Genomic DNA, 51706 nt, shown 5'->3' with positions numbered 1-51706 from the left:
AAAAAACCATAACAATATAGAATTTTCCTTTTACAAAGCCTGTAAACTCCTAATCATCAACGTCTCAGAACTAGCTTCTGCTCTAGTCTCTGTCTATCGCCTAAAATCGTTTATCCATTCCTTTTATGAAAGTCTCGCTTGCTTTGCTATAAAAAATGTAAAAAAGAAACCCGATTGGGAGCCAGCTCCCTCCCCGGGGGAGGGATTTTAGTTCCTTAGCCTGACGGCTATGGGCGCTTCGCCCGACATTCATTTTCATCAAATTTAGCAAAAGAGCATTAGGTTGATAGGTTTATGAATGCTTAAACAAGCCAGTTCAATTTTAGAAAGCAAAAAAAAGGAAATTGTCGGGCGAAGCGCCCGACCTACTGAATAATTGTAAAGTTATAAATAATTTAGTCGCAATTCTCGCTATTTAAACTTCAGTAAGTTATAATGTAATCACTTGTATCAAGTGTTCAAGATTGAATGAGCGTTATTCGTGAAAAATCCCTCCTTTTGTGTTTCCAAAGTAGTGAAAATATCGCGTTCTGTCAACGGCAATTCAGGCTCGTTTGCTTGTACAGGTTTATGTTTAATTTTTTTTGGAAAGTATAATGTCTGCTATAGTAGAAACTGGTTCCGTTAAATGGTTTAACGATGACAAGGGTTATGGTTTTATCAGCCGTGACAATGGCCAAGATGATGTGTTCGTACATTTTCGTTCAATCGTAGGAACATCTGGTCGTAAAACACTGCATGAAGGCCAACGTGTAAAATTCCTGGTAACTAAAGGCCCAAAAGGCTTGCAAGCTGAGGAAGTTACTGCGGTCTAATGTTTTAGGCCTTAAGTATTCTGAGTTTTTTCTGAAATCGTCCCCTCTTATTCTTTACTCAAAAATAAGGGGGGAATGATTATCCCCTGTTTATTAATTTTAAGCTCAACATATTGAGCCTGCGAATTCCTGCAGGTATGATAGAGTGCTTTTATCGCTCTTAAGCTCCGGGCTGTAGTCAAAAATCTAATCCCATCTGGAATCCTATTGAAATGGAAGTCATTTTGAAAATTCTATGGCTTGTTATTATTTGTCTTTTATCTGGCTGTCAGACCGGGTTTTATAAAGGGCCTCCTTCGGACCATTTTGATGGTAAAACCTTTTATAATCCGGACGAGAAAGGTAAAAAACGCAACGGAAATTATGACCTGGTCAATCTATGGATTTCCGTGCTGCAAAATCAATGGCCTGCAAGCTTACCCGAAATTTCTTATCCGCTATTACCGGCAAACTATCCCGATGGTGCAATGGTTACCTTTATTAATCATTCCACAGTACTTATTCAAAGCAAAAAAATTAATATCCTGATTGATCCGATCTATTCTTATCGTGCGAGCCCCTTTCAGTGGATTGGACCTGCAAGGCATCGCGAGCCTGGCCTTTCATTTGACAGGCTGCCAACTGTTGATCTGGTGCTCATAAGCCACAATCACTACGATCATATGGATTTGGGAACCATTAAGAAATTGCAACAGAAATACCATCCTCAATTTATTGTCCCTTTGGGTAATAAGGTATTTTTGGAGCGAAATGGAGTTAAACAGGTCACTGAATTGGACTGGTGGCAATCTGTGAATGTAAAAGAGACGAAAATCAGCCTTTTACCCGCTCATCATGATTCGCAGCGCTGGCTTTATGATCTCAATAAAACACTTTGGGGATCCTTTGGTGTGGAAATTAGCGGCAGAAAAATTTATTTTGCCGGGGACACGGGCTATTTCGGGCATTTTAAAGAAATCAGAAAGAAATGGGGAACGCCACAGCTCGCATTTTTACCAATTGGAGCCTATGAACCGCGTTCACTGGCCAAACCTTATCATTTGAATCCGTCGGATGCTGTTCGAGCGCACCTGGACTTAGGCAGCCATAGATCAATTGGCATTCATTGGGGAACCTTTCAATTAGGTGCAGAAGATTTTAATCAGCCCGTCAATGATCTGGCTTTAGCCCGCAAAAAATATGGGCTGACAGAGAAACAGTTTTTTGTCATTCGTGAAGGCCTTCCTTTTTATATTGATAAATAAGAGTTTTTGCCAAATCGGTAAATCAGTTTATACTCAAACACCAATAGAAAATGGATGGATTTATGCGTACATGGATTTTTGTATTTTTTTTCGGACTTTTCCCTTCAATTGCTCTGGCAGCGCCGGCATCCGGCAGTTTCACCATAGAAAAAACCTGTCCTGCGTATATTTCAAAAAACAAAAAAACCAATCCTGACAACGTGTATTTACAGCCGGGACAGGTTTTCGAAATCAGGGAAATTAATCGTGAGCATAATCCGGACTGGTTTCGCCTGTATCTACCTGATAACGCAACGCCGCTTCGCTGGGTAAGTAGTGACTGCGGCGATTCTTCCTATCATCCAAGCCCTGCTCCACGTTGTCAGCAAAGTCCCGGGCTTGCGGATTCCTATGTGCTTGCATTTAGCTGGCAGCCTGCATTCTGTCAGACCTATGGTTATGAAGCCGGGAAACCGGAATGCCTTCATTTGCCCTCTCGCTCATACCAGGCCAGTCATCTGGTTTTACATGGCTTATGGCCAAATCAGGAACAATGCGGCGAGCATTATGGCTTCTGCGGTACGAGTCCTCGCACGAATCATTGCGATTACCCGCCCCTGAGTTTGAAAGAACCAGTATCTGCTTCACTCAAATATTTTATGCCCAGTTACTCTCATGGCAGCTGTCTGGAGCGCCACGAATGGTATAAGCACGGAAGCTGTCAATTGTTATCCGCAGACGAATATTTTGCTTTGGCAATTCGCCTGACTGAAGACATGGAAGAAACGGCTTTAGGAAAGTTTTTACACGAGCATGTCGGCGAAACGGTGGATCGATTGCAATTGCAGGAGCTGGTGCGCCTCTCTTTTGGAAACGCCAGCACCAGAAAGGTATATCTGGGCTGTAAAAATGGGATGTTGGTTGATATTTTTGTACAATTACCCGCCTTAATTCCCGAACAGGATTCTTTGGCAGAGTTGGTTGAACGAGCGCCTGACGCCAAGCGTTATGAAGGATGTCCGGCTAAAGTGGGTATCTCTGATTTTAACAGCGAGTCCTGGTATTAAATATAAATGCTTGCCCCTGCGCGGGGCAGGTTGCCTTATATCAAAGTAAACGATAATTGCTTGCGCAATTTTCCAAGTTATTCTAATGTAGGAGCTTAACCTGGTATGGAATGTCGGCTTATGTTAACCCGTGTTATCTCCCTGATTTGCATTTTATTTCTCCTGTCAGCCTGCAGGCACTCTACTGTGAACTCTACAGAACAGCCGCCTGTACCGGTGAATAAAACCCAGCAGACGCGAGCTATGCCTTCCTTTAATAAGGTATCAGCTAGCGGCCGCCTGAATGTGGTGCTGCATACCGGCTATTCAAAGCCTCAGGTTATTTTACATGGTGATCCCCGGGATTTGGTGCAGGTAAGTACCCAAGTCCAGAACTATACGCTGGTGGTGAATTTAGGCAGTGGATATCCACGCTATGGCAGCGTGACCGTGGATATTCGCGGGCGCTTTCTAAATACCTTCCGCTATGAAGGCGCAGGAATTGTGACCGGGCCGCGATTAAATTCAGGGCTTCTTGATCTTTATCTGGAAAATGAAGGCAGGACAGTACTGGGGGGGCACATTAATGTCGGCGTGCTGGAGGTGAAGGGAGGCGGATATACCGAAATTAACGGGGTGCAATCGCGCAATCTGCACCTGCGTATGTCTGGTAAACCACGGGTTAAGCTAGCTGGCGTTGAGAGGATAAATACGCTTGATTTGGAGGGTGATGGCGCTTTAAGCATGTACTGGATAAAAAGTGATACTCTGACCATCAGAGCTGGCGGACAAACCTTTATTCAGCTGGGCGGTGTGGCTAATAAAATTGATGTCTGCCTGAAAGATTCTGCCCGGTTTAATGGCCGCTACTTACGTGCCAAGAGAGCATTTGTGAAAACCTACGGGAATTCTGTCGCTGAATTAAGTACGATTAAACGCCAGCATACGCTCGCCAGCGATTCGAGTAATATTTACTTTTATAATATTCCTGACATGAAGACTGATTTTATGGCCTATAACGGTTCGGTTTTGGATATGCGTGATCTCAATGATTTCTTTGTTCAGGAGTATGACCGTTATAACAAGCAGATCCAGTAATTGAGAGAATGTTCATTAAACTGTGTCACTCGCAAGCACGCCGTCATCTCGAACGCAGTGAGAGATCTCCGAAGGCTGGCACAAACCAGGATTCAGAAGATCTCTCGCTTCGTTCGAGATGACGTGGCCAGCCGGTTGCAGGCAACCGGTTCCCTTGTTGCAGGCTCAGATTGCTAAGGATTTAATGCAGGCTTTAGGTGCCGCGCAAATCGGGGAGGGGGCAGGCATCAGGCGATGATTACTGCTTGCCTGCGTCTCCTGGGCTCGCATAAAGGCAGCAAATCTTGGATCCCAGACGTTACGAATGCTCTTCTGACTGGCTCTTTCACAACAGTTAGCAAGCAATTTCATTTCAGCCGTGGTGCAGCCTGTTAAATAGTCGATATCAAAAAAATTCTTTTTGTAAGCCTTCACAAATTGCGGGCTAGAGAATAGCCCCCGCTCTTTCTCATCGGAGGGCCGTTTAACATTTAATAAGAACTGTTGATAAAAAGACAAAATTTCGGGACAGACTTCAAGCTGAGTTAAAAAATCACAATAAGCCTGACGATGACACTCGACTCCCTGAGCGCTCAGAATAATAGGTATGCGAGCAGCCGCCTCTTCTTTGGGGAGCCAAAAAAGAGGTTTTAATTGCTCTGCAGGCAGCTTGCTATTCAAAAGAATGTCTAATTCAGGCGAATTGCTAAAGGATTCTTTACTAAGTATGTAATGACTATTAAACAGGAGCTCGAGACGCTCACTATCGATAAAGCGCCTTTGAGCAATAGATTGTATCGAATGAAATAAATCCCCATTGGCTGTCTGAGAAAAGAGGACAGTTTTTGCCGAAGCGGAAAGCCTGCACAAAAGGTTCAAAGTTTTTAAGTTTACAGTGTTATCCTTTAATACCAGTGGATAGAAGTCACAGGGGAGTGAGTGCAGAAATGCAAGTTGGGCAGGACGTAAGGATTTAACCATTACCAATGCCTCAGCAAATGCCAGTTGCATACTGCCTTGCCTATGCGGAGACTGGAGGACAAAATTTAATAGAAACCCTAGCCCGTCTTTTGATAAGGAAGCGAGATCACTAAAATTGCAAAACCCTGACCAGGGGGTTCGTAATTGCTGAATCTTGCTGAAATGGTAGAGCATTGTCACATTGAATCGACGTAAAATCTCTTTGTTGGTGAATATATCCTGTAAGAAGTTCTCCAGAGCCACTAGCTCTTCGTCTGGTAATGAAAGAATCTCATCCAGTTTGAAATGTTGATATTTGCCAAGCTGCTTATTGATTGCCAGACAAGTCTGTTCTCTCTTTTTTGCGTCCAGTGCTTTATTTACTTGGGGTTTGAAAGTTTTCACAACGTATCCTTTTCGTTAAAGAAAAATTAGTAACATGACTCCGCTTGCAAAATTATACAGCATGTTCAAACGATGCCAATCGCTCTGGTCTGCGCTCATCCGCTCCTGGCCTGTTGAACTATGCATGGTATTTACGGGTTAAATGGTCTAAAATTTAATTGATTGGGTTGTTTTATAGTCAATTGGCAAGGAGGTTCAAAATATACTGCAACCATATGGATAACTGAAAAAGCTTTATTTCTTTCGCTTTTGCTCATCATATTCTTTGTATCTTCACTTAAAAACCCACTTCGGAAAGCAAAAGCAACGGTTGATTGATTTGAGGCTTTTTTATTTGCTAAAGGGAGATTAGTTATGAGCAGACAAATTGTAAACGCCGACAATGTGATCGGTGTGGATGTAAAGAATCGTGAAGGAGACAGTCTGGGGAAAATCGAGGCTTTAATGCTCGATAAATATCAGGGACAAGTGGCCTATGTAGTATTGTCTTTTGGTGGTTTCCTCGGGATGGGTGATAAGCTTTTTGCGATGCCCTGGAGTATTTTCTCCTATGATCCGGCCCAGGATTGCTTTGTTATCAGTGTCGATAAAGAAACCTTGAAGAAGTCCCCGGGATTCGATAAAGATCACTGGCCAGATATGTCTAATCCAAGCTGGATGACTGCGATTCATAAACACTATGGTACCATGCCGAGCAGATCTCAGCATTAGAAGCCTGCTGTATGAGCTGCCCGGTTGACCGGTTATTGCGGGCTTTGTTGCGTAAATAGCTCCAAGCCGCTAACCTACCGTCCGTGCGAACGAAGTGAAGCAATCCAGAATGAAACTTGAACAAACCAAGGCACTGGATTGCTTCGCTAACGCTCGCAAAGACTATCACTAAATGGTCATCTGCGCTTGAGCAGACAAGCTAGCAGGTTTTATTTCATCTAAAACAGACTTATATTTTTCATACAACTGAGGAGCATTGCTCGCGTCTCTGGCACGTAATAGCAACGTGAAAGCTTTGTTAAGCTTCAATTCCATTGCATCTCTAACTTCCTGAATGGCTTCGCCTTTGGTCAGCCGCTCCTGCAGATGTCTTCCAAGTTGCCTGCAAACCAGGGTTTGAATCGTTTCTGCATCAAAAAAATCGAGCGGTCGGCCCCGCAACTGCCTTTTTAGGTCAATGATTGAAACCTTACTCTCATCATCTATTAATCTCATAAACATTAGCATGTAAAATGTTTTAGCAAGGCTTTGCACATCCATGCTGTTCAAATCCTCAATTTCTGCCGAAAGCCCTTGTTCCTGAATTTTTAAGGTGGATTTGGAAGTATTGCTAATCAATTGTTTATATGAAGGGCAGCATAGATAAAGTAAATACTTGGCAAATGCATGATGACCTGCGTAATCCAGACTTAAACCGAGTGGTGCCAGGATATCACTTCCCTCCTGACAATGCCTGGAATGACCATATACAGGATCATTTATGGATGGACGGGCTATGTCATGAAATAGCAGGGCCAGGGCATACTCTAATCGGTTCAGTAATATCAGGCTCAGCTTACCCGCTTCAAGCGCATGCTCCTGCTCGGTGACATTCTCCTGAGCGCCCGGATTTTCATAGGGCTTTTGGGCCAGTTTATTTTGCAGAACATCAGTAATTAATTCCACATAACAATTCAATGCCTGATGAAGATCGCTCAATTCGGCAGGGAAAGTATATTCTTTTGCTTCATCAAGAATGGGCGAGGAAGAGGCAAGCAGCTCGACCGGTGTGGCCTGCAATTGTTGCACGCTTAAATTTAAGGATTTGATAAAGTCTGCGGCTGTATAAGAAATTGCTTCCTTCTCCTTAAAAAAGCCTTTTTTCTTTAGCAATTCAAGAAGTTCAGGAAAATCGGGAAACTCATTTAAATACACCGCAAGATTGGTCTTTAAAAGGTTACGATAGTTTTTGGAAATTTGTACAAAGAGATCATCAAACACTTTGTCTTCTGAAGCGGCCATAATTTTCCTTATTAATCCAACAATTGAACCAACTGACCAGGCCAGCAATGATGCAGACTCGCTGTTCTGTCAGAGATGCATTACTATAAGTTTCAGTTTATTAAAACAAACAGGAAAGTATTAACAAACTTATCCACAGAGCTGTTGCTCACGGACTAATTATAAAAAATGTATTTTATCAATTAGTTGTCTATTATTTCATACATAATTAGAATGCTTTACTAATTTTATGAACAAACTTATCCACAGGATGCGATTTAATGCACTGGCATCTATTCACTCTCGGGATAAATTACCGAATTTTTATAAGCGCTTCCACCCCAAATTTCTTCTTCAGACAGACTGGTCTCAATAAATTCGATAGGCCAGCCATTTTCTTCAATCGCCGCTACTTTAAAACCCTCAAAAGGAAAATAAGGCCCCAGAATGACATTTTTTCCCCGGATCGCCTCATCAATGCTATCGACTTTGAATGCGACATGAGGTTTGGTCTGTAGCAGTGGATGCAAAGGGCAGCCTTCTTCAAAGCGATGGTACTGGATACGAGTTGGAGCCTCTCCGCCCGAGGTATACATTTTAAACGGGGCACTATATCGCTCGCCAGGGCGGACTTCAGTAGTTGGAATACCCACATGATGGAATTGATAGCTCATTTGTTTAACTCCTTCGTTTATCTATGGACATTATAGATTGATGGTATACGCTTTATAAAACGATTTGTTTTTCATAATTTATGAACCATAGGTTCATATTAATCGGAGCCCATTATGAGAATTAATCAGTCGCTACAGTGCTTTATTAAAGCGGCAGAAACACTGCATTTTGCCAGTGCAGCAGCCAGTTTGCACATTACTCCTACCGCGCTAAGCAAGCAAATTAAAGGATTGGAGCAGCAAATTGGGATTCAGCTCTTCAAGCGCAGTACTCGTCGCGTCATCCTGACGGAAATGGGAGAAAGGCTATACCAGCGATGCCGGCTTATTGAAAATGAAATCAACAAACTGGATCAGTTTATTGAGAACAGACGCGCAGAGCCTCAGGGAAGTTTGCGGGTTTTAGTTTCAACAATCCTGGCCAGGAAATGGCTATTCGCTCATTTGAAGGATTTCAGAGAGCGTTTTCCAAAAATTGAATTGGAACTCATTTTGACTGAAGAAGATGACGATTTGGCAGACGCCAAGGCAGATATTATGATGGGTTTTCCTGAAATTCCTCCTTACACTAATAATTTAAAAGCACGCTATGTATCTACCGTTAAGAATATTCTTTGCGCCGCTCCCAGTTATGTGCAGCGTTATGGTTTGCCTGCCAGTAAAGGAGATCTTGCCAATGCTCATTTTATTTCTCATACGTTGAGGCAGCCACACCATCAGCTTCCCCTGGCTGATGGAAGCACTATTTCAATCAACCGGCCGGTCTTATTAATTAACGAATTCGACGCACTTAATCAAGCCTGTAAAGATGGACATGGCCTGTTTCTGACGGGTGATTTATTAGTGAAAAATGAACTGAATAGTGGCGAGTTAATTCAAATATTACCCAAGCTAGAATTTAAAAACTATAAAATTTATCTGTTTTACCAGGCCTATGATTATGAGTTGCCAAAAGTACGTGCCTTTCTGGAGTTTTATGGAAAGAAACCCCTTATTTAAGCAGAGGATGTTATACTGAAGACTATGAGAGAAATAACTGCAAGCCTTCGCTTGACGGCTGCGATTCTCTTTAATGAAACGAGGTATGACATGGCTCTTTTTAAAAAGCTCAGAAAGTTCTATCGCGCAAGTGCTGAAAACCGTATACAAACCCATGTGTTTCTTGCTTTTTTAATAATTCCCGTAATTGGCATGATTGCTTTGTATGTCTGGGTTAATCTTTTCTGGTTACATTAATATTCGCTTAGGCAAAAGTGCGGCAAAAGGAGCTTACTATTTTTTCGCACTACTCTACTCATTATTCCGGCGCGTGCGGAAACATGCCACAGCTGGCATTATAGCGAGCTTGAAGATGAATCTCCGTCTGCGCGGGGAGGCATTGTTGCATAAATGAAGATTGGAGCACAAAAAACTGTCTTTGCGAGCGTTAGCGAAGCAAACCAGCTCCTTACTTTGTTCGAGTTCCGATCTGGATTGCTTCACTTTGTTCGCAGTTCGCAAAGACGACAAATTAGTTGCGTGGTTCTATTTACGCAACAATGCTGTGAGGGGGGTAACGGTTTAATGTACGGTGTTATCGAATAATTAAACCAGTCTGTTCTGAAGTCTGATTGGTTTCAGATACCACCGCTGCCTTGGAACGGCAATCAAACAAGGTTTTTACCAGAGGGAGCTGTGATAATTTGCTTGTTTGTACATAATCGTGCTGTAACAATGCCATAACCATTTTAACCACTGCAGGCTTCTTGCCTTCGGAAACAGGCTTTTCCAGTAGTTTGATACAAGCTTCGGCGCTTTCGCCACTTGCTATACCATCATCCAGAAAAATAACCGTTTTGCCTGCCAGAGATTTAATCTTATCAGTAGGAAGCTCGAGGACATCCGGATCACCATAGCCTTTTTGTATATTTTCGCGTTGCACTGCTTCATCAGGCATCTTATATCCGCCTTTTTTGCGAATAGTGTAAAGAGGCAGTTGCAATTGACCGGCAACCTGAGAGGCAATGGGAATCCCGCGCACCTCAGCGGTAGCAATAACCACATCTTTCCAGGCCAGATTGTTTTTCTCTATATGCCGCTGAATTTTTAATGTCATCTGTCTGACCATATGGGTATTCAAACCGGCATTTTCATGTAACTTTAATACATCAAAGAAGCGATTTCCCTTATAAGCGTGATGAGACATATTGCGCATGGCTTCATCTCGCTTTAACTTCCAGCTCACCAGATATCGCTCTGGTGAAACGGGTACATTTTCATTACCTATCTGCCTGTCTGCAGGCTCAGTGACTGCCTTTATCTTAAAGTCAACGGCTTCAATGCGGTTGAAAAAATGTTCTTTAAAATAATGCGTATAAGCCTGCCCCACACAGCGTCTTGCGCCCGCCGAATGATAAATGCCCGCTTGCTTTAGGTTCAGACAGGCCATTGTGCCTGCGGCTAGGCTGGTACCGTCCGCCAATTGGATATCTTCATCCAGAATGCGGGTGCGTATAGGGAAGAGATAGCCTTTATCCAGTCCTTGTTCATAGATGCGGGCGCGCACTAGTGGATCGCGAAGATCAGCATGTTCTTTGACGGCTATGGCAAGCGCTTCATACATGACATTCTCAAGAAAGTCAGGTTCAAAAATCAGATCAAACACACAATCAGAAACAATCGCAGCGATTGTTTTCGCATCCAGACCCAATTGCTCTTTTTCATTAAAATAATTTAAATCCGCCTCAAAGCGTTTGACCATCGACTGACTTGTGGCTTTGCCGATATATTCCTGAATCGCTTTTTTAGCGGTCTGCAGTTCTTTATTGACGGGCAGTTCATAGAGCCAGGACGTTAAGCCGCTTGGATCCAGGCTTTTGTAATAATTGCTATAAAAGCATTGCTTCATTGCTGACAGTATCTGATGACGTGTATGCTGATAAGCTTCCAAAGATACATTGTTTCCAAAAAGATATTCTGACCAGAAGCTGCTGAAAAATGTATCGAATGCTGTATCCAGTTCAAAGGTTTTTGTGGCGAAAAAATGGCGATCCAGGTGCTCATCAATTAAACGTTCAATGCGTTGCCGATCACTCTTAATCGTTTGCCCAAATGCACTATGGATTAATTTCCATACATTCACCTGCTGTTGCTGATTGACAAAATGACGGTCATCGCCAGAATCAGTGGCGACAAACTCGTATTTCAAGCCGGCAGCCTGTGAGAAATGACGATACACATGACCTAAATGGCTTTTAGATTCCAGTACTTTTCTTACTTCAGCTGCGGTTTCAAGATACACCATTTTTTTATTAAACAGAGAAAAGGATAAATTCTGTGTCTTGTAATTTTCCTGCAAGGACTTGATTGATTTGTACTCGATGCCGGTTTTCCACAGTTGCGATAAAACAGAACTTAAGCCGACAGGTCTTATTTCGCTGTCAATAACGGGTTGTTGTGCTGGAACTTCATTGGTCTTTTGCAAGACAGTATGGACTTCATCGATTCGCTGCAAATTAGCATAAATAAAAAGGCTGGTGGGTCGAATGGCCTCTGCACTGTGGATACTGATTGCTTTTTTGCCGAGATTTTCCTTGATTTGACTGATCAAGGGCAGAGTAGTTTGCTGGTAAAAATTCAAACGTCTTTGAATTGCATCCTGATTATCATCACAGCGAGAATCCTCACGAGCTGTCAGACGCTCTTTAAGTGTTTCCTGGTCGATATCCAGATGAATTAAAGCTGCAGGTTCCCCCCCATCCTTCAACGAAGTCCTGGTATTGTGCCTCGGTGCGTGGATAGCCATCGAGCAAAATAACGCTATCCTGGTCAGTAATTGCGGCTAATTCTTCAGCCAGGATCTGTTTAATAACCTGATCTGGCAATAAATTTCCAGCACTTATCAGTGATTTGTATTCTTTAGTGATCGGATGTTCGGGATTTTCGAGATAACGACGAACCACTTCGCCCAGAGACAAATGCTTGAACTTGCTGTTCAATGCCATTAAGGCGTTGCCCTGAGTACTTTTACCGCTGCCGGGTGCGCCAGTTAATAAAACGATTTTCATGATTGACCTCATCGCAAATAAATGATGAGTTAATAATATTCACTTTCGATTGTTTTTTGTTCCCGTATTGACTACGCCCCGTAATGTTTACGGGGTGGGAAATCGCAACGCGAGTGGGAAAGAGCAAGGCGACTGTCCTAAGTTAAGGAAATTTGTCATTCCCGCGAATGCGGGAATCCATTTCTCACTTGGCATTATAGCTAGCTCAGAGATAGATCCCCGCCTTCGCGGGGAGGACAGTTTAATATACAATTGAGCTTCACTTAATGGCAGTGACAGCAGGGGGAAGGTGGGATAACTATGAGGTTACCAAAAAGGAAACCTATAATTGATATGAGAATAATAGCAAAGAGCCGTCTTAATAATTATTGGGAATTGCCTGGCAATGAGCACATGACTACCGCATTATTTGCGCTATGGATTATTCCAGGTTAGCCATGTTTATTAAATTTGTTGGTACTCACAAAGAGTATGATCGGGTGAATGCCTCGGAGGTTGAAAATGATTAAGCCAATTCATAATGAGAATGATTATAAGATTGCTCTCGAGCGAGTTGAGGCTCTTTGGGGCGCGAAACAAGATACTCCTGCAGGAGATGAGCTTGATGTGCTACTGGTTCTTATTGAAGGCTATGAAAATAAAAATCATCAAATGCCTCCATCTGATCCCGTTGATGCCATCCATTTTTTAATGGATCAAATGAATTTAACTCGCAAAGATTTGGAGGCCTTTCTTGGTCCGAAAAGTCGCGTTAGTGATGTTTTGAATAGAAAACGTCATTTAACCCTACCGCAAATTGTCAAACTACATAAAGAACTACACATACCCTATGAGAGTTTAATTGAAGAGCGCTACTATCTTTAAGTGACAATCCCCGATATTTAAGCAGTGCTGTGTTTTATTCTTTGTTCAAATGCGTGCGGCGTTCGTTCATTGTTTCGATACTGTTGTAGATTGTCTGGCGGACAATTTCCTGCATTACCGGAATATCTTTGAGCGGAGTGCCATTGAAGATGGCGTGTGCAATGAAAAAACTGTCTTGCCAAAGTTTTTCATTGGCTCGGCTGGAGGCTTTTAACCAGAGGGCAATCCATAAAAAATGGAAGAGCCACTTCTCACGGCGGGCTTCAAACTCCTCGGAAAACACTTCCTCGGTAGCTTCATCGATAGAACATACTTTGATTCCTTCGACAAAACTGCTGCAGCGGTTGACCAGCTTATCGACATGGGCGTTCTCGATATACCAGGATTCGGTGAATGATTTATTTTTCAACCAGCTTTTTGAACGCTTGAATGACATTTCAACAATTTCAGGAGTAAAGGGATGGATTTGAACCGACAGGTCCTCTATCAAGGCTGGAATATCGATTGCCTGCGGCGTGAAATGCACCCCAAGCAGTTCCTGCATTTCAAGAAAATGCAGGTCAGGAACCTCATTTTTGGCTAGCGTCATCGCCAGAAAATGCTCACAAATTACACGGTGGTAATCAAGATCGACCACACGCAAGGTCACACTATCGTCAAAGGCCTCTTCATAATAACGATTTATTTCTGCAGTGGTCATTATTGGGGTGACCCAGACATCCTTTATTCCTATTTCATCTTTGAATAGCAGGCCGCAAAGCCGGTTGTTTCGCCCCAGTTTTACATGAATAAATAGCCCCTGAGCGCCGCTTCCATCCACTTCACTGGCCTTGATTCGCTTAATTTCCCCGTGAGGAGGAGGCTGTAGAATGACTCCCTTTTTCCGCTGGATTTTAATCCAGCGATTAAACTGCTCATGATATTCTGCAGGATACCAATTCTTGATAGCCTGCAAGCGGGTCAGCGACGCAGAGCTGAAAGTCACGCCGTTAACAATTTCCTCATGGGCTGCGATTACTATTTCCCGAACGAAGTGTTTGGGATGAAGCAACATGAGTAAGGCAATATCCTGACCTTCCGGAATGCTGTAGAGATCAAATACCAGATCGGCAAAGAACTCCACCGGCATGGCATAGCTCTGAGCAAAAAAGTTTTCGGCGATATCGAAAATACTGAGCTCTGATAATTCATTAATCATATCCTGGATGGCTTTAAGATGATTAACTTCTTCTTCAGGACTAATTTCTTCTTCCTGCCCCGCCAGCTCAAGATAGGCATCGCGCAACTCGTCTGACAGTTCGGCATGCACATCGTAAAAGGCGTTTAAAATAGGCAGCCAGAAACTCAGCGTGTGCGAGGCGGTTCTGATAGTACGAGCAAGATGCGACATCAGTTGATCAAGAATTTTAATCGCCGATTTACTGCCGCTTTCCAGTGCAGACTGGAGTTGAGCGACACAAATATCCAATGCATAGATACAGGCTGAATAATAGGAGCGTGTTTCCTCCAGTTTCTCTTCAGACATATGATCAAGCAGATCAACCAGCTGAGAAGCCAGATGAGGCTCCTGGAGAAAAGAATTCACATAATGGGGCTCTGGATCGGCGTTATTTTCAATTAACGCCGCCATCTGCTCAATCCATTGTTTTAGTTTCGTAAAGTCTTCAGTCATGGGGTCTGAGGTACCTGTCTTGGCGCTCCATGTTCGTCAATGGCTACAAAAACAAATATACCTTCGGTTACTTTATATTTTCCAGATACAGCGGCGCCAGGCTCGGCCCAAACCTCAACAGCGATGGTCATTGAGGTTTTACCCGTTTTGACTAACTCAACATGACAGCTGACCACATCACCTACGTGTACGGGCTTTAGAAATGTCATTGAGTTAATCGCCACGGTAACTGCGCGGCCATGAGATATCTTCTTTGCCAATACTCCGGCTGCCAGGTCCATTTGCGAAACAATCCAGCCGCCAAAAATATCGCCGTTGGCGTTCGTTGAGGCAGGCATGGCCAATGTTTGAATGGTAATTTCGCCGCGCGGAGTATCAGTCATATCAGGAACCACGTTTCAATTTGGACAGGGCATCAGCCATTGCTGTATTAAACACCCCTTTCTTAACTGGTTTTTCGGGCTGTTTCTTATCATGAGCTGGCTTAGAGCCTTTTAATATTTTTTTCGGCCCAGGGTTTTTGGCTGATTCGGTCGGCTTGCCGGGCTTTCTCGCCGGAACGTTTGACTTTTCCTCATCCAGAATCATGCTTAAGCCAATTCGTCGTCTTTCCTTGTCGACTTCGACCACCTTCACTTTGACGATATCGCCGGCTTTTACAATAGTGTGCGGGTCACTGATAAAGCGATTAGTCATTGCTGAAATATGAACTAAACCATCCTGATGAACACCGACGTCGACAAAGGCACCAAAATTAGTCACATTGCTGACGACGCCTTCGAGAATCATACCTGTTTCCAGCTGGCTAATATCTTCCACACCCTCTTTAAAGGAGGCGGTTTTGAACTCAGGACGTGGATCGCGTCCAGGTTTTTCCAGCTCACGAAGCACATCCCGAATGGTGGGTAAACCAAATTGATCATCGGCAAACTCTGCGGCGTTAACGCTGTTCAGAAGCTTATGGTTTCCAATTATTTGTCGGATTTCAATATTATGTCTGGCCAGTATTTTCTCAACCAGAGGATAGGCTTCCGGATGTACTGAAGAGGCGTCAAGGGGATTTGCGCCATTCATAATCCGCAGGAAACCGGCAGCCTGCTGGAAGGTTTTCTCTCCCATGCGCGGAACTTTTTTCAGTTCTTCACGGCTGCTGAATACACCATTTTCATCGCGATACTGCACCAGGTTTTTCGCTAAGGTTTCATTTAAGCCTGAAACGCGAGTCAGCAGAGAAACCGAGGCCGTATTGACATCGACCCCAACACTATTCACGCAGTCTTCTACCACGGCGTCAAGGCTACGCGCCAGACGTGTCTGATTTACATCGTGCTGATATTGCCCTACACCAATCGACTTAGGCTCGATTTTAACCAACTCTGCCAGAGGATCCTGAAGGCGTCTGGCAATGGAAACAGCGCCACGTAATGTCACGTCCAAATCAGGAAACTCATTGGCCGCCAATTCAGAAGCGGAATAGACGGAGGCCCCTGCTTCATTTACCACGATTTTAGTCAATTTCAAATCTGGATACATTTTCATCAGATCAGCAACCAGGCGCTCAGTGTCTCTGGAGCCGGTTCCATTGCCAATACTGAGTAGATTGACATTATGACGGGCAGCCAGTTTGGCCAGCTCAGCGATAGACTGATGCCATTCATTGTGGGGTGCAAAAGGAAAAATGGTAGTGTAGTCCAGCAGCTTTCCGGTAATATCAACGACTACCACCTTCACGCCGGTGCGGATGCCGGGATCAAGGCCTATGGTAATTTTTTGTCCAGCTGGGGCACCGAGTAATAAGCCGCGTAAATTTCTGGCGAACACCTGGATTGCTTCTTCATCCGCTGCCTCTCGTAAACGGGCCAGTAATTCAAGCTCAAGTTTGGTGAATAATTTAATTTTCCAGGTCATGCGGACTGTTTCCTGGAGCCAGGCGTCAGCGGCACGTTTTTGATCAACAATACCGAAATAGCGGCCAACATGCTCTTCACCGTAATTCTCATTGTCATTGAGCTGAAGCGATAATTGTAAAACGCTTTCCCGACGCCCGCGGAATAATGCCAGGGCACGGTGAGAGGGGATTTTTTTTAATGGTTCTTCATAGGCAAAATAATCCGAGAATTTGCTGGCATTATTTTTCTTGTCGCTACTGGCGGCACTGCCTGTTGATTTTAAAACAGCATGCTGCCATAAATACTCGCGCAGCTCGTTAATCAATTCAGCATTTTCTGCAAATTGCTCCATGAGGATTTGTCGTGCACCTTCCAGTGCTGCTTTTTCATCTTCAATGCCTGCCTCAGCATTAATGAATTTGAGCGCTTCCTGTTCGGGGGATAAGTTGGGATCTGCCAGGAGCGATGTGGCCAGCGGCTCGAGTCCTGCTTCACGGGCAATCTGTGCCTTGGTGCGGCGTTTGGGGCGGTAGGGCAGATATAAGTCCTCAAGCCTTGTTTTGGTGTCAGCGGCAAGAATACTGGCTTCAAGCTCGGGTGTTAATTTTTCCTGCTCTTTAATCGACTGAAGAATGACATTACGACGTTCATCCATTTCGCGCAAATAATAGAGGCGCGATTCCAGGTGCCGTAATTGGTTGTCATCAAGTCCGCCCGTTACTTCTTTACGATAGCGGGAAATAAAAGGAACAGTGGCGCCCTCATCCAATAAGCGAATGCTGGTTTCTACCTGAGAAACATTCACTTTCAATTCCTGTGCAATGATGGTTGCAGCCGACAGCATTTTTTGTGACATTCACATCCCCGTAAGACAAAACTGTTAAATCGCCAGCATTATATACTTATCAGTATTTAATTTGCGAGATTTTCAGCGGTGATTATATACAATAAGCAGGTATTTGGGAGTACTCATTGATTTATCTTTTTACATGGCCCAATCGTAAGCGGTCGGGCCAGATGAATTTCAATCAATAAATTAAGAACGAATACCGCTTTTCAATTTATTAATAACAGGATTACTCTACCGTTACTGACTTGGCCAGATTGCGCGGCTGATCCACATCCGTGCCTTTGGCTACGGCTACAAAGTAGGCAAGTAACTGCAAGGGGATGGTATAAACAATGGGGGCTATCCATGAGCCGCAGGCGGGAACCGGAATGAGTCTGGCCCCGTTAGGCTGCCATTTGTGAGAGTCGTCCGCAAAAACAATCAGCTGGCCGCCACGTGCACTGACTTCATGAAGATTGGACTTCAGTTTATCAAGTAATTCATCATTGGGAGCGACGGCAATGACCGGCATATTTTTGTCAACCAGCGCCAGAGGGCCATGTTTAAGCTCACCGGCGGGATAGGCTTCCGCATGAATGTAGGAGATCTCTTTCAATTTGAGTGCGCCTTCCAGAGCGACGGGATATTGCGTTCCCCTTCCCAGAAACAGGGTGTGGGATTTTGAAACGAATAATGCCGATAAGCTCTCAATTTCATTACTCATTTGCAAAGCGCGCTCACAGCATGAGGGCAATTCCTGCAACTGCTGCAATACCGTATTCGCTCTTTCGTCTTTACATAATGCAGCAGCCAGCATTAAAAAGGCGGCCAATTGCGTAGTAAACGCCTTGGTTGATGCCACGCCGATCTCTAATCCAGCGCGGGTCAGGAAAACACAATCTGATTCTCTGACCAGAGTGCTGGTGGCAATATTGCAAATGGACAATGTGGCCAGATAGTTTGAATTTTTTGCCTTGTAAAGAGCGGCCAGCGTATCGGCTGTTTCACCGGACTGAGAAACAGTGATAAAAAGAGTGTTTTTTTCAACAACAACATCGCGGTATCGATATTCGCTGGCAATTTCTACCTGAGTGGGAATGCCTGTCAGAGACTCCAGCCAATAGCGCGCGACTAATCCGGCATGGTAGCTGGTGCCGCAGGCGACAATATGAATTTGCCTGACTTGCGGAAAAATGTGATTCGCACGGTCTCCAAAACTGGCTTTGAGTATATCGATGCTTTGAATACGGCCCTCAAGCGTATCGGTCAAAACCTTGGTTTGTTCGTAAATTTCTTTCAGCATAAAATGGCGATAGGGGCCTTTGCTGGCAGACTGGCCATCATCTTCCAGCGGATGATGGGGGCGTTTAACTGGTTTTAGCTGTGCATTGAACAGTTCTACCTGTCCTTTATGCAGGCGGGCGCTATCGCCTTCTTCCAGATAAATCACCGATTGCGCGAACGACCGCAAAGCCAGCGGATCTGAGGCAATAAACAGCTCATCTATACCTATGCCAATCACAAGCGGGCTTCCCTTGCGTAGTGCAATGAGCTCATGAGGACGTTGCTGATGGATGACGCCAATGGCAAAAGCCCCATGCATGGCAGAGCTTGCTTCCTGGACAGCACGCAAAAGGTTTTCATGCTGCTGATAAAAGTGATGGACTAAATGAGCGGCGACTTCTGTATCGGTCTCTGAAGTAAATTGATAGCCTTTGGTCTTTAGATCTTCCCGGAGTGCTTCATGGTTTTCAATAATACCGTTGTGGACTATGGCGATTTCATTATGTGATAAATGAGGGTGCGCATTAAGTTCGCAGGGTTTTCCGTGAGTTGCCCAGCGAGTGTGTGCAATTCCTATCGTACCGGCAATGGCGGTTTCCTGCATGGCGTCTGCCAATGCCTGGACCTTGCCTTGCATGCGAACACGTTTCAGACGGCTATGCGAATCGATAACTGCAATACCTGCTGAATCATATCCACGATATTCCAGACGGCGCAAACCCTCCAGCAAAATACGACTCACATCTCGTTGGGAGATTGCTCCGATGATTCCACACATAATAATGGCTCCTTCATATTTTAATTATTGCCTATATAACAAGACCGGGCTTTTTATTCATTGTAAAGAACCTGAAATTATGCCACAAAAACCCCCACAATCTAAAGATTTGTGGGTGTCTGGCATTGAGTTCGATAACCATGCTCTTTCATTGCCTCACAAATTTCATAGGCGAGATAGCGGTGAACACGGGTTGTAGGATGTAATTCGTCCCAGAATAAATAGGCGTCGGGATTATCGCAGACATGATAATTTTTATCACTTGCCGCAAAATTACTGTCGCGATAGTGAAGAACCTGCAAATACTCAAGGACGTAGTTTCCTGCGAAGGGTGATCCGGCAAGCGTATGGAACATTGGTAGTTTAATATCGATGCAGGCATCCATGGTATTGTTTATGCCAAACTGTTCCGGATTGTTTAAGGCTTTTTCAAAATAGGACTGAACGGGGATGAAGAGAAAGTCGACCTGAGGCATGATCAGCCGCCATTCTTCAACTCGAAGAGCCAGGCGTTCATTATGCTGCTGAATGGCGTTATTAAGAACCGGACGGTCATAGGTACGGTTGAATTTGGGAATATGACCAATTTCGGGCAACCCTATGACCACGATATGTGTGGCTCCTGCGCTGACCAGTTTTTTTACCCCGGAACCCAGGCCATCCAGCACATTGTCAATATAGCTGTTCATTACCGCCGGATTATAGTTGTCCTCAAATTTTAAGACGTTAACATAGTCATTAGCGCCGCTGAACACAAAATAAATGGTCTGGCTGTCCAGGTGTTCATGGACCAGTAAATAGGATTGAATCGTCAATCCAAGACTCGGGGGAATTAATTTTCCGACCACCAGTGTTTTCAGAGTATTGATTGGGTGGCGGATTAAATTCCACACAGTCAGCTGATAATCATAGCTCACCGCCCAACTGCCTCCAAATGCCTGATCATCGAAAACGCGCAAATCCTCGCGATCGACATTAAGCATTGGCGCCAGGTATTCGCTCCAGATACGGCCATTTGAGAAATGATGCTGCCAGTAGGGATCACCCGGCAATACAGGAACCTGTCTGACTTTACCGATTAAATTGGCTAGTAATGGGGCCAAATCCTCATCAAAAAAATGGGTGACCAAATCAATACCTGAATCCAGTACCACCTGCGGCACATAGTAATCATTGGCAAATTCAGTCATTTTGTTAATTACAAACACTTTAAGAGGTTTAACCAGAAAGGCAGGATGTTCATCTTGCCGCAATGCTTTAAGCAGGTGGGTTGTATTGCCTGTGTCAGACAAACTGTCGCCAAAAATTACCATCGCTTTAACTGCTGGTGCAGCAGAAAGGCCAAAGGGCAGCCACAGCATAATAACAAACAAAAACCGGCACATCCTGGTGCAGTTTGGCATAGCTCTCTCCTTAGAGTCTGTAAAACCTGATCTTGCCTGAAGAACAGGGTGTAACATGGGCTGTTGATCACGTCCATAAATTAAATTTAACTGTTATTCCCGCCTGCGCGGGAATGACAATAGCACCAGCCCTCATCCATTTAGATTAGAACTCTCAATGATTTATTGTCAAATATAACCTGGAAAGACATGTGGGTAATGATGAGAATGGCTGTGGGTAAGGGATTAAGTTTTAGTCTGCAATAACCTGCCTCATCAACGCTTCTTCATCAGCCTTGCCCGCTCACGCTGCCAGTCACGTTCTTTGATACTATCCCGCTTATCATGCGTTTTTTTACCTTTTGCCAAAGCCAGCTTCATCTTGACGCGGTTTTTTTTCCAATACAGAGACAAGGGGATTAAGGTATATCCCTGGCGCTCGACGCTGCCGATGAGTTGATTAAGCTCCTGGCGGTTTAACAGTAATTTACGGGTGCGAGTGGGGTCTGGCTGTAAATGAGCGGCAGCAGTGGGCAAGGGTTGAATCTGGGCGCCCAGTAAAAATGCCTCGCCATATTTTACAATCACGTGCGCATCGGACAAATTAATTTTTCCTGCCCGCAGGCTTTTGACTTCCCATCCTTGCAGAACGATGCCCGCCTCGTATTCGTTTTCGATGAAATAATCAAACCGTGCTTTTTTATTAAGCGCAATGCTTGAGTTTTTAGAGTTGTCGTTCGACATAATAAATTCTTCGGATTACTAAATGTTGGAATTATACTCTGAGTAAGCGATTTATAGTATGCCGATTAATAAAAAGAGAGGTTATTTCTTGCGAATTGTACTAGGATATTAACTTTAAATCAGGGAATTACTATGAAAACAGGTGAGCTGGTTAAGGATTTTCAATTTGTTGCCACAAATGATCTTGAGCAGAAACTTAGTGATTATCGCGGCAAATGGCTTGTGCTTTATTTTTATCCAAAGGACGCGACACCCGGCTGTACCCTGGAGAGTCAGAATTTCCGTGATGCCCATTCCAGATTTAAACATCTCAATGCTGAAATTCTTGGAATTTCCCGCGACAGTCTTAGCTCGCATGATAAATTTAAATGCAAGCAGGAACTGCCATTTGAATTAATAAGTGATCAGGATGAAGCCATTTGTAATTTGTTTGATGTCATCAAAATGAAAATGATGTACGGCAAGCAGGTCAGGGGAATTGAACGCAGCACCTTCCTGATTGATCCTGAAGGGGTATTGCGCAAGGAATGGCGCAAGGTCAGCGTGGACAATCACGTGAAGGAAGTTCTGGATGAGTTGAAAGCACTTCAGGCATGATCTATGCAGGGAGTGAGTTGTGTTGATGACTACTATAATAAGGCGGTCTTATGGATACTAAAAAGTTATTTGTACTCGACACCAATATCCTGATGCATGATCCCACTGCTATTTATCGTTTTGACGAACACGATATTTACTTACCTATGGTCGTTCTCGAAGAGCTCGACAGTCACAAAACCGGTTTGTCGGAAGTGGCGCGAAACGTACGCCAGGTGAACCGTATGCTGGTGGAGTTAATGGCGCATGCTACTCATCAGGAGGTTGTGGCTGGTTTGCCGCTAAATGGCGTTCTCAGTAATCATGATCACAAGGGCAGCGGCCGCCTGTTTTTTCAAACCCATGAATTTGAAGGGGTGAGGCCAATTTCTCTCCCCGGACACAAAGCGGATAACACCATTCTCGCGACCGCTCTTGGCCTGCAGAAACAGTTCGCCCCGCGTCAGGTCATTATCATTTCCAAAGACATCAATCTGCGTATAAAAGCCGGTATTCTCGGGATTTTAGCGGAAGATTATTACAATGATCTGGTAGTTGATGATGTTAATCTTTTACACAGTGGCCTCCATATTCTGGAAAATGACTTCTGGGATGCGCATGGCAAGGATATGAATGCCTGGCAGGAAGGGGGGCGGTCGTATTATAAAATCAGCGGTCCGCTGATTAAGCACTGGTATTATAATGACTGCATCAGTACGCGCGATAATCAATTCCAGGGTATTGTTAAACAACTCACACCCGAGCATGCCGTGGTTCAGGTTGCCAGAGACTATACGCAGCCTAAACATGGCGTCTGGGGAATTAATGCGCGTAATCGCGAGCAGAATTTCGCCTTAAATCTCTTGCTGGATCAGGATATTGATTTTGTTACTCTGCAAGGTTCGGCAGGTACCGGTAAGACGCTGCTGACTATCGCGGCGGGTCTGACCCAGGTACTGGATCAGAATCGTTATAATGAAATTCTGATGACTCGCATCACCATTCCAGTAGGTGAAGATATTGGATTCTTGCCTGGAACAGAAGAAGAAAAAATGACTCCCTGGATGGGTGCTCTGATGGATAATCTTGAGGTGCTTCACAGTTCGCAGGAAGGGGGGAGTTTCGGGCGGGGTGCCACCCAGGATTTACTGCAGAATAAAATCAAAATCCGCTCGTTGAATTTCATGCGCGGCCGCACTTTCCTAAACCGCTATATCATTATCGATGAAGCGCAGAACCTGACGGCCAAACAGATCAAAACCCTGGTGACGCGTGCAGGCCCCGGAAGCAAAATCATTTGTCTTGGAGATATCAAGCAGATTGATACACCTTATTTAACAGAAAGGACCTCGGGACTGACCTTTGCCGTGGACCGATTTAAGCATTGGCAACACAGTGCGCATATGACTTTAACGCGTGGAGAGCGATCAAGGCTTGCACATTATGCGGCAGACCATTTATAGTACGCGTTTTACAAAGGATAAACAATGCACACTCAAGCCATTACATTTGACGACGTCTTATTGGTGCCTGCTTATAATCACCATGAATCGCGACGTGTCGTTGATATCAGCATGCAAGACAGACTGGGTAAGCTCAAGCTGCAATTGCCGGTGATCAGTTCCAATATGGACACGATCACCGAAAGCAAAATGGCCAATTTCATGCACAGCAAAGGCGGCATGGGCGCTTTGCATCGCTTTTTAAGTATCGAAGAGAATATCAGCGAGTTCAGGCAATGCCTTGGGCCCGTGTTCGTTTCGGTGGGATGTTCTGATGCGGAGTTACAAAGAGCGGAGGCGCTGCGCGACGCGGGTGCTGATTATTTTTGCGTGGATGTGGCGCATGGTCATGCCAAGTATGTAGGCAAGATGCTGAAGGAGCTTCGTAAAATCGTCGACGATCGCTGTATTATGGCGGGAAATGTTGCTACTTATGCCGGTGCTGATTATCTGGCTTCTTGCGGCGCTGATATTATTAAGGCAGGAGTCGGCGGCGGCTCCGTATGCAGCACGCGTATTAAAACCGGCTTCGGTATCCCCATGTTAACCTGCATACAGGAGTGCGCACGGACTGATCGTTCCATTGTCGCGGACGGCGGGATTAGAACCTCCGGAGATATCGTGAAAGCGCTCGCTTTTGGCGCTGATTTCGTAATGATTGGCGGTATGCTGGCGGGTTCTGAGCCAACGCCCGGGGAAGTTATTACCAAAGAAGATGGGCGCAAGGTCAAGCGCTATCGCGGCATGGCTTCGCGTGAAGCTCAGGAAGATTTCCACGGACAAATGAATGAATGGAAAACAGCCGAAGGCGTGGCCACCGAAGTGCAATATCGTGACACTCAGGATGGCACCATTGCCGATATTATTGGCGGTTTACGTTCCGGTTTAACCTATGCCGGTGCTGATAGCATCAGTGAGTTGCAACGCAAACTCGACTATGTTGTGGTCACTCAGGCCGGTCGTTTGGAAAGTTTGCCGCATAAGCTGATGGAAGGTTGATTTTTAAGCCCTTCTTTTCTAGCTCTCACTGCCATTAAGTTAATAAATTTTTTGTTATTCCCGAGCCGGCGCGGGTGTAAACATAAGAGAAAATCCCCTCTCCCAAGTTTGGGAGAGGGCTAGGGTCACTGTCATTAAGTTAAGGAATCATCGTAGGTTGGGCCCTTGGCCCAGCAAAGGGGTTGAACCACACCAGAACTCAATGTTGTGCCAAGGGCACAACCTACATGCAATTGCAGAATTTCCTTAACTTAATGGCAGTGAGGGCTAGGGTGAGGGTTGATTTTAACCCTGGAGCTGTTCTGCTCAGGATGGACCATTCCATCTGCTTTTTAACTCACCCTGATTTAAGGCTTTCTCCTGCTTTTTATCAAGAACAGCAGTAATGCCGAGCAACTGCTCCTCTCCTCCTTTAACAGCCGCCAGCTTTTCGGTTTTCGAGTAACCGAAAAAGTACCCGTGATAATGTTTATATTCTGCTTGTCCCTTCCGCTGCTGCTTGTAGTCATCCAGCTGCTGCAATTTACTGAGCATACGATACTGGGAGGAGTCTTTTGGAATGTTGCTTTGTTGCGCCTGTTCGTATAATTGCTTGAGAATGACACTGTACTGCTCATAATCATTCTGATGATATTGAGTTAAATACTTTTTCAATAAATCCGGGTCATCTGCAAAGGTGTCAATGGTATAGGAGGTTGCCTTGATTGCCCTGAAATCATTGGATTCCAGTTGATGGCCCAGCAAATTTTTTTTGATTAGAACAGACTGGTGGCTATCGCCTGTAAAATCAGGTGCCTGAGTTTCCCGGTACAGTTCACCGAGGACTCGTTTACACTGACTGGCTTCGCCCTGCCGTATTTTTGGCAGATAGCTTTCCAGTGTTTTGGTATCATTAAAATCACTGAGTGCGTAATGGTCCTTACCCAGTCGATGCAATGCGGCTGGTATATTTTCAAGTGAATGAGTAGCGGCCAGCAGTCTCATATTTTTCAGGAGTTTTTCCTGAGCTTCTTCACTTCTGGGAGTTTCTACATAGCGTTTCAGCAATGTCGGGTTCTTATCAAGGGATAGAAGTTTAACGCTGATAAAGCGATCCTCAATAGCTGTCAATAATCTGTCTGCTTCGCTCGCATTTAATTTAAATTCAAATTTAAAAAACTGTCTAAGCTCAGGTTCGAGTTGCTGAAAATCGGTATTGATGAGGTATTCAGCAAGGGCTTTAGAGCCCAGAAGTTTATCCACGGGGTCCAGTTGCTCAGACATGAAGACTTTTAAGCCCTCTCGTAATAAGGGCAGCTCGGTGTGTCGAGCGCTAACAGTATCCAGGACATCTGGAGTGAGCAGAAGGCTTTTTAGCAAGATGGGAAAGAGTTTTTTCCGGGTTTCTATCTTTGCTGGTTCTGATTGTAAATCCTTTTCATTCCTTTCAATCAGGGGGAGCAACGCGTTTAACAAATCACTGGGTTTAGTATCCATAGAATCATGAATACTACCTATTGTAGCGCCATACATCCGGGCTTTTAATCGTTCCAGGCTTAAATCAAAATCAATATGGGCCGTTTCGTTGTTGTCATTGACGCCAAAATTAGCAGGATTCAAATCGCCTTCGTTGAGAACCGACAGAGCCCACACCATTCCGGGATCGTTCATGATGTTGTCCTCGAACTCTTTCTGGCTTGCCGTTTTGTATCCCGCTGGATTGTGTTGAGATGCGACAGCCATGACAGACTCAGATTTCACTACGCGTGTTTTGGCCGCCCGTGAGAGACCGAGAATAAAACGGAACAAGTCACTGGCAATGGCCTCCAGCTCATAGGCATGCTGGTTCGGAAGGGTATTCTCCCGAGCTTGGACATTATTGGGATGTTTGTAATACCACTGGGAACCTGGTTTTGCAGTTTTTTCTGCTCTAACTGTGGTCTTATTAAGCGCATTACTCTTAAGAGTAAATTTTTGGGGATCGATATGTTTTCTTGGCATGGGTGCATCACAATAAGCATTGGTGTTCATATTATATCATATTTGTACTTTTTATGCTCTGCGTCTGCTTTCGATTTTAGGATTAAATTCGCGAGCTATACTAAAAATAGTCGCGATGCCTGGTGAGCTTCAATGAACTGCTACAAGCACATGAAAATGTATACCTCCTACCTCAAGGGTTGTTATCAGCACATTTTTGACAAAACAGTAATCTGCAATTGGGGGTATTTGTATTTTGATTTACAGGGACGCTATTTACAGATTATTTCAGACAATACCTTAATTGACTTGTTTCTGGAAAATGAATTATATGCTGAACAAATTATCGATAATCTTTCCAATAATTACGGCAATTATTATTCCTGCGATGTTTTGCAGGACTCACTTCTTCCCAATGTGATTAAAGAAGTGCTGGTGGATAATAAGTATCGGTATTTTTTTGATATCGCGAATAAGCAGCCTGATTACACTGAAATATATACCTTCGCTGCACATTGCGACCCGCTCCAGGGCGGCAATTTCGCGCTAAATAACCTGGATATGTTAAAGCTAATCAGCCAGGATTTAGGTAAGCGTTGCCGTAAATTGTTAACTAATGAGAACACATTAGTATTGCCCGCAGATTTTATTGTGCAGATGAATGAAGTCTTTGAGCTGCATAAAAGAGCCCATACAAACTGTTTACAGAACGCTGTTTTAGAAGTGAAACAATCGGATAAACCATTGCAGTCAATGGTTAATGATGAAGCTTTTGATTTTAATTTATTACCATTTAATTTTATCGCCAATAAGGAATTAACTTATAAAGAAAGAGAGTTAATCTATCTTTATTATTTTGGTTTCAATTTTCAGAGAATGGCCGATATTCTCGACATTTCAAAACGCACGGTTGACAAGCATTTTGAAAACATCAAAAGAAAGCTTAATTGCGAAAGCACGGGTCATATTATTCCCCATTTGCTGAGAACCAATATGGCTATCAATGATTTTATACAAAAAGGGTATCCTTAACCGATCTTGATTGAATGTATATTTGCGATGGTCGCTTCGATTAATAAAACACATTTCTGTATAAAATATTAACACAAACGAGTCGGTTTATGAGATAATAGTCCCATTCGATTGTCTTCAAAAATGTGGAGTTTTTTATGCCTTGGGTAATGCCTGAAGATATGAACCAGGAAGAGCAAATTTGTGTTCAGTTAATCACTGATGCTATTACTAGCTATAAAATCGGTGAGAATTTGGTCATTCCCTTGTTTGCAGAACATGAAGCAAGGGAAAATATGGACTCCTTTGAAAGAGGGAAACTGATAACAAAGGTAATTAGAAGAATTATTGCTCATGATCAACTTACAATCCCCAGGATTAATTGTGAGGTAAATGGGGAAAATGGAACTTTTTCAATGGAGGGACAGACTGTAATCGCTTTGCTGCTGAGAGATGCTTTATTGGAGAGGCAGAAATTAATCGTTACTGCTGATAATTTCCTTTTGCATTTAGCGGCGACACTTAATCAACATCGCCAGCAAGGACTGCTGGGAGATTTGGAAGTCAGCGCTATTTCTGATGAGCAAACGGCAGAACTGATCTCTATGTTTTCAGAAAACAAAGAGAAAAAAACCAGAATTGCTGAGGCCTTGGTCAGTATTGGCTACACGAATGCCTTGATCTTCACTAAGCTGCTAGATTTGACGATAACTTTGATGCGTCACGAAGAGGATATGCGATTCTGTGAACCATTGGTTGTTGTGCCTTCCCGTTATAAGTTAAAAATCAGTGAGGAGAATATTCCGGCGCTCGAAAAGATTTTACAAGATAATGGTATTGATTATGTAAGGGCTGTAAGGACTGGCAAATCCTCCCGGGAAGGGACACAAAATCTATCGCCGCTTGCTCAGATTAAACAGCTGATTGCTGATTTGTCAGAGAATATTAAAGACAAAAAGAATGGCCGAAAGCAATGGTTTAACAGCGGTTCTGATGCCAAGGCAGCAGCCTTAAATCGAATCAATGAGTGGTTAGAAAGCAGAGATCATTTAAATGATTCTGAAACTAACGTCATTTTGTCCCTGGTTAAATCCGTATGCGAAACAAAAAGAAATTCCATGGGTTTGTATTCACCTCATAGCCTCAATGAATTCAATCAGTTTATAAGCGCGCGTGGCTGGAAAATGCCGGAAACCAGCTTCAATGCGAAAGAATTGGCAGGAATAACCAGTTCTGAAAAAGTCGGTGAGTTTGTACAAAGTACTATCGCTCGTGATGAGAACCTGGCTACCAGGGGTTACTAAGATATCAAATTGACTCTCGCTGACCACGACCTGTTCCTTAGGGATCTACAACTCCCCATTACGCCCACTGCCATTAAGTTAAGGAATCATTGTAGGCTGGGCCCTTGGCCCACGCAAAGGGGTGAACCACTCCAGAACTCAAGATTGTGCCAAGGGCACAACCTACATGCAATTGCAGAATTTCCTTAACTTAATGGCAATGCCCACTACGCCCTGCGGTATGTCCGCAGGGTCCAGTGCACAAGCCGAGGGAGGTATAGGCTAAGAGCTGACTGTGTTGTCAGAAATGTCAACCTGATAACCCGGAAGGGACATAGTTTGCATTAGGAACAGGATTGTCGACATGAGGACTAGTACGCGCATCTGCCTCTTTTTGCGCAAAAATAGACAATGTCGGGAGAATGGCATTGGACATCTGCTGATTTTGCGAGCTTATTTCCTTTGCTGATTCATCAGGCGTTTCTATTTTCAGAGCTGCTTTTTCTGCTGACGCAATTACTTTTATCAGCTCTTCTGAAGGAGCATAGGCATTAGGGTTCATTGCCGAACCATTATATGAATAAACTGCAGCAAATTTCTTGGTACTAATCACAGTGTCAATCACCTTAACCATAGAGTCGACACTGTCCGCTACTGTAAGACGGGCATTTGAGCCGCCCATATCTGTTTTCACCCAACCAGGATAAATTGCGAAGGCGCCAGGTGCTTGCGCCAGTTGTTCAGGCTCTTTACAGGCATCGGCCCATTTTTTAACCATCGCTTTGCAGCGGCTATAAATCATACTCTGACCCCCAGCTTTTGACATAGCATGCGCGTCAATACCTACAGTTTTTGAACCAAGGCCATGAGGCGTGGTTAAATAGACGATGCAGGCATTTTCATTTTGCAATTTATCTTCCAAGCCCAGGATCAGCCGCAATGGTCCATCCTCATGCACCTTCCTGGAAAGTTCCAATTCTGGCCAGAATGTGGCTGGATCCAGAGGTTTTGGCTCTAACTTGAGGACATCATTATTTCCGGTTGTTCCGGCATTCAATATCAATAAATCTATTTTTTCTTCGGACTCATGAACCTTTTTGGTAAATGCGTCAATTTGCGTTGTATCAGCCAAATCGAGTGGCAACAAAATTAGCTTTTCGCCATAGCGCTCCTGTTGTTTTCTTAAATTAAGCAGGTTACTAGTCGCTCGATGTGTGGCAATTACTTTGCAATCTAAAGCTAAATACTTTTCCACAAAACCTAAACCAATACCGCGGGTTGCACCCACAACCACCACTGTTTCCGGTTTATTTTTCATTTTAACCCCCTACATTATTGTTATTTATCATTAAATGGTTTAACCAGTCTTTTGTTTCATCAGGGACATTGTCATCCTTTAAAAACTGTTCATAGACCCTTTGTTTATGCTCAAAATTATTCCCGCAGCGCTCATCGATTAACTCATTCCAGCGCGATAAAAAATCCTTTTCAGGAATTTCCCCAAAGGTTTTAATCAGTTCATAAAAAGTGGCCTGCCAGTAAGCGCTGATACTTTTTTGCATCCAGTTCACAATTTCAGATGTCAGGCCTCTTTCTTTTAGTCCTAATCCATTGGCGAATCCTTTTTCAAACTGTTTAGTTCGCAAATGAGCATATTTCTTTCCATATAACTGGTTGATATTCATCATGCATTCTTCGCCCAAACGAATACCAATTTCAGAAGAGGGATCGCGATGTAAATTTCTGCCCACTTCATGGATTAAATAAGATAGTTTTTTTTCAAAAAAAGCGCGTTGCTTTGATTCATCCGTTTCTTTTTTAAAAGCCGCATATTCTCTTAATTCCTCAGGGGTAAAAATGTCTTTAACCCATGAATGCTCGAGTTTGACTGTCATCTGATATACCTCAATAAGCGCAATCAGTGATTTCCAGGGAATTGGTTGGCTCTTATTCATGGCTGAGGTAATATTTTTCAAGGCTTTAGCACCTTCCAGCAAAGCATAAGCCTTTTTTTCTAATACCTGTGCCTGGGTAGCAAAATGGTCCAGGGCATCACCCTCATTCTCGAGTAACTCTTTAATATGTGACAGCTCAAATCCGAAAAATTTCAAAGCAATGATTTGCTGAAGTTTTAATAAATCTTTTTCTGTATAAACACGATAACCATTAACAAGACGTAGAGAAGGTTTTAACAAATCAATGCGATCATAATGATGCAGTGTCTGTACAGAAACGCCCGTTAATTGACTTAAACTTTTAACCAGCCATTCAGCCATTGTTCTTATCTCCTGCCTGTTGATGAACAAGATAAAGCCTATAGTTACTATAGGGTCAAGCTTTTTCATTGAGAAAGAGTTTAATAGAAATGCAGATTTTTTCTTCATGCATAAAACCTTGCAGGGTTAAAGCCGTGGCATAATGCGGAAGATCAGAAGGGATATTTGTTAAAAGCTGCCTGGTAACAACGATATCATTTTCGGTGAATTGAGGATCAGATAATTTTACTGGAGGCATTGCCATCTTTAAAACAATTCTCCAATAAGCCGATAAAAGCCATTAATAATTGACCATGTACTGCGGTGAGGTGGCTATATTTTAATGCGGGAATTCAAGTTTTGCACAGAAGATTGTTTGTAATCGGATCGTTACGACTTGTAATTAATCAATAAGGACGATTTTATCACTCTGCTATAATAGTACTAAATATATAGAAAGATGGAAATGGTATGCCTCTAGCACCAGAGTTAAAAGAAGAACTTTCAACAGCTGCTTTTGTTGAATTGGGTGATTCATTAACTATAAATCGTGATGAGATTATTGAATTAATACAATGCATAAGAGCAAACCCTGATTGGGAAAGTAAATTTCACTTCAAATCTCCTGGTTCTATTAGTGATTATGCATTATCAAGTTTAATTCGATTAAAACCTTTAAACCATGTTATAAATGATCTTTATATAAGCCATCGTAATTTAGGAAATGCATCTATTAGTACCTTATGCAAACAATTAAGAGAAGGAAAAGAATATGAGCAATTAGTTATTATAGGGAATATTAACGGTGAGGCATTAAAAAAATTTTCTCAGGCAGTAGCTGATACTAATTCCATCAAGAAACTGACTATTCGCACTCTTGATAAAAACGTTTCCTCAGAAGATATAATGGAATTTACTCTTGGACTTCTCAAAAATACTTCTATAGTTGGCAATCCGCTTGGATCTCATTTTACTGCATCCACTTTTGATTCCAAAAGAGAGAACCTTGAAAGGCTTTGCTCAACAGTGATTACCATCGCTGAAAAAAGAAACCTGGCTTTGAGTAATATTAGAAACCCAATTGAATATTTAAATATGTATAATAAATATACTAATGAAATAATCGATGATTTTAATAAATTTGATAATAAATCGTTAAATTTAGACCCCTCCTATGACCTGAAAACTAAATTAAAAGCATTAATTAAACCTTTACCATCACTTCAAAAACTGAGTATCTTTAAGGGCAGTATATCCTCCAGCATTGATACCGATAAGAATATACTACCTACAGAACTAATCGAACAAATAGATCAAAGCAAAAAGCCAAATTAATTTATTTGTGAACAAAGGCAGACCCTGAGCCATCAAAAACAAAAAAGCAATTCCTAGGCTTCTAAATAATCAAGATATTGCTATTATTTTCTGGTGAGCATTTGTGAGCTGCTGCTGAATGGTTAGCGATGCAAAATCAAGCTAATTACTTGATTTTAAATGGTGGGCCGTATAGGGATCGAACCTATGACACAGAGGTTAAGAGCCTCCTGCTCTACCAGCTGAGCTAACGGCCCCACAATTACAAAGCATACCTTTTTAAATAAAAAATTCAAGCGCTTTATGAATAAGCTCTGAGTGCGGGTGGAGTTAGAACGCTTATTTATAAAATTGCTCAAAAGGCTTACAATAGCCTATTTGTTCGATTAATTTTGCGAGTCGGTGAAGGCGCAGATATGTTAAATATGAATCTTTTTTTTAAGACTTTTTTGAGTGAAGACTCCTATGATCGCTCCAAAGGGTATCGAAACAATCGGAAAAATATCTGGCTGATGCTGGAAGACTCACTTGAAAAAGATCCTGAGGGTTTGCAATTGTTCACTCTGATGAACCACTGCGATGAGGCAATTTTAGACCTGCTGACTAATTATCCCGAATGGCTGAGATTTTTCAAGCCTTGGCAGTTAGAGTATTTATATCATGGTTTGCAACGCTTTATCCTCAAGGCAAAAGAGTCTGACGACTACTCTCAAAAAATCCCTGGCGCGATAATGGCGCTTATTGAGTATGATGAAACCAGTGTTTTGCTGATTTTTGAAAAATATTTTCATTGGCTGCATCGATTGGAAATTAAAGCACTTGAATCCCTTCATTCTTTAATGGATAAAAACAATTTTTCAGATCCGTCGAAAAGAAAGCTTCAGCGTTATTTTCAAGATCGAAAAGATATTCAGCAGGCGGTAAGCGAGCTGCTGGATGGGAATCCGCAGTCTCTGCCACTTTTGAAAAGAAAATGGCAGGTGAGTTATTTATACCGCTCCCTGGAACAGATAGCCAATAGTGAGGAGCCTGACTGCGACTCAAAAATGACTAAAGCAATTAATGGACTGGTACGCTATGATCGAACAGTGATGCTTACTATTCTGACTAAATATCCGCTGTGGCTTAATTTTTTAAACACCAATGCTCTTAGTGATGTACATCAATATCTGCTCGAGAATGATTTTCCAAAAGAAAGCGGTCGACAGTTTTGCCGCTATTTACTGGATAGGTGGAAAATGCATGAGCTGGTTCAAAAGCCTGAGTTAGCGGATGTGAAAGAATTTGAGGAACCAGACACATCGCCAGGTATGAGTCCATGTTAGAAAACATAGGGATAATGCTGCAAGGTCTTAAATCCAGACTACCTGAGCTAGCCTGGAATCTGAGTAAGCCGGGTGTGCAGATATCCTGGCAAAGTTTGCCGCCGGGCATTTTTCACTATCAGTTTGAGCCCAAAGCCGACAATTTTATTGCCGAAATTAAAAGGGATATTGAGCGGCTGGCCATACAAGCCAATTCGCAGGCTGCCAATTACCTTGCCGAGCGTATTCATCAGAAAATTAATATTCTGGTCAGATTATGTCAGTGTAAGGCGTCTATTAAAAAAACAGCGGACACGGCGAGCTTTATGCTGCAGGCTCTAAGCACTCGCCAGCAATGGCTGGCGTCTCTTGAAGAGCAAATTCAATCATTCACTGAACAGCGAGATGCGCTGGCGGCAAGATTGTCTGCGCTTGGTGACAGGAAAGAGCAGCAACTGGTGCTGATGGCCGAATTGGGTGCAGCAGAAAAGCGATTAACCGAGGCGCAGGAAACCTACGCCAAGGCAATTAATCAGCATTTTTAATGTTAGCTCAGATTGAGGCGATTGCTTCAGACATCATGGTTTGCGTATCCACTGATTCCTGGCAGGCCTGAAGCGTGTTTGGAAGGCAGGTTTTCAGTATGCAGGCCGCCCTTAGCTGCTGCTGGAAACGACAATAGATATTGCATTTTTGAGCGTCATAGTTCTGATCAATTTTCTCTTTAATGATTACTCTTGCTTGATCATTGCTAAACACTAGTTGCATTAAGGTTCTAAAAGCTCCTTCATAGGCAGCCAATGTTCTCGGATACGTTTGGAGATTTTTAAATAAATCATCAATGAAGCGCGATAATTCATTTTCGTTCGTTGGTGTAGCAATGTCGGCTCTTTTCTCTTGATGAGGTTGCTCTATAAGAGTATTCATAAAATTATGCAGATCATAGATCCTGTAATATTTCTCATTAATGGACCCTTGATGCTCAGGAGAGTTTCTTTTCACAAAGTCATCTGTGACTTGGTTTTTTATTTGAGCGATCAAATTATCGCTGGCTTGTGCCAGAAATCGGTTAAGGATTTCTTTTATAAAGGATAAGGGTTCTATTTGTACGCATTTTACAATCTGATTAAATGCTTTAAGGCGTTGTTCATCACTCATGCATTCAAGAAAAGCCAGGAGTGGAAAAAGCTGATCGTTAAGATCTAAAGTGGGTTGATTTTTTCTAAAATCTCCCAGGTACATGGGTAAAATTTCCTCTATATCTTCGACTTTAAGATGGGCTGTAGACACGAAATAGTAATTCGTAATCAACCCTGATGGATTCTCAGCCCTCACTCGCATAGCCTGTAAGAACTCTAACACTTTTCTGGTGGGGTAGAAATCTGCGAAACCTGGAATAAAAGAGTCCTGATCAATAGACGCGACCGTGTTTTTGAACTCTTCGGGAAGTGTATTGGATAAAATAGCCATTAACCATCCAGCACGCATTTTATAGCGAGGACTGGTGGACGAATTGCTTAGTGAGTTCTTCAAAATTTCATAGAATTTACTGTAATTTGCATTGGTTAATCTTGAAGGATTTTGAATCCAGAGAAACAGTAATTTTTCCTGCAATGAGCGAGCCATGTTATTATTACGTGTAAATAAAGAATAAATGGCTTGTTCCTGGGGTGATTCGCTTTGTAATAATGTTGTATAAAGGCTCGCTGAATCTACATTGTCAAATGGATTTGAAGAAGTGAATTTAAGAAGCCGAATGGCTTTTTTTACGAGTAACATTAGCAACCTTAGTTGTTTAAAAAGGATTCATTCTAGCTTAATTATTTTTAGTTGTAAAAAAAATAGATTTTATGATATGGAATCAGGCAATTAATTTTGCTATTTCGTCCGCTGAAAGTGCCTGATTAAAATAAAAACCCTGGCCTTCATCACAGCCTAAGTCTTTGAGAAATTGTAACTGCTCTGCATTTTGAATGCCCTCTGCTAAAACGCGCATTTTTAATCCGTGGCTCATAGCGATAATGGCTTCCACAATGGAATTATTGTTAGGGTCAAAAGGGCATTTTTCAACAAAGGATTGGTCAATTTTAATTTTTGCAACAGGAAAATCACGCAAATAGCTTAAGCTTGAATAACCGGTTCCAAAATCGTCAATGCAAAGTTGAACGCCTCGGTTTTTAAGCACATTCAACAAATTAATATGTTGCTGCTGTTTGTCCATAATCACGCTTTCTGTTAATTCAATTTCAATATAATGGGGTGGAAGCGCGCTTTCTGCGAGGCAGCGATCAATGCAGGCGGCAAAGTCATCCCTTAGTAATTGAATTCCGGAAACGTTAATAGCCATGCGAATAGGGTTTAATCCCTGGTCTTGCCAGGTCTTATTCTGGGTGCAGGCCGTTTTAAAAATCCATTCCCCAAGCGGTATGATGATACCGGAGTCTTCAGCTATGGTAATGAATTCATGAGGTAAAATAATCCCTTTCGTGGGGTGTTGCCAGCGCAGCAAGGCCTCAACTCCAACAATCTGCCCGCTGCTTAACTGAATTATCGGCTGGTAGAGAAGGAAAAACTCTTTTTTCACCAGGGCAGTTCGCAATTCCATCTGTAATTGAAGGCTTTGACGGGCCTGATTGCGAATGGATTCGTCATATAACTGGTAGTTATTACGGCCCATGTTTTTAGCCTGATACATGGCCATTTCGGCATTGGTCAGTAAAGTGACAACCTCGGTACCGTCCTTGGGATACATGCTTACACCAAGGCTCGCCGTGACGACAATTTCATGAGGATGAATATAAACGGATTTAGTCATTACTGACAAAATCCGTTTACAGAGCATTACAGCATGTCTGTAGTTTTTGATCGCATATAAAACAACAAATTTATCGCCGCCAAAACGTGCCAGGGTATCGCTTTCTCGAGTAGCGAGCTTAAGACGCTGGGTAATCTGCTGGAGCAATTCATCGCCAATTTCATGGCCAAGATTGTCATTGATAAGTTTAAAATTATCGATATCTAAAAAAATAAGCAGTAGTTTATTATGATTTCGCTTGGCAAAATGAATGCCGTGAATAATACGATCATAGAGCAGTTTTCGGTTGGGAAGGCCAGTCAACTGATCATGATTAGCCTGAAAAGCAAGCTGCAATTCCATTTGCTTGCGCTGGCTGATGTCGCGAAAACTCCATACGCGCCCGGCAACTGCGTTCCCCAGACGGTGTGGCTTTGAGTTCCATTCAAGTATATGGCCATTGCGCAAAGCAAATTCGTCAGCATATTCTCTTTCCGGATCAATGCTCAGTTTTTCTAATATTTTTCGAAATGCTTCCGGATTTTTAAGCTCGTGCAAAAGCGTTGGGAAAAATTCCTGAATGCTGATTCGAGGTTGAGTGGTGAAGGCTGCCTGCCACAGGTCGAGAAACCTCTGATTGTAATAATCGAGTTTTCCTGCACGATTTACTACAATAATGCCGTCAGCAGTGGACTCCAGTGTGGAGCGGGTGAGGGCAAGGTTCTGCTCCAGCTCGCGGGTTCGCAGGGCTACTTTTTTTTCAAGTAACTGATTGATGCTGTCAAGATTGATATTTTTATAAGCCAGAGAAAGTGCATTAGTTAAATATTGATTGGCATAGAGACTACTCGCTAAAGCAACCAGTGCGTATATGATGGCGCAATAGGCAATCAGAACATGAATTTCGCTTTGCATAAAAAGCCATATTATTAAAGGAAGCGCAGTGGGTAATAGAAATAAAGCATAAATACTAATCAATGGAGAAAGAAATGGAACAGCTCCGGCAAGCAGGCCGAAAATAAGGATGATCGCAAATGCCTGGTGCAGAATACTGTCTGCAGGGATCAGCAACACGCTGGCCAGGCCCCATCCTGAGCCTGACAGAAAACAAAACAAAGCGAATTGTAATAACCATATCCGATAGGAGAGTGCCTGTGGTTTAAATCGAAAGGTAAGGTATAAGGTTAACCCTGACAGGGTTACGATAATCATATAAACCAGCCAGATTTTCATACTGAACAGATGTTGGCCATAGGATGAGATGCCTGAGGCAAACACAATATACGCGAAGGCTTCTGCTAAAATAGCAACAGGAAGCTGCTTGTATAAAAGATGGATCTTATCCTTCAATATCGATTGGCTGACTCCCTGTTGATCGCTGAAGTTGAACTCTTTCAGGTGGGAGAGATCATTAATCATGGGAGTCATTTCCCCGAGACAGAAGATAATGATGAGCCTGTTTTCTCTGAAGTATTAATAATCCATGAGGTTTCAACATTTCCATATCCTTCCAGGGGAACCCTAAAGCGAAAGTAGTGACTCTTCTATTAAATTTAGGGTGTATTCACGCATAGATCAATCTTTTCTCTTGTTTCGCGGATACTGTTTATGATTTAGCTTTCCAGGTTGCTAACATTAAACCTGAAGCGGTAATCAACACGCTGCACAGCTTTCAGTTGTGCAGCGAAACTTAGTGATAAAAAACAGTTGCTTGTATTACCTGAACCAGGCAATTCAACTATACTTTTAACATTGACAATCAGGGAACGTAATCTATGAATAGGGAAATTGCGATAATCGGTCTGGGATATGTAGGCTTAAGTCTCGCGACGGCTTTAAGTAAAACATACAAGGTCTATGGTTATGATATTTCCGAAAGCCGAGTTCAGGAACTAAAAAAAGGCTTTGACAAAAACAATCTGGTAAATAAGACAGAGTTACAGGACAGTCCGGTTTTTTTTACCAGCAATACGCATGAGATTCGTACGGCTAATTTCTTTATTGTTACTGTTCCAACCCCTGCCTTTTTTTACGAGCTGCCTAATCTCGAACCGGTGATTAATGCGACCAAAGCGGTAGGCAGTATTTTGAAGAAAGGCGATATTGTTGTTTATGAATCGACTGTCTATCCCGGCACCACCGAGGAAGTATGCCAGCCTTTACTGGAAGAGATGAGCGGTCTTCGTTGTGGAATTGATTTTAATATTGGTTACTCACCTGAACGGATTAGCCCTCACGATCCGCATTATAATTTAAAAAACATTATTAAGGTGATCTCTGCGCAGAATAAGGAAACATTAAAACAGATAGAGGACGTTTATAAAAACTGCTGTGATACCTTATATCCGGTTTCAAACATTAAAACTGGCGAAGCGGTGAAGATTCTCGAAAATACCCAGCGCGATATTAATATCGCCTGCATGAATGAATTTGCACAAATCATGCACGGACTTGATTTAAATGTGCATGAAATTTTACAGGCGGCTAAAACCAAATGGAGTTTCGTGCCTTTCAAACCAGGATTTGTCGGTGGTCATTGTATTGCTGTTGATCCCCTGTATCTGGCATTCAAGGCAAAGCGGATTGGCGTTCCGCACGACCTGATTTTAACGGCGCGAAAAGTGAATGACGGAATGCCTTATTTTGTTATCAGTCAATTAGTCCAGGCTTTGATCAAGTATGATATTCCGGTAAAACATTGCCCGGTGGGTGTTTTTGGGATTACCTATAAAGAAAATGCGGCAGATATCAGAAGCAGCCTGGCATTGAAATTTATCAAGGAATTAAAACTGGCAGGTTTCCAGTGTCAGGTGCACGATCCTTTTGCCGACAGGGACTATGTTAAGAAAAAATATGATATCCATCTGGTGGATTATGACGAAGTTAATACCCTCTCTGCGGCGATTGTGGTCGTAGGGCATGACTATTATCGGCAGAAAGGTTTGCAGTCCTTAGTGACGAAATGTGAGCGCCCGGCGGTTATCATGGATATTCCCAATTTGTTTGCTGAGGAAAAACTGGATGAACCCGGAGTGTTTTACTGGGGGCTTTAATTCGCTACACTGGTTGTGCAATCCTGATGCAGGTGATTGCTGCAATCAAGTGTATTAACGCTATTCTTAATAACAAGGACTAGTATGGCGATTCTAATTACTGGCGGCGCTGGATTCATCGGTTCAAATCTGGCTGAGTTATATTTGAATTTAAATGAGGAAGTGATTGTAGTAGACGATTTGAGTACCGGTAAACTACGCAATATAGAGCCCTTTCTTTCCAATAAAAACTTCAAATTTTATCATTCCAACCTGCTGGAAATACCCCTGGATCCTATCGTGCAGAAGTGCGAAGTTATTTTTCATCTGGCTGCCATTGTGGGTATGTTTAATGTTCTGCAAAGACCGATTGCGACCCTTGAGGTGAATATGCAGTCCACTGAACGTTTACTTATAGCGGTTTCACGTCTGCAGGAAAAACCAACCGTACTATTAGCCTCAAGTTCTGAGGTTTATGGTTCTAAACCCATTGCCATGAAAGAGACAGATCCTTTGCATGTTGAGGCCAGTGGGAAAGCCCATGCCAGTTATCCCGTTTCCAAGCTCTGTAATGAGGTGGCAGGAATGGCTTATTATCATGAAATGCAGGTGCCGGTCACTGTTATGCGGATTTTTAATACCGTAGGCCGTCGGCAATCATCCCGCTATGGGATGGTATTACCCCGTTTTATTAAGCAGGCGACCCATGGTGAGCCAATCACAGTTTTTGGGGATGGCAGTCAGACACGCTCTTTCTGCGATGTCAGGGATACTTGCCAGATCATGCGCGAATTAAGCCTCAGTAATAAAGCAGTGGGTGAAGTGGTCAATGTCGGCAGCGATCACGATATCAGCATTATTGAGCTTGCCAATCTGGTGAAGCATCTGGCCGAATCAAACTCTGAAATCCAGTTTCAAAGCCTGGAAGAAACCTACGGCGACGGTTACATCAACATCCAAAATCGCAAGCCTGAATTAAGCAAATTACGTTCTTTAATTAGCTATCGACATCATTGGTCATTGGAAAAGACAATCACTGAAATGCTTGAACATGTGGTTTGCTAAATTTGAGTATAAATTTGGCGGCGGGGAGTTAAAAGAAGATCCCCCTCTCCCTGCCATTAAGTTAAGGAATTTGGTCCTTCCCGCGAAGGCGGGAATCCATTCCTCAATTGGCATTATAGCTAGCTCAGAGATGGATCCCCGCCTTCGCGGGGACAGTTTAATATACATTTGAGCTTAACTTAATGGCAGTATCTCTAAGTCTCATCCCTGAGGGGAGAGAGGATTTTTCCTTAAGTTATCGCCTGTCAGAGCGGTTTTCCCAGAAGGCGGTTAACAAAATACCTTAAGGTTCCTCTTGCACAACAGGCGGCACGAAATTCCCTGAACCAGAGCATTTCTGCGAGAATCAGCCAGATGCTGCGAAATACATCTTTCATGCGATGGTATTTATTAAAAGTAATCAGGTTTAGAAAAATCATCGCCACGGTAATATAGGCAAGATATCCCCAGGCCATCACCAGAAACCAGAAAATAACCTGATAGTCGATATCTCCAATAAAGTAGGCAATGATAAAGGTGCAGTATGAGCAGAACTCGACAACTGGCCCTAAAATTTCAAAAAGTACAAAGGCTGGAAAGCTTATTAAACCTACAATTCCATAGCGAGGGTTGCCGAACATCGTGATAAATTTCATGGCACTTCGCCACATGCCGCGCTGCCATTTATCACGCTGATTCCAGAAGCTTTTGGCAGTTGATGGAACTTCGGTCCAGCAAAAGGCGTTGGGTGAATGATTCAGAGAATGAGGGAATCTGTTTTTGATCATATAACGATGCAGTTTGAGTGTAATCTCCGCATCATAGGAAAAGTTTTGCGAATCATAGCCGCCGACCTCGCGAAGGCTCTGTGTTTCAAACAAGGTAAATGCACCAGGATAGCACATGGCTCCGCCCAGCACATTGAGCCCGGCTCTTCCATAAAGAAAGGAGCGCAAGTATTCCAAACCCTGCACGGCAGGCACGAAGCGTTTGGGTAAATCGGTGGTTAGTAAACGTCCATTCTGGACTTTATTTTCATTCAGTACATACACAGACCCGCTGACCACAATACAATGGCCTTTTGACAAAAAACTGAACATCATGCGAGTCAAAGCCTCTGGCTCGAGAACCGTATCGGCATCCACTGTGAGCATAATGGGGGTTTGACAGGCATTTAAGCCAACATTGACGGAGTCCGCCGCGCAATGATAGGGCGAATGCTCTTTATCAATGACCATCAGATTAGGAAAGCGAGCTGATTGAAAGCAGTGCCTGACTTTACAGGTAGGTATGGTCTGCTTGATTACCGTAGGAATTTCATACAATTGGAATTCATCAATCAATATTTCCATCGTTTTATCGGTTGAACCATCATTAACTACAATAAAACGAACATTTTTATAATTGCTGTTTAAGCCGCTGTAAAGCATGGAAAGAATGCGATGCTGCTCATTAAAAGCGGGGGTGACAATGGTAATTGGTATCTGAGTCAGTTGATCAATAAACAGGCTGATATCACCCAGTGTCACTTCGCGAAACTTCTTGATTACCTCAGGAAAGGAAAGTATCAGCAGGAAGGAATACCAGAGCCCAAGGAATGTAAAATAGACCAGAATACAAATCGAGATAAAGAATAATAGTCCCGTCATTTTCTATTTCCCGAAAGAAGTATTCGTTGAGCGGTCTCGTAAGCAAATTTATCATTCTCTGGCGATTGTGCTTTTAATATGTCTATGCCGGCTTCTCCCTGTGCATATAACGAGGTGGCAGAATTCACCCGCACCCACCACTGCGGATCGGTTAATAAAATACTTAATATATCCATACTCCTGGGATTGTGAATCCTGGCCAGAGATTTTGCAACTGCTGCACGTACCTCCCATTGAGGAACAAAGGCTAAATCATAAAGAATCTGGTTTTTGCGCTCATCCTGTACTTCTGTCAGGTATTCAATGATGCCAATACGTAAATCGACCAGTTCAAACAGTAAATCGTCAATGGCACAATCAAGAAGTCTGGTGTAAGGGATTTGTTTCAAGAGTCGATAGCAGAATAACTTGGTATAAGGCTCTCTTTCAATTTGCAGCCTGGCAATGATAATGTCTGCCACATCATAATTGGACACTTCCGATATTTGGGCGAAGAAGGACTGCTGCAGATGGCGGCCTTTGGCAAAACTGGTAATCAATTGATTGATAACGACTGGATTTTGATATCGGATACCAGTGCTCGCGGCATTTATCGATATCAATAAAGTATTGTCACGAACTAATTGGCTTAGCCTGTCTTCATCACTTTTTTCAAAGCCATAACTGAGGCAAATCGTTGCATAATAGCGTTTAAGCCAGTGACGGGAATTGTAAAGATTTCTGGCTGCAGGCTGTAATAAGTTATCTGAGAGATAAATGATAAACCGCTGAAAAGCAGCCTCATGCTGATGATGAGTTTCCATCGTCTTTAGTACCATGAGAACCACATCAATCGCTTTGATGTATTGGCGTAATTTTTTAGCAGGCAATTCCTGCTCTTCACTGAGACAAGCACTCAGGCGTAGGGCAATTTCATCGGCCAGTTTTTTGGTTTTGCCCGCGCGGTAGTGAAAATAGCCACGGGTAAAATACATGGCTAAAACAAAAATAAATATGAGTGCAAACTGAAAAAGAACCAGAAGCTTGATGATTCCTAAAAATTGAGCCATAGCAAGCCTAAAAACGGTATCGTAAACCCAGGCTGCCGTCGTATAAACGGCGGACCAGGTCAGAAGGGTATTGCCAGCGCTGATATCCGGCACTTAAATCAACTACCAGATGATGATTGAAAATTGGGAAAGTATAATTCACATTAATAAAACTGTTTTTGATAACCAGGAAATTAACAGTTAATAAATCGGCCAAATCCGGGCTGTGGCCGCTGCCCCCACCCAAACCGATATAATGATCATCAGTAGAAAAATATTTCCTCACCCTTCCTGTATATAAATAGGACTTGCTGTTTGAATCCCGCGGAACAAAATAAAAAGGGCGAAAGCTAAGCCACAAACTGCCGGGATATAGATTAAACGAACCAGTGTAAGTGCTTAGATAGGTGCTGGCTATTTGCGCGTATTTGGCTCCTGCAGATAATTCAAAGAATTTGGGTATATTGACATAGCCCTCTGCAGCACCGGTAAAATCCGGAAACAAGGCGGGTTGATCGGAGCAGGCTGCCATTAGATCGGCATAAATATTTCGGTTGAATCGGGGAGAGATGTCTATTTCATATTGGTTGGCATTGAGACTCTGTCGTGAAGCATAGTTAATCCTCCCGCCCAGTCGGCCCCAGTCTGTATCCCGGCTATAGTAAAGAGTTGACCAATCCCATATCGAGTGAAGATCATCGACATAGGCGTTATCGGAAGCGATACCAATTTCATTCACACCATAGGTATATCTTGGGCTGATACTGCTAATCTCATTCAACATTCCCCTTGCGCCTCGATTGTCGGGAGAGAGCATCAGAACTTTCTGATAGATTCGGGCTGCCACCGCGTATTCGCGCAGAATAGTGTTAATTTCGCCCTTTTTCAGCAATAGATCAATATTTTGCGGCTGGGTACGCAGGCCTTTATTGATGAGAAGTAAAGCCTGCATATCATTATGCTGGCTGAGGTAAAGATCAGCCAGTGCAATGCGGTATCTGGTATTTTCAGGATGAATTTCCAGTAATTGAATCAGGTAGACCTTTGCCTTTTCATATTTTTTCTGACTAATCAGCTGATTTACTTTGACTAACTCCGGATCAATGGGCTCGACAGTCGCCGGTCCAGGGGAAACTGGTTTTTTATTTTTGATCGCAGTTAAAGAGGCCAGATTTTTTGCGAGCTCTTTCAGATCGTGATTGCCAGGATTGAGTCTTAATCCAGCTTGCAGCAAATCCCTGGCATCCTCATATTTTTTATTGATAAGCTGAATGCGAATAAGAGCTGCCCGCGCATCCACATAGGCGGGTGTTTTTTCCAGTACCATTTTAAAATAGGCGGAGGCTTTGGCAAATTGCTGCTGTTGATAATAGATAAGTCCTAATACCAAGGTAACATCGCCATCATCAGGGTTTTTGCTTAAGTAACTCATTGCTTTGGCTTTAGCCAGTTCCAGTTTTCCCTGTTGTCTTAGTTGTTGCAGCTCGGCCAGCAGTTTTTTTGAATCATCCGTTCTGGCAGCGCTGGGCGCTTGTATTTTGAGTGCTATCCTGGAGGCAGAGGAGGGTGTGGGCATACTCGCTACTTTTTGTGGTGAGGGAACAGGCGTTTCTGCTTTCACCAGCTGATTCTGCAGTTTCAATAATTCAGCCTGTCCAGGTTGAAGTTTAAGCCCCTCTATCAACAGTTTATTCGCTTCAGCAAAACGACTCTGCCGCAATTTAAGTCGGATTAAAGCGACTCGGGCATCGGTATAAGTTGGGGTATTGGACAAGACCTGTCGAAGGTAGAATTCTGCCTCAGCAAGATTATTCTGCTGCATTTCAATCAATCCAAGCAGCAGCTGTACATCGCCATCCTTTGGAAATTGATGCAGATAAATTTTAGCCGCCTCCTTGGCTTCCTTTAACCTGCCTTGCTGACGAAGGGTCTGAAGCGTTCTTAAAATATCAGCTTCTGCCGGGCTTTCCTTATTTTGAGTGGATGTGCCGGCTGGCAGTGACGGGATGACCGACTCCGCTCCTTGAGCAATAACAGGCAAGCTGAAAAAAATAAGGATCATCCATTTCAAATTATATTTCATCAGCTTATTTCAATTTAATGAGTTTGGGTTGGCGTTATAATCACCATAGGTTGACATAGAAAAAGCCGGCAATCAAGCTTGCACACAGGCGTAATCGCCTCATGTTCTGGCAAAATTATCAATTAAGCGAATGTCGCCAATCAGGACCGCGGCATAACGACGGTTCTGATAATCAAGCAAATATTCCACCTGTATACCCCTGGATTCCAGCTCGGTAATAATCTCGGCACAGGATTTGTTCTGATGAAAAATTTGCGCAAACTGGTTCGCTAACTGTTTTTGTTCTGCGGTCAGGCGGTTGTTTCTCGAGCTATAGGCCAATCCACTTTCTTCCCTGATTGTGGGACAGCCAATGACCTCGATGTCCATAAAAAAGGCGGAAACCATTCCTTTGATCAATTGATATTGCTGATAGTCCTTTTCCCCAAAGTAGGCGCGGTCCGGTTTAATCAGATTAAATAATTTCATTACGATGGTCAGCACGCCATTAAAATGCCCGGGACGGTATTGCCCCTCCATCAATTTGCAAAACTCGTTTTCCTGAATCTGGTAGGTGTAACCATCATGATAAATAGCCTCCTTTTCTGGCAGCAGGCAAAAATCAACGCCGGCATTTTCCATTAACTGTAAATCGGCTTCGAGGCTGCGGGGATAATGATTAAAATCATCCTGACGGTTAAATTGAGTTGGATTGACAAAGAGGCTGGTTGCAGTGAGTGCATTCTCTCGCTTGCTTCTTTCAAAAAGCGACAAATGACCGATGTGCAGATTACCCATCGTGGGGGCAAAACCAATATCTGCTTTTTCTGGCAATGAACGGCGAAAGTTAATCCAGTCCTCAAGTCGATTAAAAATTTGCATAATTTTGTAGCCTTCACTATTAAGGTAAAATACTTTCTCCCCTCAGGGGAGAGAGTTAGAGACAATGCCATTAACTTAAGGAGTTATTGTAGGTTGGGCCCTTGGCCCAACAAAAGGGTCGAACCACTCCATAACTCAATGTTGGGCCAAGGGCCCAACCTACATGTAATTGCAGAACTCCCTTAACCTAATCTCCACTTAAAAAGCATGTTCCTTCGCTGGAAATTGTGCATGCCTGACTTCATTAATATAGTCATTGATCGCCTGTCGAAAATAGGCTTTACCTTCACAATATTGTTTGAGGAAATGCGGTTTGAAATCATTTAAGCCCAGCATATCATGCCAAACCAATACCTGCCCGTCTGTTCCCACACCGGCTCCTATACCAATTGTCGGGATAGAAAGATGGCTGGTTATGTGTTCCGCCACATTCTGAGGAACGCATTCCAGAACCAGAGCGCAGCAGCCGGCGGCCTCCAGATCTTTGGCCTGGTTAAGTAATTGCTCTGCCTGCTCCAGGGTTTTACCCTGCACCTTATACCCGCCCAGCTGATGAACTGACTGGGGAGTAAGGCCAATATGACCCACAACCGGTACGCCAGCGGCGACCAAATGGGTTATGGTTTTGCAGGTGTCCAAATCCCCGCCTTCAATTTTTACGGCCTGCGCTCCAGCCTGCAGCAGACGCCGTACATTGGCAACGGTTTCCTGCTGTGAACCTTTATGCGCCAGGAAAGGCAGATCGCTGACCAGGAATTGTTTTTTTATACCACGCGCAACTGCACGAGTATGAAATTCCATCATTTCAATGGTAGCCATTACCGTTGTCTCATAGCCGTGAACAGCCATGGCCACTGAATCACCCACCAGAACACAATCCAGTTCAGTTTCTGCAATAATGCAGGCGGATGGGTAGTCGTAGCAGGTCAGAAAGGATATTTTTTCACCTAATGCTTTTTTACGCTTGAAATCGGTGATTTTCATGATGTTCTCCCTGTCTGAGTTATAACAGGGAATAATTCAGGTACCTGTCTCATGGATCAAGTCCTCCATTTCATATAAGTGTTTGTCAAAGTCACTGCCCATCGGGTCAGTGCTGGGGGAGTTTGTTTAGTAAAAATAAACTCCTTACTTAGATCATAAAGCACGTGCATCAAATTGCAAGATGAGTTATATACTCACGTCGCCCAAAACCTGGCATTTTGAAGCTGCTGGGGTATAATTTACCATTAATTTAAACTGGCTGGACCGTAATGATACCTGTTGACAAATTGAATATACCTGGCGAACATCCTTTCAGTTTTGAAGGCGATGCAGGCGCTCTGGAAGCGGTGCTTAGCGTTCCCGCGCAATCAATGACACCTGCGATTGCCTTCCTTGGACATCCTCATTCTCTGCAAGGCGGCTCCATGAATAATAAAGTGGTGACCACGATGGCACGTGCTTTCAGGGAGCGGGGTATTCCCAGTATCCGCTTCAATTTTCGCGGTGTGGGTGAGTCAAAGGGCCAATATGATGAAGGCATTGGCGAAAGCGAGGATATGCTGAAGCTGATTCAATTATATCGGGAAGCTGTACCCAATGCTGAAGTGATTCTGGCGGGGTTTTCCTTCGGCTCATTTGTTACTTACCGCAGTGCGGCGTATTGCCCGCATCGTTTATTAATCAGCATTGCGCCGCCCGTGCATCACTACGATTATTCCCTGTTCAAGCCTCATGACTGGACTATTTTCCAGGGCGACGAGGACGATGTGGTCCCATTATCCCTCGTTTTGGATTTTGCCGCCAGGGAGCCGCAGATTGAATTAATACGGTTTGCGGATACCGGGCATTTTTTTCATGGAAAACTGCTGGAACTAAAGGCTGCCTTAAAGCAGCTGTTAATTGCAAGAGAAATAGGTTATGAGCCTGCTTGAACAGTATGACCGAGCTATTCAGACCGGTGATATTGAAAACGATCCGCTGCAGCGTGATGTTTTACTTCTGCTTGAGAAATTAAGTACCGAGCTAAGCGCCCCGAAAAAATTTTCACTATTTTCGCGCTGGAAAGCGCCTCTTACGGGGTTGTATATGTATGGCTCAGTAGGAGTCGGTAAAACCTTTTTAATGGATATGTTTTACGAAAATCTTTCTATTAAAGAGAAACTCCGTTTTCATTTTCATCATTTTATGCAGCAGGTCGATAAACGCCTGCGAGCCCTGCAGGGCATAAAAAATCCTTTGCAGCGGATAGCCAGCGATATTGCCCGCTCCACAAGAGTATTATGCTTCGATGAATTTATGGTGGACGATATCGCTTATGCGATGATCCTCGGCGAGTTATTGCAAGCCCTGTTTGAGCAGGGAATTATCCTGGTGGCAACTTCCAATAGCCCGCCGGACAAGCTTTATTGGAAGGGAGTGCACAGAGCCCGCTTTTTACCGGCCATTGCGGCAATTAAAACCCATTGCCAGATTATTGAGCTCAGAGAACGCCGTGACTATCGCCTGGGCCGGCAAAAGCATGTAGAAACCTATCTCTACCCATTAACACCGGCCACTCAGTCATTAATGGAGAAGCAATTCATTGAATTGGACCCGCATTTTCAAGGAGCGGGCGCTTTGCAGGTTCAGAATCGTGACATTCCCTATCTCATGAAAGCAGAGGTGCAAATCTGGTTTGACTTCAGAGTAATCTGCAATTTACCGCGAAGCCAGCTGGATTATCTGGAAATTGCCGAACAGTTCGACACGGTTTTTGTAAGTTCAATACCTAAGTTCAGTGAACGGGATACTATTTATGCCATTTTATTCATCCATTTCATTGATGTGATGTATGACCGCGGTATCCGCCTGATCCTGTCGGCTGAAGTTCCTCTAAGCGAACTTTACCGCAGCGGTGAAATGACCCAGCCATTCAAGCGCACCTTGAGCCGGCTTGAAGAAATGCAGTCGGAAGATTATTTGCAACGGCGTACCAATAGGTCAGGCAGGCTTTTATCCAGCCTGGATTAATGCCGCTTGTTCAATTCTCTGGATGGGGCCTTAGTTTAAAGTCAACGGTATTGATATATACTTTACAAAGTGTATTTATATACTTAAAATTAAGTATGTAGCTGGAGATGAATATGTTAACACCAGATAATTTAATGCAAGCATTAAAAGATCCATTCAAAGAAATTGAAATCATAAGGAATGGTGCTCTCCCTGATACCTTTGAAAAATTTTTAAAATCAAAAAGCTTTGTAATGCAGGATGTATTAAACAGACTGGATATAACAGCATCAACATATAAAACTAAGAAAAGAGAAAAAAGGGCTCTTGATTCTCCATCGACTGAAAAGTTGTTGCGTTTAATTTCAATAATTCAACTGGCAAGCCAGATTATAGGCTTCCCTGAAGCTAAGAATTGGTTATATAGAGAAATTGATTCTCTGGGGGGAAGAGCGCCTATTGATCTGTTAGACACAGAAGCAGGACATCGCTTGGTTGAACAGGTTCTTCAACAAATAAATTATGGTATCTATAGTTAATGACAATTTGGTATAGAGCAAGTTTTTCAACCAAACCTGAGATAGTATTTTCAGGAGATGGAGGAGTCCATGAGCAAGGCAGATGGAATCATAAAGGAAGAAAAGTAATTTATTGTTCGCAATCAATAGCCCTATGCACTCTTGAATGGTTATCGCATAATGGCTTGTCAGTATCTGGTTTTTCTTATTCAAAGTATTCAATTGATGTTCCTCAAAGATTCATTAAAAAATATCAGGTTGAGGATTTTCCAGCGGGATGGAATACCTCTCCAGCAGCGGATATAACCAGAGATTTTTCTGAAGAGACTTTATTTAATCAACAAAAATATATGGCTATCGCTGTTCCTTCCGTAGTGATTCCAGAGGAATTTAATTTAGTTATAAATCCACTTCATAAAAATTTTTCTATCCTCCTAAACACTATAAAATGTCTGGGAACATTTACTGCACCCAGAAGATGAATCAGGTTGTTGTTCGCAGGTAAATAAAATTCAAATGAGAATGATTATCGATATCATTTATGTTAGAATTAATTTTATTGCTGTCAATTTGTAAACTTAGATGCGAATAGATGATTTAAAAAAAGGTGATTGTGTGCGTTTGCTTGATTTTGGCATCACTGAGCCCTCCTATCGGCGCAGGCTGCTTTCTTTAGGTATCACGCGCGGCGCGGAATTAAAAATTATTCGTGTGGCTCCCCTGGGCTGTCCTGTACAAGTTGAGGTTCGTGGCACATCCATTAGTTTGCGTCGGGAAGAAGCGCGTTATCTGCTTCTGGAGAAGGCATAATGCATATTTTATTGGTGGGTAATCCCAATTGCGGTAAAACAACATTGTTCAATGGCTTGACCGGTGAAAATCAGCGCATTGGCAACTGGCCTGGTGTTACGGTTGAAAAGAAAACCGGCTCATTTAAAGTGCGGGATGAGTCCATTGCCATCACCGACTTACCAGGCATTTACAGTCTGTCAGCCGCAGCAGGGGAAGCCAGCCAGGATGAGCAAATTGCCTCGCGGGCGGTTATGGAATTACCTGCCGATTTAATTGTGAACGTGATCGATGCCAGCCATCTTGAGCGCCATTTATATTTAACCAGCCAATTACTTGAGTTGGGCAAGCCGCTCATAGTCGCTTTGAATATGACTGATATTGCAGAACAACAAGGCGTAAGCATCCAGATAGAACAGTTGTCAAAACGTCTGGGTTGTCCAGTCGTTCCCTTGCAATCCCATAAAAAAGTCGGCTTCAGGGCGCTCGAAGCGCAAATTATGGATCACAAAGGATCCTGTAAGCCGTTAACCTTGTCTCTGCCTGCGGACGCAGAAAAGGAATTACAGGATTTCACCCGGCACCTTATTGATGATAAGCAGCTGATGCCGCATTTGGCTCATTACCACGCCTTGAGGAGTCTTGAGGGTGGCGTCTGTTTTTCAGAGGCTGGCTCCCTGGCGGACTATGATATCAGCCTGGCGGATGCCCGCTATCAGCTTATTCATGAGATTGTGAACAGCGTTCAGCAGAAAAAAAGTGATGCCAGCGAGCATTTCACCGCCCGGCTGGATCGTTTTGTATTAAACCGATTTCTGGGTTTTCCTGTATTTCTCGCCGTCATGTATCTGATGTTTTTATTTGCTATCAATGTCGGCGGGGCATTTCAGGACTTCTTTGACATTACTACCGATACTCTTTTTGTGCAGGGCAGTGCCTGGCTATTGGCGCAAATACATACACCACAATGGTTAATAGCCTTGATTGCCAACGGCATTGGAGTGGGAATTAATACCACACTGACCTTTATTCCGGTGATTGCCTCGATGTTCTTTTTTCTCTCGCTGCTGGAA

General features: G+C 43.2%; 47 protein-coding genes and 1 tRNA gene (1 of these 48 cut by a window edge). 25 read left to right on the top strand and 23 right to left on the bottom strand.

The features are described from left to right. Positions 1–596: 596 nt before the first annotated feature. The 4 genes from B1207_RS08385 (at position 597) to B1207_RS08370 (ending at position 4182) form a co-directional block, all read left to right on the top strand. Positions 597–815 (top strand): cold-shock protein, encoded by a 219-nt coding sequence (locus B1207_RS08385; protein ID WP_058507051.1) that lies wholly within the window; start codon positions 597–599, stop codon positions 813–815. Between the two features lie 212 nt (positions 816–1027). Continuing rightward, positions 1028–2059 (top strand): MBL fold metallo-hydrolase, encoded by a 1032-nt coding sequence (locus B1207_RS08380; protein ID WP_112219531.1) that lies wholly within the window; start codon positions 1028–1030, stop codon positions 2057–2059. Between the two features lie 62 nt (positions 2060–2121). After that, positions 2122–3105, top strand: coding sequence for a ribonuclease T2 family protein (locus tag B1207_RS08375; protein ID WP_112219530.1), 984 nt, complete (start codon positions 2122–2124; stop codon positions 3103–3105). A 186-nt stretch (positions 3106–3291) separates the two neighbouring features. Next, entirely contained in the window at positions 3292–4182 is an 891-nt protein-coding gene (locus B1207_RS08370) for a GIN domain-containing protein (protein ID WP_253255811.1), read from the top strand. Positions 4183–4347: 165 nt separating this feature from the next. Here the strand turns inward: B1207_RS08370 and B1207_RS08365 are convergent, their stop codons facing one another. Beyond that, a complete protein-coding gene (locus tag B1207_RS08365) occupies positions 4348–5526 on the bottom strand; it encodes a hypothetical protein (protein ID WP_112219528.1) in 1179 nt (392 codons plus the stop codon). Positions 5527–5880: 354 nt separating this feature from the next. Here B1207_RS08365 and B1207_RS08360 point away from each other — a divergent pair, with 354 nt between their 5' ends. Continuing rightward, the gene (locus B1207_RS08360) at positions 5881–6237 is read left to right on the top strand and encodes a PRC-barrel domain-containing protein (RefSeq protein ID WP_058507056.1); all 357 of its coding nucleotides are present in this window, start codon (positions 5881–5883) and stop codon (positions 6235–6237) included. 168 nt (positions 6238–6405) lie between these two features. Here B1207_RS08360 and B1207_RS08355 read toward each other — a convergent pair whose 3' ends face one another. Further along, positions 6406–7518 carry a hypothetical protein gene (locus B1207_RS08355; RefSeq protein WP_112219527.1) on the bottom strand — a complete coding sequence of 371 codons (1113 nt, stop codon included), beginning with the start codon at positions 7516–7518 and terminating at the stop codon, positions 6406–6408. A 272-nt stretch (positions 7519–7790) separates the two neighbouring features. Continuing rightward, a complete protein-coding gene (locus tag B1207_RS08350; RefSeq protein WP_112219526.1) occupies positions 7791–8171 on the bottom strand; it encodes a helicase in 381 nt (126 codons plus the stop codon). Between the two features lie 114 nt (positions 8172–8285). On the opposite strand from B1207_RS08350, the gene B1207_RS08345 reads away from it, so the two are divergent. Beyond that, entirely contained in the window at positions 8286–9170 is an 885-nt protein-coding gene (locus B1207_RS08345) for a LysR family transcriptional regulator (RefSeq protein WP_112219525.1), read from the top strand. Between the two features lie 24 nt (positions 9171–9194). Continuing rightward, a complete protein-coding gene (locus tag B1207_RS08340) occupies positions 9195–9407 on the top strand; it encodes a hypothetical protein (protein WP_112219524.1) in 213 nt (70 codons plus the stop codon). Positions 9408–9744: 337 nt separating this feature from the next. On the opposite strand, the gene B1207_RS08335 is transcribed toward B1207_RS08340, so the two are convergent. Both B1207_RS08335 and B1207_RS08330 read right to left on the bottom strand, forming a co-directional pair. Next, positions 9745–11916, bottom strand: coding sequence for a phosphoribosyltransferase family protein (locus B1207_RS08335; RefSeq protein ID WP_172458211.1), 2172 nt, complete (start codon positions 11914–11916; stop codon positions 9745–9747). Further along, positions 11855–12217 carry an adenylate kinase family protein gene (locus B1207_RS08330; protein WP_172458209.1) on the bottom strand — a complete coding sequence of 121 codons (363 nt, stop codon included), beginning with the start codon at positions 12215–12217 and terminating at the stop codon, positions 11855–11857. Before B1207_RS08330 ends, B1207_RS08335 begins: the two co-directional genes overlap by 62 nt. 416 nt (positions 12218–12633) lie before the next feature. Here B1207_RS08330 and B1207_RS16200 point away from each other — a divergent pair, with 416 nt between their 5' ends. Together B1207_RS16200 and B1207_RS08320 are read left to right on the top strand one after the other, a co-directional pair. Then, positions 12634–12726: a type II toxin-antitoxin system HigB family toxin gene (locus tag B1207_RS16200; protein ID WP_112219521.1), complete on the top strand. Its 93-nt coding sequence runs from the start codon at positions 12634–12636 to the stop codon at positions 12724–12726. After that, a complete protein-coding gene (locus tag B1207_RS08320) occupies positions 12719–13081 on the top strand; it encodes a helix-turn-helix domain-containing protein (RefSeq protein ID WP_112219520.1) in 363 nt (120 codons plus the stop codon). The genes B1207_RS16200 and B1207_RS08320 overlap by 8 nt, the downstream gene beginning before the upstream one ends. 34 nt (positions 13082–13115) lie before the next feature. Here the strand turns inward: B1207_RS08320 and B1207_RS08315 are convergent, their stop codons facing one another. The 6 genes from B1207_RS08315 to smpB all read right to left on the bottom strand — a co-directional run bounded on the left by B1207_RS08315 (position 13116) and on the right by smpB (position 21659). Continuing rightward, positions 13116–14753, bottom strand: coding sequence for a hypothetical protein (locus B1207_RS08315; RefSeq protein ID WP_112219519.1), 1638 nt, complete (start codon positions 14751–14753; stop codon positions 13116–13118). Continuing rightward, a complete protein-coding gene (yciA, locus tag B1207_RS08310; RefSeq protein WP_112219518.1) occupies positions 14750–15136 on the bottom strand; it encodes an acyl-CoA thioester hydrolase YciA in 387 nt (128 codons plus the stop codon). Before yciA ends, B1207_RS08315 begins: the two co-directional genes overlap by 4 nt. Position 15137: 1 nt before the next feature. Next, the gene (locus B1207_RS08305) at positions 15138–17498 is read right to left on the bottom strand and encodes a Tex family protein (protein ID WP_112219517.1); all 2361 of its coding nucleotides are present in this window, start codon (positions 17496–17498) and stop codon (positions 15138–15140) included. Between the two features lie 220 nt (positions 17499–17718). Further along, positions 17719–19533 carry a glutamine--fructose-6-phosphate transaminase (isomerizing) gene (gene glmS / locus B1207_RS08300; protein WP_112219516.1) on the bottom strand — a complete coding sequence of 605 codons (1815 nt, stop codon included), beginning with the start codon at positions 19531–19533 and terminating at the stop codon, positions 17719–17721. 101 nt (positions 19534–19634) lie between these two features. Next, entirely contained in the window at positions 19635–20936 is a 1302-nt protein-coding gene (gene plaC, locus B1207_RS08295; RefSeq protein ID WP_112219515.1) for a lysophospholipase/glycerophospholipid:cholesterol acyltransferase PlaC, read from the bottom strand. A 255-nt stretch (positions 20937–21191) separates the two neighbouring features. Further along, entirely contained in the window at positions 21192–21659 is a 468-nt protein-coding gene (gene smpB / locus B1207_RS08290) for an SsrA-binding protein SmpB (protein WP_058507067.1), read from the bottom strand. A 132-nt stretch (positions 21660–21791) separates the two neighbouring features. On the opposite strand from smpB, the gene B1207_RS08285 reads away from it, so the two are divergent. From B1207_RS08285 to B1207_RS08275, 3 genes are read left to right on the top strand one after another with little or no spacing between them, the layout of a single operon-like run. Further along, a complete protein-coding gene (locus tag B1207_RS08285) occupies positions 21792–22256 on the top strand; it encodes a peroxiredoxin (RefSeq protein ID WP_112219514.1) in 465 nt (154 codons plus the stop codon). A 50-nt stretch (positions 22257–22306) separates the two neighbouring features. Further along, a complete protein-coding gene (locus tag B1207_RS08280; protein ID WP_112219513.1) occupies positions 22307–23698 on the top strand; it encodes a PhoH family protein in 1392 nt (463 codons plus the stop codon). A 24-nt stretch (positions 23699–23722) separates the two neighbouring features. Then, complete coding sequence (locus B1207_RS08275) at positions 23723–24736, top strand: guanosine monophosphate reductase (RefSeq protein WP_112219512.1); 1014 nt, start codon at positions 23723–23725, stop codon at positions 24734–24736. Positions 24737–25042: 306 nt separating this feature from the next. Here B1207_RS08275 and B1207_RS08270 read toward each other — a convergent pair whose 3' ends face one another. Continuing rightward, positions 25043–26716: a hypothetical protein gene (locus tag B1207_RS08270; RefSeq protein ID WP_172458207.1), complete on the bottom strand. Its 1674-nt coding sequence runs from the start codon at positions 26714–26716 to the stop codon at positions 25043–25045. A gap of 132 nt (positions 26717–26848) precedes the next feature. Here B1207_RS08270 and B1207_RS08265 point away from each other — a divergent pair, with 132 nt between their 5' ends. Both B1207_RS08265 and B1207_RS08260 read left to right on the top strand, forming a co-directional pair. After that, on the top strand, positions 26849–27727 hold the full coding sequence (locus tag B1207_RS08265; protein ID WP_112219510.1) for a helix-turn-helix transcriptional regulator: 879 nt from the start codon (positions 26849–26851) through the stop codon (positions 27725–27727). Positions 27728–27864: 137 nt separating this feature from the next. Further along, positions 27865–29010 (top strand): hypothetical protein, encoded by a 1146-nt coding sequence (locus B1207_RS08260; protein WP_112219509.1) that lies wholly within the window; start codon positions 27865–27867, stop codon positions 29008–29010. Positions 29011–29299: 289 nt separating this feature from the next. On the opposite strand, the gene B1207_RS08255 is transcribed toward B1207_RS08260, so the two are convergent. The 3 genes from B1207_RS08255 to B1207_RS08245 are packed head-to-tail and all read right to left on the bottom strand — an operon-like array spanning position 29300 to position 31503. Continuing rightward, complete coding sequence (locus B1207_RS08255; protein ID WP_112219508.1) at positions 29300–30307, bottom strand: SDR family NAD(P)-dependent oxidoreductase; 1008 nt, start codon at positions 30305–30307, stop codon at positions 29300–29302. Between the two features lies 1 nt (position 30308). Continuing rightward, entirely contained in the window at positions 30309–31265 is a 957-nt protein-coding gene (locus B1207_RS08250) for a MerR family transcriptional regulator (protein WP_112219507.1), read from the bottom strand. Positions 31266–31320: 55 nt separating this feature from the next. After that, positions 31321–31503 carry a hypothetical protein gene (locus tag B1207_RS08245; RefSeq protein WP_146740049.1) on the bottom strand — a complete coding sequence of 61 codons (183 nt, stop codon included), beginning with the start codon at positions 31501–31503 and terminating at the stop codon, positions 31321–31323. A gap of 212 nt (positions 31504–31715) precedes the next feature. Here B1207_RS08245 and B1207_RS08240 point away from each other — a divergent pair, with 212 nt between their 5' ends. Then, complete coding sequence (locus B1207_RS08240) at positions 31716–32579, top strand: hypothetical protein (protein WP_112219505.1); 864 nt, start codon at positions 31716–31718, stop codon at positions 32577–32579. A gap of 160 nt (positions 32580–32739) precedes the next feature. Here B1207_RS08240 and B1207_RS08235 read toward each other — a convergent pair. Further along, positions 32740–32815: transfer RNA gene (locus tag B1207_RS08235), tRNA-Lys, on the bottom strand. A gap of 159 nt (positions 32816–32974) precedes the next feature. On the opposite strand from B1207_RS08235, the gene B1207_RS08230 reads away from it, so the two are divergent. Together B1207_RS08230 and B1207_RS08225 are read left to right on the top strand one after the other, a co-directional pair. Next, the gene (locus tag B1207_RS08230; protein ID WP_112219504.1) at positions 32975–33883 is read left to right on the top strand and encodes a hypothetical protein; all 909 of its coding nucleotides are present in this window, start codon (positions 32975–32977) and stop codon (positions 33881–33883) included. Next, positions 33877–34407, top strand: coding sequence for a hypothetical protein (locus tag B1207_RS08225; protein ID WP_112219503.1), 531 nt, complete (start codon positions 33877–33879; stop codon positions 34405–34407). The genes B1207_RS08230 and B1207_RS08225 overlap by 7 nt, the downstream gene beginning before the upstream one ends. Before the next feature lie 7 nt (positions 34408–34414). Here B1207_RS08225 and B1207_RS08220 read toward each other — a convergent pair whose 3' ends face one another. Together B1207_RS08220 and B1207_RS08215 are read right to left on the bottom strand one after the other, a co-directional pair. Continuing rightward, on the bottom strand, positions 34415–35641 hold the full coding sequence (locus B1207_RS08220; RefSeq protein WP_112219502.1) for a hypothetical protein: 1227 nt from the start codon (positions 35639–35641) through the stop codon (positions 34415–34417). An 82-nt stretch (positions 35642–35723) separates the two neighbouring features. After that, the gene (locus tag B1207_RS08215) at positions 35724–38075 is read right to left on the bottom strand and encodes a putative bifunctional diguanylate cyclase/phosphodiesterase (RefSeq protein ID WP_253255810.1); all 2352 of its coding nucleotides are present in this window, start codon (positions 38073–38075) and stop codon (positions 35724–35726) included. A 356-nt stretch (positions 38076–38431) separates the two neighbouring features. Here B1207_RS08215 and B1207_RS08210 point away from each other — a divergent pair, with 356 nt between their 5' ends. Next, positions 38432–39709, top strand: a complete 1278-nt coding sequence (locus B1207_RS08210) for a nucleotide sugar dehydrogenase (protein WP_112219501.1) — start codon at positions 38432–38434, stop codon at positions 39707–39709. Between the two features lie 84 nt (positions 39710–39793). After that, positions 39794–40753 (top strand): NAD-dependent epimerase/dehydratase family protein, encoded by a 960-nt coding sequence (locus B1207_RS08205; protein ID WP_112219500.1) that lies wholly within the window; start codon positions 39794–39796, stop codon positions 40751–40753. Positions 40754–40998: 245 nt separating this feature from the next. On the opposite strand, the gene B1207_RS08195 is transcribed toward B1207_RS08205, so the two are convergent. The 5 genes from B1207_RS08195 to panB form a co-directional block, all read right to left on the bottom strand. Beyond that, a complete protein-coding gene (locus B1207_RS08195; protein ID WP_112219498.1) occupies positions 40999–42381 on the bottom strand; it encodes a glycosyltransferase family 2 protein in 1383 nt (460 codons plus the stop codon). Continuing rightward, on the bottom strand, positions 42378–43430 hold the full coding sequence (locus B1207_RS08190; protein WP_112219497.1) for a HEAT repeat domain-containing protein: 1053 nt from the start codon (positions 43428–43430) through the stop codon (positions 42378–42380). Before B1207_RS08190 ends, B1207_RS08195 begins: the two co-directional genes overlap by 4 nt. A 7-nt stretch (positions 43431–43437) precedes the next feature. Then, complete coding sequence (locus B1207_RS08185; RefSeq protein ID WP_112219496.1) at positions 43438–45492, bottom strand: YaiO family outer membrane beta-barrel protein; 2055 nt, start codon at positions 45490–45492, stop codon at positions 43438–43440. Between the two features lie 99 nt (positions 45493–45591). Continuing rightward, entirely contained in the window at positions 45592–46353 is a 762-nt protein-coding gene (panC, locus tag B1207_RS08180; protein ID WP_112219495.1) for a pantoate--beta-alanine ligase, read from the bottom strand. A gap of 198 nt (positions 46354–46551) precedes the next feature. After that, a complete protein-coding gene (gene panB / locus B1207_RS08175; RefSeq protein ID WP_112219494.1) occupies positions 46552–47337 on the bottom strand; it encodes a 3-methyl-2-oxobutanoate hydroxymethyltransferase in 786 nt (261 codons plus the stop codon). A 269-nt stretch (positions 47338–47606) separates the two neighbouring features. On the opposite strand from panB, the gene B1207_RS08170 reads away from it, so the two are divergent. The 6 genes from B1207_RS08170 to feoB form a co-directional block, all read left to right on the top strand. Next, a complete protein-coding gene (locus tag B1207_RS08170) occupies positions 47607–48269 on the top strand; it encodes an alpha/beta hydrolase (protein ID WP_112219493.1) in 663 nt (220 codons plus the stop codon). Then, complete coding sequence (zapE, locus tag B1207_RS08165; protein ID WP_112219492.1) at positions 48256–49347, top strand: cell division protein ZapE; 1092 nt, start codon at positions 48256–48258, stop codon at positions 49345–49347. The genes B1207_RS08170 and zapE overlap by 14 nt, the downstream gene beginning before the upstream one ends. A gap of 113 nt (positions 49348–49460) precedes the next feature. After that, complete coding sequence (locus B1207_RS08160) at positions 49461–49865, top strand: antitoxin Xre/MbcA/ParS toxin-binding domain-containing protein (protein WP_172458205.1); 405 nt, start codon at positions 49461–49463, stop codon at positions 49863–49865. Next, positions 49865–50326, top strand: a complete 462-nt coding sequence (locus B1207_RS08155; protein WP_112219490.1) for an RES family NAD+ phosphorylase — start codon at positions 49865–49867, stop codon at positions 50324–50326. The genes B1207_RS08160 and B1207_RS08155 overlap by 1 nt, the downstream gene beginning before the upstream one ends. Positions 50327–50426: 100 nt before the next feature. Beyond that, positions 50427–50654 (top strand): FeoA family protein, encoded by a 228-nt coding sequence (locus B1207_RS08150; RefSeq protein WP_058507088.1) that lies wholly within the window; start codon positions 50427–50429, stop codon positions 50652–50654. Further along, positions 50651–51706, top strand: the 5' portion of a protein-coding gene (gene feoB, locus B1207_RS08145; RefSeq protein WP_112219489.1) for a Fe(2+) transporter permease subunit FeoB. Its footprint extends 1167 nt past the window's final position; the window shows 1056 of its 2223 coding nt (coding positions 1–1056); it begins with the start codon at positions 50651–50653; its stop codon lies beyond the right edge, outside the window. The genes B1207_RS08150 and feoB overlap by 4 nt, the downstream gene beginning before the upstream one ends.

This window comes from Legionella quinlivanii (assembly GCF_003265995.1).
GTDB lineage: Bacteria > Pseudomonadota > Gammaproteobacteria > Legionellales > Legionellaceae > Legionella_C > Legionella_C quinlivanii_A.
This window is presented reverse-complemented; position numbering and strand designations above follow the sequence as displayed.

Excerpts from the sequence above, each read along its gene's own strand:
- B1207_RS08385 (WP_058507051.1), top strand. The coding sequence starts at position 597 with ATGTCTGCTATAGTAGAAACTGGTTCCGTTAAATGGTTTAACGATGAC.
- B1207_RS08380 (WP_112219531.1), top strand. The coding sequence starts at position 1,028 with ATGGAAGTCATTTTGAAAATTCTATGGCTTGTTATTATTTGTCTTTTA.
- B1207_RS08375 (WP_112219530.1), top strand. The coding sequence starts at position 2,122 with ATGCGTACATGGATTTTTGTATTTTTTTTCGGACTTTTCCCTTCAATT.
- B1207_RS08360 (WP_058507056.1), top strand. The coding sequence starts at position 5,881 with ATGAGCAGACAAATTGTAAACGCCGACAATGTGATCGGTGTGGATGTA.
- B1207_RS08355 (WP_112219527.1), bottom strand. The coding sequence starts at position 7,518 with ATGGCCGCTTCAGAAGACAAAGTGTTTGATGATCTCTTTGTACAAATT.
- B1207_RS08350 (WP_112219526.1), bottom strand. The coding sequence starts at position 8,171 with ATGAGCTATCAATTCCATCATGTGGGTATTCCAACTACTGAAGTCCGC.
- B1207_RS08345 (WP_112219525.1), top strand. The coding sequence starts at position 8,286 with ATGAGAATTAATCAGTCGCTACAGTGCTTTATTAAAGCGGCAGAAACA.
- B1207_RS08340 (WP_112219524.1), top strand. The coding sequence starts at position 9,195 with ATGAGAGAAATAACTGCAAGCCTTCGCTTGACGGCTGCGATTCTCTTT.
- B1207_RS08330 (WP_172458209.1), bottom strand. The coding sequence starts at position 12,217 with ATGAAAATCGTTTTATTAACTGGCGCACCCGGCAGCGGTAAAAGTACT.
- B1207_RS16200 (WP_112219521.1), top strand. The coding sequence starts at position 12,634 with ATGGATTATTCCAGGTTAGCCATGTTTATTAAATTTGTTGGTACTCAC.
- B1207_RS08320 (WP_112219520.1), top strand. The coding sequence starts at position 12,719 with ATGATTAAGCCAATTCATAATGAGAATGATTATAAGATTGCTCTCGAG.
- B1207_RS08315 (WP_112219519.1), bottom strand. The coding sequence starts at position 14,753 with ATGACTGAAGACTTTACGAAACTAAAACAATGGATTGAGCAGATGGCG.
- yciA (WP_112219518.1), bottom strand. The coding sequence starts at position 15,136 with ATGACTGATACTCCGCGCGGCGAAATTACCATTCAAACATTGGCCATG.
- B1207_RS08305 (WP_112219517.1), bottom strand. The coding sequence starts at position 17,498 with ATGTCACAAAAAATGCTGTCGGCTGCAACCATCATTGCACAGGAATTG.
- glmS (WP_112219516.1), bottom strand. The coding sequence starts at position 19,533 with ATGTGTGGAATCATCGGAGCAATCTCCCAACGAGATGTGAGTCGTATT.
- plaC (WP_112219515.1), bottom strand. The coding sequence starts at position 20,936 with ATGCCAAACTGCACCAGGATGTGCCGGTTTTTGTTTGTTATTATGCTG.
- smpB (WP_058507067.1), bottom strand. The coding sequence starts at position 21,659 with ATGTCGAACGACAACTCTAAAAACTCAAGCATTGCGCTTAATAAAAAA.
- B1207_RS08285 (WP_112219514.1), top strand. The coding sequence starts at position 21,792 with ATGAAAACAGGTGAGCTGGTTAAGGATTTTCAATTTGTTGCCACAAAT.
- B1207_RS08280 (WP_112219513.1), top strand. The coding sequence starts at position 22,307 with ATGGATACTAAAAAGTTATTTGTACTCGACACCAATATCCTGATGCAT.
- B1207_RS08275 (WP_112219512.1), top strand. The coding sequence starts at position 23,723 with ATGCACACTCAAGCCATTACATTTGACGACGTCTTATTGGTGCCTGCT.
- B1207_RS08270 (WP_172458207.1), bottom strand. The coding sequence starts at position 26,716 with ATGCCAAGAAAACATATCGATCCCCAAAAATTTACTCTTAAGAGTAAT.
- B1207_RS08265 (WP_112219510.1), top strand. The coding sequence starts at position 26,849 with ATGAACTGCTACAAGCACATGAAAATGTATACCTCCTACCTCAAGGGT.
- B1207_RS08260 (WP_112219509.1), top strand. The coding sequence starts at position 27,865 with ATGCCTTGGGTAATGCCTGAAGATATGAACCAGGAAGAGCAAATTTGT.
- B1207_RS08255 (WP_112219508.1), bottom strand. The coding sequence starts at position 30,307 with ATGAAAAATAAACCGGAAACAGTGGTGGTTGTGGGTGCAACCCGCGGT.
- B1207_RS08250 (WP_112219507.1), bottom strand. The coding sequence starts at position 31,265 with ATGGCTGAATGGCTGGTTAAAAGTTTAAGTCAATTAACGGGCGTTTCT.
- B1207_RS08245 (WP_146740049.1), bottom strand. The coding sequence starts at position 31,503 with ATGCCTCCAGTAAAATTATCTGATCCTCAATTCACCGAAAATGATATC.
- B1207_RS08240 (WP_112219505.1), top strand. The coding sequence starts at position 31,716 with ATGCCTCTAGCACCAGAGTTAAAAGAAGAACTTTCAACAGCTGCTTTT.
- B1207_RS08230 (WP_112219504.1), top strand. The coding sequence starts at position 32,975 with ATGTTAAATATGAATCTTTTTTTTAAGACTTTTTTGAGTGAAGACTCC.
- B1207_RS08225 (WP_112219503.1), top strand. The coding sequence starts at position 33,877 with ATGTTAGAAAACATAGGGATAATGCTGCAAGGTCTTAAATCCAGACTA.
- B1207_RS08220 (WP_112219502.1), bottom strand. The coding sequence starts at position 35,641 with ATGTTACTCGTAAAAAAAGCCATTCGGCTTCTTAAATTCACTTCTTCA.
- B1207_RS08215 (WP_253255810.1), bottom strand. The coding sequence starts at position 38,075 with ATGATTAATGATCTCTCCCACCTGAAAGAGTTCAACTTCAGCGATCAA.
- B1207_RS08210 (WP_112219501.1), top strand. The coding sequence starts at position 38,432 with ATGAATAGGGAAATTGCGATAATCGGTCTGGGATATGTAGGCTTAAGT.
- B1207_RS08205 (WP_112219500.1), top strand. The coding sequence starts at position 39,794 with ATGGCGATTCTAATTACTGGCGGCGCTGGATTCATCGGTTCAAATCTG.
- B1207_RS08195 (WP_112219498.1), bottom strand. The coding sequence starts at position 42,381 with ATGACGGGACTATTATTCTTTATCTCGATTTGTATTCTGGTCTATTTT.
- B1207_RS08190 (WP_112219497.1), bottom strand. The coding sequence starts at position 43,430 with ATGGCTCAATTTTTAGGAATCATCAAGCTTCTGGTTCTTTTTCAGTTT.
- B1207_RS08185 (WP_112219496.1), bottom strand. The coding sequence starts at position 45,492 with ATGAAATATAATTTGAAATGGATGATCCTTATTTTTTTCAGCTTGCCT.
- panC (WP_112219495.1), bottom strand. The coding sequence starts at position 46,353 with ATGCAAATTTTTAATCGACTTGAGGACTGGATTAACTTTCGCCGTTCA.
- panB (WP_112219494.1), bottom strand. The coding sequence starts at position 47,337 with ATGAAAATCACCGATTTCAAGCGTAAAAAAGCATTAGGTGAAAAAATA.
- B1207_RS08170 (WP_112219493.1), top strand. The coding sequence starts at position 47,607 with ATGATACCTGTTGACAAATTGAATATACCTGGCGAACATCCTTTCAGT.
- zapE (WP_112219492.1), top strand. The coding sequence starts at position 48,256 with ATGAGCCTGCTTGAACAGTATGACCGAGCTATTCAGACCGGTGATATT.
- B1207_RS08160 (WP_172458205.1), top strand. The coding sequence starts at position 49,461 with ATGTTAACACCAGATAATTTAATGCAAGCATTAAAAGATCCATTCAAA.
- B1207_RS08155 (WP_112219490.1), top strand. The coding sequence starts at position 49,865 with ATGACAATTTGGTATAGAGCAAGTTTTTCAACCAAACCTGAGATAGTA.
- B1207_RS08150 (WP_058507088.1), top strand. The coding sequence starts at position 50,427 with ATGCGAATAGATGATTTAAAAAAAGGTGATTGTGTGCGTTTGCTTGAT.